The organism is Cupriavidus sp. 10L45 (assembly GCF_056395225.1).
Genome location: NZ_JBFTJC010000008.1, coordinates 56,509 through 113,471 on the forward strand (window position 1 = coordinate 56,509; position 56,963 = coordinate 113,471).

Here is a 56,963-nt window from a genome sequence, read left to right on the forward strand (position 1 = left end):
GGTGTGGCAGCACGTGGTGGAGAACATGTCGGTGGTGCCGGTGGTGTCGCTGGCGCTGGGCTCGGTGGCCGGCATGGGCGCGGCGCGCGTGGCGGCCAGCCACTACTCGGTGATGGTCAAGGGCACGACGCAACTGTTCAACGCCGGCCCGCCCGTGGTGGCGCGCATCGGCCAGATCCTGGAAAAGAACGAGCTGGGCGGCAGTCAGATCCACACCCGCAACGGCGTGGTCGATGACGAGGTGGCGAGCGAGGAAGAGGCCTTCGACCGGGCCCGCCGCTTCCTGTCCTACCTGCCGCCGTCCGTGTATGAGCTGCCGCCGCGCGCCGCGCCCGCCGACGACACGCGCCGCCGCGACGAATGGCTGCTCTCCGCCATCCCGCGCGAAAGCCGCCAGGTCTACAAGATCCGGCCGATCGTGCAGGCGCTGGTCGATCAGGACTCGTTCTTCGAGATCGGCAAGCACTGGGGCCGCGCCATCGTCACCGGGCTGGCGCGGCTGGATGGCTGGCCCGTGGCCGTGGTCGCCAGCGACCCGTACTACTACGGCGGCGGCTGGGACGGCCCCACGGCCGAGAAATTCACCCGCTTCCTGGACATGGCCGAGGCCTTCCACCTGCCGGTGGTCAACCTCGTCGATATCGCCGGGTTCCAGATCGGGCTGGAGGCCGAGAAGGCCGGGATCATGCGTTACGGCGTGCGCGCGCTGGCGGCGGTTTATCAGGCCACCGTGCCGTGGTGCTCGGTGATCGTGCGCCGCGCCTACGGTGTGGCGGCGGCGGGGCACCAGCACATGGGTCGCTTCAACTTCCGCTATGCGTGGCCGTCCGCCAACTGGGGTTCGCTGCCGATCGAGGGCGGGCTGGAGGTGGCCTACAAGGCCGAGATCGAGGGCGCCGACGACCCGGTGCAGAAGCGGGCCGAGATCGAGCAGCGGGTGCGCAGCCTGACCTCGCCGTTCCGCAGCGCGGAAGCCTTCGTGATCGAGGACATCATCGACCCGCGCGACACGCGGGCGCTGCTGTGCGAGTTCGCCAACCTCGCCGCGCCGCTGCGCGAGGCGGGGGTGCGCACGTTCGGCATCCGGCCTTGAAAGCGTTCGGCAACCCCTAGCCAAAATCCTAAAAAAAGAATCAGGAGACAAACCGCATGCAACGCAGATCCCTACCTTCGCTGTGTCTCGGCCTGATGGCCACCACGTTGGCCACCACGCTGGCCGCGCCGGCCTTCGCGCAGGAGAACTGGCCCGCCAAGCCCGTCACCATCGTCGTGCCGTTCCCGGCGGGCGGCATGACCGACCTGCTGGCGCGCCGCATCGCCCGTGACATGCAGGCCGAGCTGAAGCAGCCCTTCGTGGTGGACAACCGCGCCGGCGCCAGCGGGCAGATCGGCACCGAGATCGTGGCGCGCGCCAACCCGGACGGCTACACGCTGCTGGTCTCGGCCACGCACCACGTGATCAACCCGGCCATCCGGCCCAAGCTGCCGTACAACGCGTCGAAGGATTTCACGAACATCGCGCTGCTGGCCACCACGCCCAACGTGCTGGTGGTCAACAACAAGGTGCCGGCCAACAATCTCCCCGAGTTCCTGGCCTATGCGAAGAAGCAGACCGAGGGGCTGTCCTACGGCTCGTCGAGCATTGGCGGCGCCACGCATATGTCCGGGGAGCTGCTGCGGCTGATGACGAAGGTGCCGATGACGCACATTCCGTACAAGGGCGCGTCCCCGGCGCTGGCCGACCTGCTGGGCGGCCAGATCCCCGCGCTGTTCCATGACGTGATGACCATGGCGCCGTACGTGAAGGACGGCAAGGTCAAGGCCATCGGCGTGACCTCGGCCAGGCGCAGCGAGGCGCTGCCCAACGTGCCGACCATTGCCGAGCAGGGCGTGCCCGGCTACGAAGCCACCACGTGGATCGGCTTCTACGGCCCGGCCAACCTGCCGCGCGCGCTGGTGGAGAAGCTGAACCACGCAGCGGTCAAGAGCATGAACAGCGCCGAGGCCAAGACCTACCTGACCCAGAACGGCACCAGCCCCGGCGCGCTCAACGCCGAGCAGTTCGGCAGCTTCGTGCAGGCCGAACTCGACAAATGGAAGCGCGTGGCCATCGAGGCCAAGGTCAAGGTGGACTGAGCGATGGCGGATACCAAGGAGCAAGCTTCGTTGTTGTCATTGCTGGCGCCGCGCTCGGTGGCGGTGCTGGGCGCGTCCGACAACCCGATCAAGGCCGGCGGCCGGCCCATCGACTATATGCGGCGCCACGGCTATGCCGGGCGCATCTACCCGGTCAACCCCAAGCGGGCCGAGATCCAGGGCCTGGCGGCTTACCCCGACCTGGCCGCGCTGCCGGACTCGCCCGATGTGGTCGTCATCAGCGTGGCCGGCACCGAGGCCGAGCAGGCCATCGAGCAATGCATCGCCGTGGGGGCCAAGGGCGCGGTGATCTATTCGTCGGGCTTTGCCGAACTGGGCGAGGCCGGCGCGGCGCAGCAGCAGCGGCTCGTGGCGCGGGCCCGCGCCGGCGGCCTGCGGCTGTTCGGGCCGAACACGCAGGGCGTGGCCAACTTCGCCACCGGCGCCGTGCTGCATTTCTCGACCATGATCAACGAGGAAGCGCCGCAGGACGGCCCGGTGGCCATCGTCAGCCAGAGCGGCGCGGGCTCGTCCATCGTCTATGGCGGGCTGCGCCGCAAGGGCATCGGCGTGCGCTACATGGTGGCCACGGGCAACGAGGCCGACGTGACCGCCGCCGAAACGCTGCGCGCGATTGCCGAGGATGACGCCGTGCGCGTGATGCTGCTGTACGTGGAATCCCTGCGCGACCCCGACGTGCTGGCGCAGGCCGCACGGATCGCCCATGCGCGCGATGTGCCGATCCTCGCCGTCAAGGCCGGCCGGACCCGCGCCGGGCAACTGACCGCCAGCTCCCACACCGGGGCGATGGCCGGCGAGGACGCGCTGGCCGATGCCTTCCTGCGTCAGCACGGCATCCTGCGCGTGAACGATTTCCGGGAGTTGTCCGAGTACGCGCAGATCTTCGCGGGCGGCCAGCGGCCGCGTGGCCGCAAGGTGGTGGCGATCAGCAACTCGGGCGCCACCTGCGTGCTGGCGGCGGACGCGGCGGAGTCCCACGGGCTGGACCTGTGCCAGTTCGACGAACCCGGCACCGCCGCGCTGCGCACCGTGCTGCCCGGCTATGTCTCGGCGCGCAATCCCATCGACATGACCACCGCGTTGCTCGGCCAGCCGCAGATCTATGGCCAGACGCTCGACGCCGTGGCGGCCCAGCGGCAGGCCGACCTGATCTTCGTCGGCTTTCCGATTGGCGGCGAAGGCTACGACTTCGACGATTTCTCCGCACAGACCGGGCGCTTTGCTTCGGCCAGCGGCGTGCCGGTGGCGGTCAGCGCCAATCAGGAGTGGGTGGCGCAGGCGTTCCGCGCGCAGGGCGTGCCGGTGTTCGACAGCGAGCGCTCCGCCATGCAGGCGCTGGCGCTGCTGGCCGAATATGGCGAACGCCGCGAGGCGGCGCTGGCCGCGCCCTTGCCGGCTGGCGTGCCGGCAGGAGTACTGACGCACGCGTCCCCCGCCCATGCCCTCGATGAAGTCCGCAGCCTGGCCGAACTCGCGGCGGCGGGCCTGCCCGTCGTGGCGCACCGGCTCTGCCACAGCGCCGACGACGTGCGCCGTGCCGTGTCCGAACTGGGCGCACCGGTGGTGGCCAAGGGTGTGTCCCCGGACATCACGCACAAATCCGAGCACGGGCTGGTGAAGCTGAACCTGTCCGGCGAGGCCGCCGCCGTGGCTGCCTTCGACGAGATCGACCAGATCCTGCACAGGATGGAAGTCCGCCACGGCGGCGTGCTGCTGGCGCGCCAGCAACGCGGCGCGTTCGAACTGGCCGTGGGCGCCCATATCGATCCGGCCTACGGCCCGGTGGTGATGGTCGGGCAGGGTGGCGTGCTGGTGGAAGCGCTGCAGGACGTGCAATTCCTCGTCGCGCCGTTCACGGCCAGTCAGGCGCGGGCCGCCATCGGCCGGCTGCGCATCGCCCCGGCGTTCGCCGCGCTGCGCGGCATGGAAGCGGTGGACCTCGACCAACTGGCCGACATGCTGGTCCGTCTGGGCGACTGGATGGTCGCGGCGCGCGGCACGGTGCATTCGGTCGATGCCAACCCGGTGATCGTCGCCCGTGGGGCGGTGGCGCCGGTGCTGGTCGATGCGGTGGTGATCCGCACAGGAGAGACGGCATGAACGACACCATCAAGATCCGCACGCTGCGCCGCGTGCTGGTGGCCAACCGGGGCGCCGTGGCGGCGCGCGTGATCCGCGCGCTGCGCCAGCTCGGCATCGCCTCGGTGGCGGTCTACTCGGACGCCGACGCGGGCCTGCCCTACCTGCGCGAGGCCGATATGGCCGTGCGCATCGGCGAGGCGGCGCCGCTGGACAGCTATCTGCATCAGCAAAAGCTGCTCGATGTCGCCCGGGAGACCGGCGCGGACGGCGTGCACCCCGGCTATGGCTTCCTGTCGGAAAACGCCGACTTCGCCGAACGGGTGGAGGCGGCGGGGCTCTGCTTTATCGGCCCGTCGCCCGCCTGGATCCGCCGTCTGGGCCACAAGACGCAGGCGCGCGACTTCATGGCCGGCCACGGCATGCCGATGGCGCCGAGTTCCGGCGTGCTGCCGGACGACATGGCCGTCGTGGCTGCCGCCGCCGAGCAGATCGGCTACCCGGTGCTGATCAAGCCGGCTGGCGGTGGCGGGGGCATCGGCATGCTGCCGGTGCGCGATGCGCAAGGGCTGGCCGCCGCGTGGCAGCAGGCCCGCTCGGTGGCGCAGCGCAGCTTCGGGCAGGCGGAGCTGTATCTGGAAAAGCTGATGGAGCAGCCGCGCCACATCGAATTCCAGGTCTTGGCGGACCGCTACGGCGGCGTGCGCATTGTGGGCGAGCGTGACTGCTCGGTGCAGCGCCGTCATCAGAAAGTGTTGGAAGAAGCCCCCGCGCCGGGCTTGTCGGGCGAGGCGGTGGCCGCCATGCGCGAGCGGCTGGCCACGCTGCTGGGCCACGTCGGCTACGACGTGATCGGCACCGTGGAGATGCTGCACACACCCGAGACCGGCTTTGTCTTCCTGGAGATGAACACCCGGCTGCAGGTGGAGCATGCGGTGACCGAGCAGGTGACCGGCATCGACATCGTGGCCGCGCAGGTGCGGCTGGCCTGCGGCGAGCGGATCGACGCCGTGCTGCCGGCCCCCACGCGCCAGCAGGGCCACGCCATCGAGGCCCGCGTCTACGCCGAAGACCCGGTGCGCTTCTTCCCGTCGCCGGGGCCGCTGGACACCTTCGTGCCGCCGCAGGCGCCCGGCATCCGCGTGGAGACCGGCTACGCGCAGGGCCAGCGCGTGACGCCGTACTACGACCCGATGATCGCCAAGGTCATCGCCACCGGCAGCGACCGCGCCGACGCCATCCGGCGCCTGCGTGCCGCGCTGGAGGCGTTCCAGATTGCCGGGGTCAAGACCAACCTGCCGTTCCTGCTGCGCGTGCTGGCCCACCCCGATTTCGCCGATGCCCGCATCGACACGGCCCTGACCCAGCGCGTGCTGGCCACGCCGCTCCAGACGCCTACGCCGAAGCAACCCGAAACCCTTACCGAAAGAGCAGCCTGATGCCCCAGATCGACGCCGCAGTCAGCGGCCATGTGTCCTCCATCGCCATCGAAGCCGGCGCCACCATCTCCGCCGGGGATGTCCTGATGATCATCGAGTCGATGAAGATGGAAATCCCGCTCGAAGCCGAGGCGGATGGCGTGGTCAAGGCCATCCTGGTCCAGCCCGGCGACGCCGTGACCGAGGGCCAGCCGGTGGTGGAGGTCGAGTAACGCGCCAAGGCTCCGGGGGCCTTACTCGATCGTCACCTTGCCATCCTTGACCAGCTTGGCGAACTTGGCGGTCTCGTCATCGATGCGCTTGGCGAACGCTGCCGAATCGCTGGGCATCGGCTCGGCGCCGGCGGCCAGCATGCGCTGCTGGAAGTCCGGCGAATTGACGATTTCCACGATCTTCGCGCTGAGCTGGGCGACGATGGGCTTGGGCGTGGCCGCCGGCGCCAGGATGCCGAACCACGTGCCGATATCGAAGCCCTTCAGGCCGGCTTCTTCCATGGTCGGCACGTCCGGCAGCACGCTGGAACGCTTGGCCGTGGTCACGGCCAGCGCGCGCAGCTTGCCGGCCTTGATGTGCGGCAGCACCGGGGTCAGCGTGTCGAAGGACATCGTCACCTGTCCGCCCAGCAGGTCGGTGGTCAGCGGGCCGCTGCCTTTATAGGGCACGTGCAGCAGCGGGGCGCCCGTGGCGGTCTGGAACTGCGTGCCGATCAGGTGTTGGGCGGTGCCGTTGCCGTTGGAGCCGTAGGCGAACTCGGTGGGCGACTTCTTGGCCAGCGCCACCAGCTCGGCCACGGTCTTGGCCGGGGTCTTGGCGGGATTGATCACCAGCACATTGGGCACCATCGCCACGGTGGCGATCGGCGCCAGGTCTTTCTGGAAGTTGTACGGCAGCTTCTTGTAGACGCTGGTGGCGATGGTGTGGTGGACGGCGCCCATCAACAGTGTGTAGCCGTCCGGGCGGGCCTTGGCCACGTAGTCCGCGCCCACCGTGGCGCCGGCGCCGGGCCGGTTCTCCACGATCACGGGCTGGCCCAGCTTCTTGGAAAGCTGGTCGCCGATGGCGCGCGCGAGTACGTCGGTGGTGCCACCGGAGGGGAACGGCACGATCAGGCTGATCGGCTTGGTCGGCCATTCCTGCGCCACGCACAGGGCGGAGGCCCCGGCGCCCAGCATCAGCAGCGCGGCACGGAGGAAGCGGGGAAGCGTTTGGGAAGTCGGCATGGTCTGTCTCCTGTATTTATGATTTGTGATTTATTGCTCACTAATAGCGAGATCACTCGCTGACTGCAACACCTGCAAACCCGGTACGCGCAGCGCGGCGCGTCCCGCGAAGGTGGCCGCGCAGCCCAGTTCCGCCTCGATATAGAGCAGGCGGTTGTACTTGGCGACGCGGTCGGAGCGGCACAGCGAGCCGGTCTTGATCTGCGTGGCTGCCGTGCAGACGCTAAGGTCGGCAATGGTCGTGTCCTCGGTCTCGCCGGAGCGATGCGAGATGACCGAGGCGTAGCCGGCCGCCTCCGCCATGTCGATGGCGTTCAGCGTCTCGGTCAGCGTGCCGATCTGGTTGGGCTTGATCAGGATCGCGTTGGCGGCCCCGCAGTCGATGCCCTGCCGCAGGATCGCCGTGTTGGTGACGAAGAGGTCGTCGCCCACCAGCTGCACGCGCTGGCCCAGCCGCTCGGTCAGCAACTGCCAGCCGGCCCAGTCGCCCTCGGCCATGCCGTCCTCGATGGTGACGATGGGGTACTGATCGACCCACTTGGCCAGCAGGTCGACAAAACCGTCCGCCGAATAGGACCGGCCTTCGGACTGCAACTCGTACCGCCCGTCGCGATGGAACTCCGAACTGGCGACGTCCAGCCCCAGCGCGATGTCCCGCCCGGCCTGGAACCCGGCCTGTTCGATGGCGCGCAGGATGATCTCCAGCGCGTGCTCGTTCGAGGCGAGGTCCGGCGCGAAGCCACCTTCGTCGCCCACGGCGGTGGAAAGCCCCTGCGCCTTGAGCACCGCCTTGAGCGTGTGGAAGATCTCCGCGCCCCAACGCAGGGACTCGGAGAACGACGGGGCGCCCACCGGCAGGATCATGAACTCCTGCATGTCCACGCTGTTGTCGGCATGGGCCCCGCCATTGATGATGTTCATCATCGGCAGCGGCAGGCGGGCGTCGCGGCGCTGGCCTCCGATGGTCCGATAAAGCGGCACGCCGGCCGAAGCCGCCGCCGCCTTCGCGGTGGCCAGCGACACCGCCAGCAGCGCGTTGGCGCCGAGCCGGGACTTCTCCGGCGTGCCGTCGAGCCGGATCAGGCAGTCGTCCACCGCCGCCTGGTCTGCCGCCGGCATGCCGGCCAGCGTGCGGGCGATATCGACGTCGATATGGGCCACGGCCTTGCGCACGCCCTTGCCGAAGTAGCGCCGGGGTTTGCCGTCGCTGTCGCCGTCGCGCAGCTCCAGCGCCTCGCGGGCGCCGGTGGAGGCGCCCGACGGCGCCGCTGCAAAGCCTTGCGAGCCGTCCGACAGCCGCACCTGCGCCGCCACGGTGGGGTTGCCGCGCGAGTCGAGGATCTCGTAGCCGCGAATGTCCTGGATGATGGGCATGGGGGGGTCCTAACGAAATAGCAACTTACTGGACCTGCGCGATTCGCAGCAGATTGGTGGTGCCGGCGACCGCGAAGGGCAGCCCGGCGGAAATCACGATCGAGTCGCCGGCCGCGCCGAAGCCCTCCTTGCGCACGGTCTGGCTGGCTAATTCGGTCATCTCGACCACATCGACCACCTCGTGGCACAGCACCGCGTGTACGCCCCAGGCCAGCGCCAGCCGGCGCGCGGTGGCCATGCGGGGGGTCATGCCGAGGATGGGCACCTCGGGGCGCTCGCGCGCCATGCGCAGCGCCGAGTAGCCGGAACTGGTGTAGGCCACCGTCGCCGGGGACTTCAGCAGCCCGGCCACATGGCGCACCGCCAGCCCGATGGCGTCGGCGGCCTCCGCGCGCGGCGGGGTGTGGGAGGCCTGGATGGCATCGTGATAGAGCGGGTCCGACTCGGTGCGCGAGATGATGCTGTTCATCATCCGCACGGCCTCCACCGGATACCTGCCCGAGGCCGATTCGGCGGACAGCATCACCGCATCGGCGCCGTCGTACACGGCCGTGGCGACGTCCGAGGCTTCCGCGCGGGTCGGCACCGGCGAGGCGATCATCGATTCCAGCATCTGCGTGGCCACGATCACCGGCTTGCCGGCCTTGCGGCAGGCCCGCAGGATCTGCTTCTGCAGCGAGGGCACCAGCTCGGCCGGCATCTCCACGCCAAGGTCGCCGCGCGCCACCATCACGGCATCCGATTCGGCGACGATGGCCTCCAGGCTCTGGATGGCCGCCGGCTTCTCCAGCTTGGCGACGATGCCGGCGCGGTCCTTGACGATGTCCTTGATCTCCAGGATGTCCTCGGGCCGCTGCACGAAGGACAGGGCGATCCAGTCCACGCCGAGCGTCAGGCCGAACTCCAGGTCGCGCCGGTCCTTCTCGGTCATGGCCGACAGGGGCAGCACCACGCCGGGCACGTTGACGCCCTTGCGGTCGGACAGCGTCCCGCCATTGACCACGGTGGTCTCGGCGAAGTCCTTGCCGCAGCGCTCCACGCGCAGGCGGATCTTGCCGTCATCGAGCAGCAACTCGGTCCCTTCCTGCAGCGCTGCGAAGATTTCCGGGTGGGGCAGGCTGACCCGGCTGGCGGTGCCGGCCACGGTGGCGTCGAGGTCGAGCCGGAAGCTGGCGTCGGCGGCCAGCTGGATCGGGCCATCGGCAAACGTGCCGATGCGCAGCTTGGGGCCTTGCAGGTCCAGCAGCACGCCGATGGGGCGGCCACGGTCCCGTTCCACGGCGCGGATGGTGTCCAGCCGCTGCTTGTGGTCGGCGTGGCTGCCGTGGCTGAAGTTGAGCCGGAATACGTCGGCGCCGGCTTCGAACAGCGCGTCGATGACTTCCGGCGACGTGCTCGCGGGGCCCAGTGTGGCCACGATCTTGGCATTGCGGGTGCGTCTCATCTTGTTACTCCCTTCACCGCGCGATCAGGATGGCGCGGAAGTCATTGACATTGGTCAAGGTCGGCCCGGTGACAACCGCATCGCCGAGCGCCTCGAAGAAACCGTGGCCATCGTTGGCCGCCAGCGCGTCCTGCGGGCGGATGCCGAGTTGCCAGGCGCGCGCCAGCGTGTCCGGGCCGGCCAGCGCGCCGGCGATTTCCTCCTGGCCGTCCACGCCATCGGTATCGCCCGCAATGGCATGCACGCCCGGTTCGCCACGCAGCGTCAGCGCCAGCGAGAGCAGGTATTCCACATTCCGCCCGCCGCGCCCGTTGCCGCGCACGGTGACGGTCGTCTCGCCGCCCGAGAGCAGCACGCAGGGCGCCGTGAACGGCTGGCCGTGCCGCGCCACTTCCAGTGCCAGACCGCCCATGACCTTGCCGACATCGCGCGCCTCGCCCTCGATGGCATCGCCCAGGAGGTAGGCGCGCAGGCCGGCGCGGCGTGCCACGGCGGCGGCAGCTTCCAGCGCCAGCCGGGGCGTGGCGATCAGCGTGGTGTCGATGGGCGGCAGGCGGGCATCGCCGGGTTTGATGGACTCGGACGCGTCCGAATCGAGCACGGCCAGCACATGCGGCGGCACGTCGATGCCGTAGCGCCGGACGATGGCCAGCGCGTCGGCCCGGGTGGTCGGGTCCGGCACGGTGGGGCCGGAGGCGATGTCGATGGGGTCATCGCCGGGCACATCGGACAACAGCAGGTTGCAGACCCGCGCCGGATGGCAGGCCGCGGCGAGGCGCCCGCCCTTGATCGCCGACAGGTGCCGGCGCACGGTGTTCATCTCGGTGATGGTCGCGCCGGACTTCAGCAGCGACTGGTTGACCGCCTGCTTGTCCGCGAGCGACATGCCGGCCAGCGGCAGCGGCAGCAGCGCGGAGCCGCCGCCCGAGATCAGGCAGATGACGAGGTCGTCCTCGGTCAGCCCGGACACCCGTTCCAGCATGCGCTGCGCGGCGTGGAAGCCGGCGGCGTCCGGCACCGGATGGGCGGCCTCGACGATCTCGATGCGCGCGCACTCCACCGCGTAGCCGTAGCGCGTGACCACCAGCCCTTCCAGCGGATGGGGCCAGGCATCTTCCAGCGCGCGGGCCATGGCCGCCGAGGCTTTGCCAGCCCCGATCACGATGGTCCGGCCAGGAGACGGTGGCGGCGGGGGCAGGTGGGCGGCCAGCGTGCGCGCGGGCTGGGCGGCGTGGATGGCCGCCTGGAACATCTCGCGGAGCAGTTGGCGGGCCTGGGGGGTGTCCATGGCGGGGCTCGGGGTCATCGGATCAATGGAGGAGCGAGGCATGGGCATCGCCGATGCGGGCCAGCCGGGCGCCGACCGTGGAGGTAGCCGGCTCGGGCTGGTCAGGGATCAGCGCGTCGGGGTCATCGGACAGCTTGCCGTCCAGCGCGTCCTGCAACTGCTGCTGATCCACCGCGCCCACCCAGCGGGCGATGGCGACCGTGCCCACGGCATTGCCGATGGTGTTGGTAATGGCGCGCGCCTCGGACATGAAGCGGTCCACGCCGAGCAGCAGCACCATGCCGGCCACCGGGATCGTGCCCAGCGAGGCCAGCGTCGCCGCCAGCGTGATAAAGCCGGAGCCGGTGACGCCGGCGGAGCCCTTCGAGGTCAGCAGCAGCACCCCCAGCACCACGAACTGGTCGGTCAGCGAGAGCGGCGTGTTGGTGGCCTGGGCGATGAAGATGGCGGCCATGGTGTAGTAGATGCACTGGCCGTCCGGGTTGAAGGTCAGCCCGGCGGGCACCACCAGCCCGACTACCGGCTTGGACACCCCGGCCTTCTCCAGCTTGCCCATCAGCTGCGGCACCACGGATTCGGACGAACTGGTGCCCAGCACCGTGAACAGCTCGTCGCGGATATAGCGCAGGAACTTCCACAGGCTGAAGCCGGAGAGCCGTGCCACGCCGTTCAGCACGATGGCCACGAACAGGAAGCACGTGATGTACATCGTCCCCATCAGCTTGCCGAGCGAGACCACCGAGCCCAGCCCGTACTTGCCGACCGTGAAGGCCATGGCGCCGAAGGCGGCCAGCGGGGCCAGCCGCATGACCATGCCGACCACGCTGAAGATGCCGTGCACGAAGGAATCGAGGAAATCGACCACCGGCTTGGCGCGGGGGCCGATATGGGACAGGGCGATGCCGAACAGCGTGGCGAAGACCAGAATCTGCAGGATGTCGTTGCGGGCCAGCGCGTCGATGATGCTGGTCGGCACCAGGTTCATCAGGAAATCGATAAACGAATGTGACTTTTCAGCCGCATGGGTGTAGGTGGCGATGGCCTTGGTGTCGAGGTGCGCCGGGTCGATATTCATGCCGCGCCCCGGCTGCACCAGATTCACCACGATCAGCCCGAGCACCAGCGCGAAAGTCGACAGCAGTTCGAAGTACAGCAGCGCGCGCACGCCCACCCGCCCCAGCTCCTTCATGTTCTCCATGCGGGCGATGCCCAGCACCACGGTGGCGAAGATGATCGGCGCGAAGACCATCTTGATGAGCTTGATAAATACGTCGCCGAGCGGCTTGAGGTCGCTGCCGAGTTGGGGTGCCCAGACACCCAGTGCCACACCGGCGGCAACGCCGATCAACACCTGGACGTAGAGCTTTCCCAGTAGCTTTCGAATCATGGCTGTCTCCTGCACATTCGAATCTGGCGCGCCTGCGGACCGGCTCTGATGGCCGTTTTTTAGCGTCCGCAGGGCAGCGCGAGCCGCGATCCGGCTCGCAAGGGCCGCCCGGCCAATGGCGGGGCGGCGGGAGGGTTAAGCCGCCTTGGCCTGCTTGTTGGCGGCCAGGTAGTCGCAGACCGCCTTGGTCACCTGGACCGTGGTGGCCTTGCCGCCGAGGTCGCCGGTGTGGAGGGCCGGGTTGGCGGTCACGGCCTCGATGGCGGCCATCACGCGCTTGGCGGCGGCGTCTTCGCCCAGGTGTTCGAGCAGCATCACCACGGACCAGAAGGTGCCCACCGGATTGGCGAGGCCCTTGCCCATGATGTCGAAGGCGGAACCGTGGATCGGCTCGAACATCGACGGGTAGCGGCGTTCCGGGTCGATATTGCCGGTGGGCGCGATGCCGAGGCTGCCGGCCAGCGCGGCGGCGAGGTCGCTCAGGATGTCCGCGTGGAGGTTGGTGGCGACGATGGTGTCCAGCGTCTTCGGGCGGTTGACCATGCGCGCGGTGGCGGCATCGACCAGTTCCTTATCCCAGGTCACGTCCGGGAAGTCCTTGGCCACTTCCACGGCCACCTCGTCCCACATCACCATGGCGTGGCGCTGGGCGTTGGACTTGGTGATCACGGTCAGCAGCTTGCGCGGACGCGATTGCGCCAGCTTGAAGGCGTAGCGCAGGATGCGCTCCACGCCCACGCGGGTCATCATCGACACATCGGTGGCCGCCTCGATCGGGTGGCCCTGGTGCACGCGGCCGCCTACGCCCGAGTACTCGCCTTCCGAGTTTTCACGCACGATCACCCAGTTCAGGTCCTCCGGGGCGCAGCGCTTGAGCGGGCCGTCGATGCCGGGCAGGATGCGCGTCGGGCGCACGTTGGCGTACTGGTCGAAGCCCTGGCAGATCTTCAGGCGCAGGCCCCACAGCGTGATGTGGTCGGGAATCTGGTTGTCGCCGGCCGAGCCGAACAGGATGGCGTCCTTGCCGCGCAGCGCGTCCAGGCCATCGGCGGGCATCATCACGCCGTGCTGGCGGTAGTAGTCGCCGCCCCAGTCGAAGTTTTCGAATTCGAACTGGAAGCCGGCGCCACCGGCGGCCAGCGCTTCCATCACTTCACGGCCGGCGGGAACCACTTCCTTGCCAATGCCGTCACCGGGGATCGTGGCGATCTTGTACGTCTTCATCTTGTGTCTCCTGGTCAGAATCATCGCTGTAGTGCGTGGGACGGATTCTTGACCGTGGACGCGGTGTTGGATCGACGCTAAAGTTAAACCATCTTTAACCTGACATTAACAATGCCATGAGCGCGACGAGCGGCATTCAACCGTCCGAACTGGGCTTTTTCGCGGCGGTGGCCACGGCGGGCAGCCTGAGCGCGGCGGCGCGGGATCTTGGGATCTCGACGGCGGCGGTCAGCAAGCGGCTGGCCCAGATGGAGGCGCGCATCGGCATGCCGCTGCTGACGCGGACCACGCGCCGGATGGGGCTGACGCCCGAGGGGGAGGTGTTCCTGGAGCACGCGCGGCGCATCCTGGGCGAGATCGACGACCTGAGCCAGTTGCTGACCAGCGCCAAGGGGCGGCCGAGCGGCCTGCTGCGCGTGAACGCCACGCTGGGCTTTGGCCGCATGCATGTGGCGCCGGTCATCGCCGAGTACAGCCGGACCTACCCCGATGTCGATGTGCAGCTCCAGCTGTCGGCGGATCCGCCGCCGCTGACGGAGGATGCCTTCGATGTCTGCGTGCGGTTCGGGGAGCCGCCCGACGCGCGGATCATCGCCAAATTCCTGGCCCCGAACCGGCGCCTGCTGTGCGCCTCGCCCAAATACCTGCGCGAGCACGGCGTCCCGGCCACGCCGGGGGATCTGGCGCGGCACAACTGCATCGGCATCCGGCAGGGCAGCGATGCCTACGGGGTGTGGCGGCTGACCTCGGGCAAGGGCGCCAAGCAGCGCACCGAGGCGATCCATGTGCGTGGCAATTTGACGACCAATGACGGCGAAATCGCCGTGCAGTGGGCGCTGGAGGGCCATGGCATCGTGATGCGCGCCGAATGGGATATCGAGCGCTACCTGCGCAGCGGGCGGCTGGTGCAGGTGTTGCCGCACTACGCCACCCCCGAGGCGAACATCTATGCCGTCTACCAGCAACGGCACCAGTTGTCGTCGCGCATCCGCCTGTTCGTGGAGTTCCTCGGCTCGAAGTTCAGCGAGTTTGGAACCTGATCAGGCTTGCTTGACTACTCGATCGATGCCCGCAGGCTGCTCAACCGGTCCAGCGCCTGGCGCAATTCGGCGGTCAGTTCGGCGACCAGCGCGCCGGCGGGCAGGGCGCGGGCGAGCGGTACGGCCTGGCCGGCCCATTGTGCGGCGAACTCGCTGACACCCTTGGCCTTGGCGGCGGCGTGCAGGGCCTTGCCGGCGTCGTAGGTGACGGGATAGTCGGGAATCGCGGGGGCGCCCGGCGCCACGCCGAGGGCGGTGAAGCGGCTGGTGAAGCCACGCGCGGCGCGGCCGGAAATCGCCCGCGTCAGCGTGGTGGCGCGCGGCTCGGCGGCGGTCAGGGCGGCGCGGTAGGCGGCGTCTGCCGATGATTCATCGCACGCCACGAAGGCGGTGCCCAGTTGCGCGGCCTGCGCGCCCAGTGCCAGCGCGGCGGCAATGCCGGCGCCGTCCATGATGCCGCCGGCGGCGATCACCGGCAGGCTGGTACGCGTCACCAGCACCCGCACCAGCGCCAGCGTGCCCAGTCCTTCGTCATCGCCCTCCGGATCGAACACGCCACGGTGCCCGCCGGCCTCGATGCCTTGCGCGATGATGCCGTCGATGCCCGCCGCTTCGATCTGGCGCGCCTCCCGCAGCGAGGTGGCGCTGGCCAGCAGGAGGATGCCGGCGGCCCGCAGCGCATCGATCTTCTCCTGCGCCGGCAGCCCGAAATGGAAGCTGACGACCGCCGGCTTTTCTTCCAGCAGCATCTGATACATCGCCTCGTCGGCCACGAAGCTCTTGTAGATCTCGCGCAGGCCGGCAGGCGGCGTGGCGCCGAATTCGGCGAACTGCGGCGTCAGGTATTGCAGCCAGGCGGCCTCCCGCGCCGCATCGGCCTGGGCCGGGGCGTGGCAGAACAGGTTGATATGGAAGGGCTTGGCGGTCAGCGCGCGGGTCTCGCGGATGACCTTGCGGGCGCCTTCGGCGTCCATCGCCCCAACGCCGAGCGAGCCCAGGCCGCCGGCTTCGGACACGGCGGCGGCCATGGCCGGCGTGCTGACGCCAGCCATCGGCGCCTGGATGATCGGCGTGGCGAGGTTGAGGAGGGAAACCAGATTGCGGGCGGCGGAGTTCATGGCTGGGCTTCAGGTTAGGTGGGCGATGAAGAGGATGGGCCTTGCTGCAATTCCCGCAGGAACGCCGTGTAGGCCGAGGTGGCGAAGCCGGCGCGCTTCACCAGGAAAGTGTGGACGGTGCGGACCGGCACGGTCTGGAGGTGGGCCATTTCGCGATGCACCGCCAGCAGCGAGCGCGGCACGATGCCCACCGCCGACCCGGCGGCCACATAGGCCAGGATGGCGTGGTAGGACGGCAGGTCGATCACCGAGAGCCGGCGGCGCATGTCGTCGCCCGCCTGCTCCAGCCAGTCTTCGGCACATTGGCGGTAGGTGCAGCCGCGCGCGAAGGCAGCCAGTTGGTGCAGCGTGACGTCCTGCGGCTGGCGCACCGGCGGGTGCGTGGCGGGCAGCACCAGCACCAGTTCCTCGGTTTGCAGGTAGGTGCCGTCGAGGCCGTCGCCCATTTCGGTCAGGTCGATGTCGGCTGGCGCGCCCGTGCCCGGATGTGCCACCACGGCGCAGTCGAGCCGATGGCCGAGCACGGCATCGACCAGCGCCTGCGAGGTGCCCGTGGTCAGCTTCAACGCCACGTCCGGCCAGCGCGCGTGGAAGGCGCCGAGCGGGCGGGGCAGCAGCGTGGCCGCCGAGCTTTCCATCGAACCAAGCCGCAGCGGGCCGCTCGGCGCATCGCTGCGCATCGACTGCCGCGCCTCGTCGGCCAGCGCCAGCAGGCGGTCGGCATAGTCGAGCAGGCGGAGGCCTTCCGGGGTGAGCAACATCTTCTTGCTATCGCGCTGGAACAGGCTGACGCCGAGGCTCTCCTCGAGCTGCTTCACGCGGGTGGTCACGTTCGACTGCACCCGGTCGAGCCGCTTGGCGGCGCGTGTGATGCTTTGCTCACGCGCCACCGCCCGGAAGATCTCTAATTCTGCCAGTTCCACGGTTTACGTTCTTCAAACAAGAATGAAAGTAGATGAAGTATCGTGAATGAAGAACGTCAAGTCAAGGGAATGACTTGGGGTAACCAGGCGCTTAGTGGCCGGCGCTCTGGCCGCCATCGACGTGCAGGATCTCGCCCGTCACGAACGAGGCGCTTTCCAGGAACAGCACGGCTTCGGCGATATCGCCCATTTCGCCCATATGGCCCACCGGGTGCAGTGCGCCGAGTGCCTCATGGGTTTCCGGCGCATGCATCGGGGACTTGATGATGCCGGGCGACACGGCGTTCACGCGGATGCCGGTCTTGGCGTACTCGATGGCCAGGGACTTGGTGGCGGCGTTGATGCCACCCTTGGTCAGCGAGGCCAGCACCGACGGCACGCCGGCGATGGCGTGATCGACCAGGCTGGTGGTGATGCTGACCACGTGGCCGCTGCGCTGCTTTTCCATCTCGGCGATGGCCAGCTGGGTGATGTGGAAGAAGCCGGACAGGTTCACGTTGGTCACGGCGGCGTAGTCCTGCGCGGTGTACTGCGTGAACGGCTTGGCGACGAAGATGCCGGCGTTGTTGACCAGCGAGTCGATGCGGCCGAAGGCTTCCAGCGCCGTGGCCACCACGCGGCGGGCGGTGTCGGGGTCGCCGATGTCGCCGGGGACGATGGCGATATCGGGATCGTCGGTCGGCTTGATATTGCGCGCCGTGGCCACCACGCGGTAGCCGCGTGCACGGTAGGCCTTGACCAATTCGGCGCCGATGCCTTGGGATGCGCCAGTCACGATGACAACTTTTTGCGAGGACATTTCAGATTCTCCTGGTAGGGGTTCGGCGTGTTTGCCTTGGGCTCAAATCTAGTGGAGCCGGCCCCAACGAAGAAGGCATCGCCCACATCAACAGTTTTGCGTGGCGGGAACAAGTCGGGAGGACGGGCGGTGGACGGCAAAAAAAACGCGCGCCGGCGGGGAGCCGGACGCGCGCGCTTAGGGGAGCTTAGGGGGAGCTTAGGAGATCGAACTACTTGATGTCTGGCGCTGGGCGTTTAGCGCTTAGCGCTTGTCCACGTCCAGCACGGCCTGGGCGAACGCCACCGGCGCTTCCTGCGGCAGGTTGTGGCCGATGCCGCCGGTCAGGTCGCGGTGCTCATAGCGGCCCGTGAACTTGCTGGCATAGGCGCTGGGCTTGGGGTGGGGCGCGCCGTTGGCGTCGCCTTCCATGGTGATGGTCGGGATGCTGATGGTCGGCGCGGTGGCCAGGCGCTTCTCGAGATCGTCGAACTTCGGCTCGCCCTTGACCAGGTCCTGCCGCCAGCGGTAGTTGTGGATGGTGATGGCCACGTGGTCCGGGTTGTCGAAGGCGGTGGCGCTGCGGTTGAAGGTGGCATCGTCGAAATCCCACTTCGGCGACGCCAGCTTCCAGATCAGCTTGGCGAAGTCGTGCGTGTACTTCTGGTAGCCGGCCGCGCCACGGTCCGTGGCGAAGTAGAACTGGTACCACCATTGCAGCTCGGCTTCGGGCGGCAGCGGCACCTTGCCCGCCGCCTGGCTACCGATCAGGTAGCCGCTGACCGAGACCAGGCCCCGGCAACGGTCCGGCCACAGTGCGGCCATGATGTCGGCGGTACGCGCGCCCCAGTCGAAGCCGGCGACGACGGCGGTCTGGATCTTGAGGGCGTCCATCAGCGCGATCATGTCGGCGGCAATCGCCGACGGCTGGCCGTTGCGCATGGTGTCCGGCGAGAGGAAAGTGGTCGTCCCGTTGCCGCGCAGGTAGGGCATGATCACCCGGTAGCCACGCGAGGCCAGCAGCGGCGCCACATCGACAAAGGCGTAGATGTCGTACGGCCAGCCGTGCAGCAGCAGGGCCACGGGGCCATTGGCCGGGCCGGCTTCGGCGTAGCCCACGTTGAGCACGCCGGCCTGGATCTGCTTGAGCGGAGCGAAGCTGGTGTGGCTGCCCGGCTTGGAGGCCGGCAGCGCGGCGGCCTTGGTGATGGCGGACTGCGCCTGTGCGGCCTGCGACAGCGTCAGTTGCGCGGCGGCCAGCGTTGCGGCGGCGGCGCCCAGGAAACCACGACGGGGCAAATCGATTTTTTCCGACATATTGTTCCTCTCTCCTCGGGTCAGTGATGAACTGACACGAAGTCTATGAGGCCATGGCAAGTGCCATGTGTCGGAATGCACGGTTTTTGTATCGCTGTGTATATGGCGATGCCTGACTGACACGCGGATGCAGAAACCGGGGCTCCCCTAGAGCCGTCGATGGGCGAAATGCCCGCGCCGGGCCCCGGCCATCAGGGTGGCGAACTGCTCGGTGCTCATGTGCACTACCTCGTCGCGATCCCCGGCTTCGAAGTAGACATCGGGATGGGTCATCAGGCTGTCATCGAGCCAGGTCTGCGTGCCGTAGGCCATGCCGACCGGGGGCAGCGCGCCAGGGTCGCAGTCCCGGAACACCTCGTGCACGCCTTCCGTACGCGCCCGGGCCAACTGGCGGCCGGTCTGTTCGCAGATTTCCGAGAGTTTCAGGTGATGGGTGGCGGGGATCACGGCGGCGAGGTAGCCCCGGTTGTCCTCCAGCAGCACCGTGCGGGCCAGCCGGTCGCCGGGAATCGATATCGGCCGGGCTGGCGCCGCGCCATCGGGGCTGCCGTGCCGGTGCACGGTCTCGAACTCGCTCTGCGTCTTGCTCAGGCACCTTGCGAGGGCGGTGGACATGGTCATGAGGGCAACCTCCGAGCGTGGGGCGCTACAGTTGTCTGGAGTACGGGAACTATAGGACAAGCGCCTGACGGCATTTGGTTGGGGCTAACCCGAGCATGGCGGGGGGCGGGGAGGTGACCCGGGTGGCCCATAGCAAGCCGCTATCGCGACGATTGCAATCGTCACATTTGGTTGACGGCGGCTCTCAACTATATTTTGTGTGCGGCAGGCTTGCCGAGGCAGGCCCACGTGGAAGCGTCGACGCGGAAAGACTAGAACTAGCGTTGGGTACCCCCCAAAGGAGATCGCATGTCTTACGAAAAGTGTCCCTTCAACCATGCCGCCGGAGGCGGCACCACCAACAAGGACTGGTGGCCACAGCAGTTGCGGCTGGATCTGCTCAGCCAGCACTCGGACAAGTCCAATCCCCTGGACAAGAGCTTCAACTATGCCGAGGCGTTCAAGACCCTCGACCTCGCCGCGGTCAAGAAAGACCTGACGGCACTGATGACCGACTCGCAGGACTGGTGGCCGGCGGACTTCGGTCACTACGGCGGGTTGTTCATCCGCATGGCCTGGCACAGCGCCGGCACCTACCGCATCGGCGATGGCCGGGGGGGTGGCGGGCGCGGCCAGCAACGGTTCGCCCCGCTCAACAGCTGGCCGGACAACGTGAGCCTGGACAAGGCGCGCCGGCTGCTCTGGCCGATCAAGCAGAAGTACGGGCAGAAGCTTTCCTGGGCGGACCTGATGATCCTGTCCGGCAACGTCGCCCTGGAAAGCATGGGATTCAAGACCTTCGGCTTCGCCGGGGGCCGCGAAGATACCTGGGAACCGGACCAGGACGTGTATTGGGGGAATGAAAAGACCTGGCTGGGCGGCGAAGTCCGCTATGGCAAGGGCGCGGCGGGCAAGGATGACGATGGTGGCGTACTGGTGGCTGACGTCGAGAAGCACGGCCAGGAATCCAGCCGGACCGATCCCGGCCGCTACCTCGAGAATCCGCTCGGCGCGGTGCAGATGGGCCTGATCTATGTCAATCCGGAAGGGCCCGACGGCAATCCGGACCCCATCGCCGCCGCGTATGACATCCGCGATACCTTCGGCCGGATGGCCATGGATGACGAGGAAACCGTGGCGCTGATCGCCGGTGGCCACAGCTTCGGCAAGACCCACGGCGCCGCGCACCCCGAGAACGTGGGCGACGAACCGGAGTCCGCCGAACTGGAACTGCAGGGTTTGGGCTGGCGCAACAAGTTCGGCACTGGCTGCGGCCCGGACACCATCACCAGCGGCCTGGAAGTCACCTGGTCGAATACGCCGACGCAGTGGGGGAACAGCTTCTTCGAGAACCTCTTCAACTTCGAATACGAGCTGACCAAGAGCCCGGCCGGCGCCAATCAGTGGATCGCCAAGGACGCACCGGAGTCGGTGCCGCACGCCTATGACCCGGCCAAGAAGCTCAAGCCGACGATGCTGACCACGGACCTGTCGCTGCGCTTCGACCCCATCTACGAGAAGATCTCGCGGCGCTTCAAGGACGACCCGCAGGCGTTTGCCGATGCCTTCGCCCGTGCGTGGTTCAAGCTGACCCACCGCGACATGGGCCCGCGCGCGCGCTATCTCGGCCCGGAAGTTCCGGCCGAGGAACTGCTCTGGCAGGACCCGATCCCGCCGGTGGACCATCCGCTGGTCAATGACCAGGATGTGGCGGGGCTCAAGCAGAAGATCCTGGCTTCGGGGCTGTCGGTCTCGGAACTGGTGTCCACGGCCTGGGCGTCGGCGTCGACCTTCCGCGGTTCGGACAAGCGCGGCGGGGCCAACGGGGCGCGCATCCGCCTGGCGCCGCAGAAGGACTGGACGGCCAACAATCCGGATCAACTCGGCAAGGTGCTGAAGACGCTGGAAGGCATCCAGAGCGCGTTCAACGGTGCGCAGTCGGGCGGCAAGAAGATCTCGATGGCGGACCTGATCGTGCTGGCGGGCGGCGCCGGCATCGAGAAGGCGGCGGAGGCGGGCGGACAGAAACTGACCGTGCCGTTCACGCCGGGCCGCATGGATGCGTCGCAGGACAAGACCGACGTCCAGTCGGTGGGCGCCCTGGAGCCGAAGGCCGATGGCTTCCGCAACTACCTCGACGCGAAGGTGCAAGCACCGGCCGAAGCCATGCTGATCGACAAGGCGCAACTGCTGACCCTCACCGCCCCGGAAATGACGGCGCTGGTCGGCGGCCTGCGCGTGTTGAAGGTGCAGAGCGGCAAGGATGCCCACGGCGTGTTCACCGATCGCCCGGAAACGCTGACCAACGACTTCTTCCGCAACCTGCTCGATATGGGCGTGCAGTGGAAGCCGGTGTCACGGAATGTGTTCGAGGGTAGCGACAAGTCCGGCAAGGTCCGCTGGACCGGCACGCGCGTGGATCTGGTGTTCGGCTCGCACTCGCAGCTGCGGGCGCTGGCCGAGGTCTACGCCAGTGAAGACGGCAAGGAGAAGTTCGCCAAGGACTTCGTGGCGGCGTGGGTCAAGGTGATGAACCTGGACCGGTTTGACCTGAAGAAGTAAGGGGGGAAGGGCGCCGGACGAAGGGTCCGGCGCCCCCGCCTCAGGCTGCCACGCCCACGGCAAGCCCCATCGATTCCGCCACCGCCGCCGTATTCGCCGCCTCGGCACCATCGACATCAAGCCACTGGCTGACCGCCCCCCGTACCGTCTGTGCCAGCGCCTGCTTGCGGCGCCAGGCGGAACGCTTCTTCGAGGCGATTTCGGCGATGTCGCGCTCGGGCTGCCGCACGGGGATCTCGATATTGCCGGCGGCGTCTGGCGTGCCGTGGTACTCCATCCAGAATCCCTCGTAGTCGCACTGGATCTCGCGCGGCGTATGGCGCTGGCGGCCGACGTGATTCGCCCGGGACACCGCCGTCACGCGGCGCGCGCCGATATGGCCGGCGAAGGCCAGCAGCGCTTCCATGACCACGTCCTTGGGGCGCAGGCCCTCGCAGGCGCGCGTGGCGATGCGGATGCGCTCCCGGGCGGTCTCGCCCATCGTGCCCTGCAGGCCGCCGATGAACACCTCGGGGCCGGCCGGGCCCTGGCGCAGGTAGAAACTCAGTTGGGCGAGGCAGATGCCGGCTTCCTGGTCGATCCAGTAGAACGCCAGTTCGCCTTCCTTGGGATTGGGACCGGGATCGGCCAGGCGCAGCTGGTAGCCGCCGTCCGCCGAGGTCCAGGTCAGGCCGCCTGACATATAGATACGGTCGCAGACGCAGGCCGGCACCATCGCGGCCATGACGGCGTAGTGCTCGATCATCAGCCGGGCGCGCTCGTAGAAACACAGGCCCAGCGCGCCGAGCGGGCGGAACGGCTTCTCCAGCACCAACGGCCGGGCCGTGGCCACCCGTTGCAGCAGCACGCAGGACGCCGCTGCGCCCAACCACAGGCGGGCGGCATTGCCACGCGTGGCCGCCACGGCCAGCAGCCGCAGACGTCGAGACAGCCACTTTCGGCTGCCCGACGGGTAACAGATCGACGACACCGAGGCCACGGCAGTCAAATATTTCAGATACCGGGCCGGAAAATGCTCAAAACGTCCCGCTGCGTCGGCTTGGGAAAGCCCCCGCAAGGTCAAAAATGTTGCTTGCACGACTTAACGCTCCCCTGATTCACGCGCCGTTCCTTCGATGGGAACTGGCTGCGCATATGGCTTCCCTGTCCGCAACGCCCAAAATGAGCGCCAGGTATGGCTAGCCCGTCACTTTTTTCTTGTCGTGCGGGGTGTGCAGGCCGGCTCGTAATATTTCGTAACGCTTTGAAATATTGCCGGTTGACAGGGGGATACCCGGGGGATGCCTTCTTTTGGGGAATACCTCCGGCAATCCTCCTTCGGGGGGATGTGTCGCTTAAGACATAAATCGGACACACAGCGTTAAAATCCTCGCCGCCGCACCAGCGTCGGCGCGGGGGGAAGCACCACGCTGAACGTGCAGTCGAGCGACTTTATTCGTCTGCAAACCAGCCAGCCGGTGCGCTGGCAGGCAGTGATCACGAGCGACAAGACGACGGTCACCAATCAGGTGCTGACCGAGACCCAGTGGTCCGGCAATCTGGTCAGCCCCACGGGCGACGCCATCACTCTGACGGCGACGCAGGTCAGCGATCCATCCAAGGTGTTCACGCTGAAGATCGCCGTGGCGCCGCAGCGCTACAACGGCGTGGCGTACAAGGTGGGCGAGGTGGCGACGTTTGCGGAGACGCAAGTCCGCTTCAACGGCACCACGACGACCGAGAACCTGGCCTATACCATCGCCTCCGTGAGCAACGGGCGGCCAATGATCACCAGCGCCGACGCCATCACGAACGCGCCGGACACCAGCTACGTGCAGGACTTGGATCGCAACCGCCTGTCGCGCACGTACACCAACGGCAATGTGTGCACGTATTCGCCCAAACGCACGCTCTATGAGCTGCCGCTCTACGTCGGCAAGACCTGGACCGGCGCGTGGGACTACGCTTGCCAGATGGGTTACACCGAAAAGGGCGCGGTGGTCGGCAAGGTGGAAACGTATGAAAGCATCACGACGCCGGCTGGCACGTTCAACGCGCTGCGTCTCGCTTTCACGATCACGTACACCAACTCGAACGACACCCAGCTGCCCAATGGCGCCGCGGGCAACGCCACCTACAAGGAGACGATCCTGGGCTGGTGGGCGCCGGACCTGGGCCGCGTCGTCAAGTGGCAGTCGAACTATTCCTATGCAACGGGTTTCGCAAATCCGACGTATATGACGACGTACACGCAGACGCTGACCAGCCTCCGTTGATCGCTCGCTGACGAAGCACAAAGTAGTAGGGCTCCCCGCAACGGGGAGCCTGATCACCGCCCGGGGATTCTCAGGTAGCCTATGCCGGGCACACCTGCCCGCCTGACCGCCCACGCCATGCCCACCGCCATCCGCAACGCGCTTGTCTGGATCTTCGATGCATTCGAGCGGGATCCCACCTACGTCTGCAAACGGATGTTTGGCAGCGATGCCGCCTACATCGACGGGAACCTGTGCCTGATCGCGGCGGATCGCGACGACCCGTGGAACGGGCTGCTGGTTTGCACCTCCCACGAGCACCACGCCGCGCTGATCGCGGACATGCCGGCCTTGCGGCCGCACCCGGTGCTAGGCAAATGGCTGTATGTGCCCCAGACCGATCCGGCGTTCGAGGAAGCTGCCGAATGGCTGGTGGCACGCGTGTTCGAACGGGATGCACGCGTGGGCGTAGAGCCGAAGCCCTCCCGGCGGCGGAAGGGATCGATGCTGCCGAAGAACGGTTAGGGGAGGTCTCACGATACCGAACGGATCGTGCCGCCGTCGACGCGGATCGTGGCGCCGTTGACATAGTCGGCGTATCGGCTGCACAGGTAGGCGACGGCGGCGGCGATCTCCTCGGGGCGGCCCAGGCGCCCGACATCGTTGGGCACCATGTCGCGGACGCAGCCCCGCTCGATCTCTTCCCAGCTGTCTCCCCAGCCGTGGTGCGGCGCGATCGATTCGAGCAGGCTTTTGACCGCCGGCACAAGGATGGCCCCGGGGGCGACGATGTTCGACGTCACACCGGTACGCTTCAGTTCGCGAGCCAGCGATACCGCGAGGTTATGGCGCGCGGCGAGCGACGCGTTGTAGTCCGGCAGGCCGGCCCCCGGTTGGCCCGCCAGGCCGCCGCCGATCTGGATCACGCGCCCCCAGCCGCGCTCGCGCATCGCGGGGACGAACCGCTGGATCATCCGCACGGCGGACAGGACATTAGCCTCGAAGGTCTCGGTCCATTGGTCGGGCACGGCAGTCGTCCAGTTCAAATGCTGGTAGCGGCCCGCGTTGTTGACCAGGATGTCGACAGGGCCGCCTTTGCGGACCTGCGTGGCGACGGCATCGGCGCCGGCATCGGTGGAAAGGTCGCCCAGGGCCAACCCGGCCATCCCGCCGCTGGCCTCGATCTCCGCGATCACCGCATCCGCCCGCTCCCGGTTCCTGCCGTGCACGATCACGGTCGCCCCTTCAGCGGCCAGCATCTTTGCTATCGCTTCACCGATCCCTGCGGTTGCGCCCGTTACCAGGGCGCGTTTTCCCTTGATTTGCAAATCCATCATCCACTCCAGTGGGCTAAAGTTCTACAAGTGTATAATTTTGTTTCGTGAAAGTCTACGAGTGTAGAAATTATGAAGGCACTGGGCAAGAAGGGCGCTGCAACGCGACAGGTCATCCTGGATGCCGCGCGACAGTCGTTTACGGCATCGGGCTATGACGTGGGGGTTCGGGAGATCGCCGAGGCTGCCGGCGTGACGGCCATGCTGGTCAATCGTTACTTCGGATCGAAAGACCAACTGTTCGAGGAGGTGGTGGATACGGTGCTGGCCGCGCCCGGCATCGTGACGGCGGAGGTCATGGACGATCGGCCCGCCATGCAGGCGTTTTGCAGGGCGCTGGCGCGCGGCTTGGTGACGCGGACCATGCCCGAGGCCACGCCGATGGACGGTTTCCTGATCATGCTGCGTTCGGCAAATAGTCCGAAGGCTTCGGCGATTCTGCGCGGCAAGTTCGAGCAGGTTTTCGCACAGCCGCTGGCCGCGCGGCTACCCGGGCCCCAGGCTGGCCAACGCGCCGCGATGCTGCTGGCCGTGATTGCGGGCGTTCAACTCATGCGCCAGGTGGTTGAGATGGCGGGGCTGACTGAAGCGGATCCGGAGGACCTTGCCGTCCAACTGGAGGGGATTTTCTGCTTGCTGGCCGGGATTACGCCTGAAACTGTTCGACCAGGAAATCGATAAAGGCCCTGGCTCGGGCGGTTTGATTCCGGCGCTGGGAGTAATACACGAACAGGTCAGCGGAGGGGATCTTGTCATCGGGCAGGACGACGCGGAGGCGTCCGCTCTCGAGATACTTGGCCAGATCCCATTCCGAGCGAATCAGGATGCCGTGACCGTCCAGCGCCCACCCCAGGACAATATCTCCGTCATTACTCGATAGCGCGCCATCCACCTTGACGGTCTCCTGACGACCGTCATGTTCCAGACGCCATACGCCGTAGGCGTCGTCATTTTGTCGATGGACAATGCAGCGGTGGTGGGCAAGGTCCGCCGGCGATTTTGGGGTGCCATGCCGCTCCAGGTAGCCCGGCGACGCGCAAAGGAATCGTCGGTTCGACATAATGCGCCGCGCGGCCAGGCGGGTGTCCGGCAGGGTCCCAAAACGGATCGCCAGGTCGAAACCGCTTTCGACGAGATCCACCGGGCGGTCAGTCACTTCCAGCTGGACTTCGACGTGCGCATAGCGCCGTGCGAATTCCGAGACCAGCGGTGCGATGGTGGTTCGACCGAAGCCCAGTGAGGCATTCACTTTCAATAGCCCGCGTGGCTCGGCGCCGCTGCTCGATACGACGTTCTCCATTTCCCTGAGGTCCGCCAGGATGCGTGTGGCATAGGCGAGATAGGTCTCGCCTTCGTTCGTCAAGCTGATGCTGCGGGTCGTGCGGTTCACCAGCCGTACGCCCAGGCGACTCTCCATTATGGCAAGCCGCTTGGTCGCCGCGGGAGGCGTGAGATCCAGCTCCCGCGCCGCGCCCGAGAGGCTGCCCAGCTTGGCCACCAGGACAAAGAACTCAAGCTCCGAGGCAACGTCAGTTTTCACTTGGATTTAATAATGTTTTGAATTGGATTCAATTCTAGAGCATGGTTCTCCGCCTACGCTACGGATTCCCCACGCGTATGCGTGTGCTATCTGTGCATCAGGAGACACATCGTGAGAATCGTTGAAATCCGGGAGAAGACGCTCCCCATCAGCTCGCCCATCCGCAACGCCTATATCGATTTCAGCAAAATGACCCTCAGCCTGGTGGCGGTCATTACGGACGTGATCCGTGACGGCAAACCGGTGGTGGGCTACGGCTTCAACTCGAACGGCCGCTACGGCCAGGGCACGCTGATGCGCGAGCGGTTTATCCCGCGCCTGATGGAAGCCGATCCCGATTCGCTGGTGGACGCCACCGGCAACAACCTGGATCCGCACAAGGTCTGGGACACGATGTTCAAGAACGAAAAGCCCGGCGGGCATGGCGAGCGCTCCGTGGCCATCGGCACCATCGACATGGCCATTTGGGATGCCGTGGCGAAAATCGAAGGAAAACCGCTGTTCCAGTTATTGGCGGACCGCTATGGCAACGGCCAGCCTGACCGCAAGGTGTTCGTCTATGCCGCCGGCGGTTATTACTATCCCGGCCAGGATCACGGCAAGCTCAAGGACGAGATGCGCAGCTATATCGACCGTGGCTATACCGTGGTGAAGAAGAAAATCGGCGGTGCGTCATTGGACGAAGATCTGCGCCGCATCGATTCGATCCTGAGCGTGCTGCAGGACGGCCAGAAACTCGCGGTGGACGCGAATGGCCGCTTCGACCTCGACACCGCTATTCAATATGCGAAGGCGCTGTCGCAATACGACCTGTTCTGGTACGAGGAGCCGGGCGATCCGCTGGACTTCGAACTCCAGGCCACGCTGCGCAATTACTACGACAAGCCCATGGCCACCGGTGAGGACCTGTTCTCGATGCAGGACGCCCGCAATCTGATCCGCTATGGCGGCATGCGTCCAGATCGTGATTGGTTGCAATTCGACTGTGCACTGAGCTATGGCCTGGTCGAGTATCTGCGCACGCTCGACATGCTCAAGCAACACGGCTGGTCGGCCAGCCGCTGCATTCCGCACGGGGGACACCAGATGTCGCTGAATATCGCCGCTGGCCTGGGCCTCGGCGGCAATGAAAGCTATCCGGACCTCTTCCAACCGTTTGGCGGCTTTCCGGACGGCGTCAAGGTAGAGAAAGGCTACCTCACGATGCCTGACTTGCCGGGTATCGGCTTCGAGGGTAAGTCGGACCTGTACAGCGTGATGCGGCAACTGTCGGCGTAAGCCGCACGGTTAAATAAACGAAACGGAGGCAACCGAGCGGATCAGTAATCGGCCCGTGACCGGGTGAGATTGGGGGGTATCATCGCTCCACAAGCGTTGGTGCGCCCCAGCCCCTTCAGGGGTTCAATTGGCTCGGGAGAGGATTCTGAAAGATTTCATTAATGAGACGGAAGGCCTGGCTGGCGCGAGGCTGACATTGCTTCGCGATGGTCCGATCGAACTCTACCGCGCACAGTTTGTGAATTCGTCGGTAATCGCTGCGATACCCGTGGCCCCGGTGTCCGAAACCTCCCTCGAGCAGCTGCGCTACGAATACAGCATCAGAGACAAGTTCGATGGCGGCTTTGCACTGCGCCCTTTAAGGTTCACCGTACATAATCAAAACCCGGCTCTGCTGCTGCACGATTCTGGTGGCGAGATGCTGAAAGACCTGATCTCAGGCGCCACGCCGCCGGAGATTTTCATTCGCCACGCACTGCTCGTGGCGTCGTCGCTGGCATCCGTCCATGACGCAGGCCTGGTCCACGGGGGATTGACGCCTTCGAACATCATGGTGCATCCAGGCGAGCTACGTGCAAGGTTGACGGGTTTTCGTGCGCTAGCCTTGATGCCGACGCTGTCCGCATTCGCTGGCGGAACGGAACGGGAAATGGACCGCGAGGCGCTGCACTATATGGCCCCGGAAGCGACTGGGCGGGTCAATCGAGTCTTCGACGAACGCTCAGATCTATATTCACTGGGCTGCATTTTCTTCCACATGCTGACCGGCCGCGTGCTTTTCCCTGGCGTTTCGCCATCGGAGCTCATCCATGCGCATATCGCTCGTCGTCCTGACGAAGATGTGCTCCTTGATCTGAAACGAAGTTTCAACGCGCGCCTCGTTGAGCTTGTATGTCGACTGCTGGCCAAGGAGCCAAGCGAGCGGTATCAACGGGCTTCCGATGTTGTTGACGATCTGGTTGCCCTGACCACAGTGAATCATCCGCGAACAGCAACCTTGGGACAAAGGCGTCGATCGGGTGCAAGTCTGTTCCGATCCGGAAGGCTGGTGGGTCGCCTGGCGGAGCTTGAGCGTCTTCGCGATGCCATTCAAAGCACGCCGGATGACCAGAAGCGGAGATTATGGTTAGTGGAAGGCCCGGCGGGCATTGGCAAGACCGCTTTAGTCAATCGTCTCAGGTTGGAGGTCGGCGGCAAAACCTGTGAGTTTGCGCAAGGCAAATGCGAGCTTGGGGATGGTGTCACACCCTATGCCAGCTTGTCCCGGGCCCTTCACGCACTCTTGAGAGCGGCGCTTGGATATCCTCCGCTGCAGTATGCGCAACTGCAGCGAAGGCTCCGCGAGGCCTTTGCCGACGAATCATCGATCATCACGACCATTTTCCCGGATTTCAGCCGACTCCTGGGAGAACACACGCACCATCCCGCTGTGTCGGCGCACGCAGAAAGGCATCGTTTCCTCGATGCCATCGCAAAGCTATTGCGTGCGTTCGCCTCGAAAGAGCGCCCGCTCTTATTGTTTCTGGATGACTTGCAGTGGGTCGACGAAGCAACGCTCGAGGTTGTTGAATATGTGCTGCAGAACCCGCTCTGTGGTCATGTCTTGTTGGTCGGCGCAATGCGCGACGGGAAAGTTGAGAGCGAGGGGGCTCACGTGCGCCCCTTTGTTCTGACCGATATGGTTGAGCGGATGACACTCGGACCTCTCTCTGGACGGGAAGTGGGCGGGCTCCTGCGTGCAGTCCTGGACGAAGATGATGTCGGGAATCTCACCGTACTCGAGGGCGCCATTTACCGCGGCGGCGGCGGTAATCCGCTTCACACGATACAGCTGGTCAGATCACTCATCGACGATGAGGTCATGGTCTACGACGAGGGCAACGGCGAATGGGTGGCATCCCTGCCGGCACTTGAAGCAAGATCAGACCTCTCAAGCGTGGTCGAGTTGTTGTCAACAAGGGTTGGGAGTCTGGCCCAGGACGCGCTGATGGCAACGCAATACCTAGCGATTCTCGCAGAGCCGTCATCGCTTGAAATCCTGTCTACGGCGATGTGCCGCCCACAAAATCTGGTCGAGCTTTCGCTGCGAGAAGCCCTTGAAAAGCAGTTCATTGTGTTGAGCGACGGTCTCTACTCCTTCACGCACGATCGGGTTCGCGACGCTGTATACGAAACATTCGGCGATCTCGAACGGCAGGAGAAACATCTGGAGGTTGGCAGCAACCTTTGGGAAAACGTTGTCAAGAATGGATTGAAGGTCAGTGTTTTTGTTGTCGCGAACCATTTGACCAGGGCGAGGCTGCCGGTTTCCGATCATCGACGGCGTCAGTTCGCGTTGATCATTCTTGACGCTGCCAATAAGGCCAGGGAAGCGACGGCCTATGAGGCGGCGATTGCGTACCTCGCCAATGCCCGGGATTTGTTGAAAGATCGGGCCGACCTCGACGGTGACTTGCTCGCGGTTATCGAATTGAGGCTTGGAGAGTGCGAGTTCGTGTGTATGCGAACTATTGAAGCATCAGAGCGAATCGCGGCGATATCGAAAGATCTACTGGATTCCAGGCACCGGGCAGAGCTTATTCGACTACGCCTCGCAATGTATGTGACGTTGGACCAGCCCGATAAAGGTCTGGAAGTTGGATTCCGGTATCTCGAAGAGGAGGCCGGCATCGTCTTCTCGAAGGACAATCGATTGGAAGGCGTCGAGGCCGACTATCGGCGACTTCTAGAGCATTACGGAAGCCGTAGTGTTCAAGATCTCGTCAACCTGAAGCTTATGGTCGACGAACGCGTTCGAAATGCGATGGACGTGATGACGGATCTCATACCGGCGGTGATGTTTTCCAGTCAGGACCTCGCCGAATTGATCATTCTTCGAATGATCAACCTCAGTCTTGAATATGGACACTGCGATGCGTCATGTTATGCCTACGTCTGTCTAAGCTTCATTGCTGGAGCCAGATTTGAGGACTATGCGACGACCGCTGTTTTCGGCGAACTCGCGATGCGGCTCCCGGCGGAGCGAGGGCTGAATCTATACGCCGGTCGTGTTCAGATGTGCTTCGGTGCGCTCAGCCTTCCTTGGACGGGCTCCGCCACGGAGGCGAGGCGGCATCTGGAGGAGGCGACGGCACTCACCGACCGCCAGGGTGACATGACGTTCGCCGTCTATTCCCGACGGCACATTGTCACGAATTTACTGTTCAGTGGTGGTGCGTTGTCGGAGGCTCAACAAATCGCCGAGGACGGTTTGAAACTCGCGCGGGATGCTGCGTTTGCGCTAGTCGTTGACGCGTTCATGGCACAGGCGTGGTTGATCCGCGAGCTCAGGGGGGTTCCCGTCGATATCGGGATGCACGATCCAAATGTCGAGTATCTCGATTTGCTGAGCGACTGTATCAGTGGAAAGTTCCATCGGGACATTGCCGCTTTTGCATTTTGGACGTACCGCCTGCAGGTCGCGGTCCTGTGGGGAGACCTGCCCAAGGCAATGGAGGCTGAAGCGCGCGCCAGCGCATCCGCATGGGCGTCTCCCGCCTTTCTGGAGAATGCTGATTTTGTTTTCTATAGCGGACTATTGCGCATCGCCATGGCGAGGACAGCCGCACCTGCCGATCGCGAAGCTCACACGCGTCTTGTGCGAGATCGGGTTCGGCAGATGCAGTGTTGGGCGGAGGCCTGTCCCGAGAATTTTCTCTCGCGCGAGAAATTGCTCGCCGCGGAGCTTTCTGAGCTGATGGAGGACAAGGCGAATAGTCTCGCGCTCTATGAAGAGGCGATAGCCTTGGCGGATCAGTCGCGCGATATGCACATTCAGAGCGTCGCCAGAGAGCTGGCATCTCGTTTCGCAGCGCGTTGTGGGCTCCGCTCCGCGCAACAGGGATACCTGGAGCAGGCGAGGAGTGCATACGCTTGCTGGGGGGCGGATGCAAAGGTTCGGCACCTCGATGTGGAGTTTCCCGCGCTTAGAGCAGGAAGGAGCACGGAGTTTCGCGAACTCGGGAACTCACTGTTATGGAGCGAGGATCGTTTCGAAACGGAAGTTGTACTGAGGTCGGTCCGGGCCTTGTCGGGGGAGTTCTCGTTACAACAGGTCATGAAGATCATCCTCCAGAATGCCCTGCAATATGCCGGCGCGGAGCGTGCGGTGCTGTGCTTGCTCGAAGACGGCGTGTTGTATGTGGCGGCACGTGCAAAATTGGCACAGGGACAGTTGGAAATGAATCTCGTACGGACGGTCCTCTCGCCGGAGTTGATTGCGACGCCCATCGCCTACCTGACGCTGCGCAGCAAGGAGTCTGTCGTGCTTGAGGATGCGCGCGATGACCCGCAATACGGACTCGACAGCTATGTTCGGGCACACAGATCGCGGTCGATTATGTGTGTCCCACTCCTCAAGCAGGGTTCACTCACAGGATTGCTGTATCTGGAGAATGCGTTGATCGCAGGCGTCTTCAATGCGACGCGTGTGAGGACCCTTGAGGTTCTCGCATCTCAGGTGGCATTTTCCCTGGAAAACGCGAAGTTGTATGAGAACGTTGAAGCCGAGCATATTCGGCGCGCGGAAGCCGACCGTTACGCCCGAGAGACACAGGAAAAATTGGCACGGGCTGCGCGGTTGACAGAATTGGGTGAACTCGCGGCATTCATCGTGCACGAAGTCAGTCAGCCCATCTCCACGGTGAGCACGTGTGCCCGCGCCGCAATTCGATGGCTGAATCGAGAGATTCCGGACCTTTCGGAGGCCGTGGCGGCGCTCGAGATGATCTCCGCAAGCAGCGAGCGTGCGACGAATATCATCGGAAGCATTCGAGCGATGGTCAAGGAGTCTCGTCCGAATAAATCGAGCATGGATATCCACGAGGCAATACTCGAGGTCTTCAATGTCTTGCGGGAGCGCATTGATGCTGAGAAGGTAATGCTATCGAGCACCTTCGCAACGGATGCCTTGATTGTCTCTGGTGATCGCATATTGCTGCAGCAAGTAGTGATGAATCTCTTGACCAACGCACTCGAGGCAATGAGTGACATGGAAGAGCGAGAGAAGTGCATTGCAGTCCAGACCCATATTGATGAACACCATATGGTCTGGGTGTCAGTCAGCGATACCGGCCGGGGCATCTCGGATGAGATCGCAGCGCACATCTTCGACTCTCTGGCCACCACAAAAGGATATGGGATGGGCATGGGCCTCTCCATTTGCAAGTCGATTGTGGAGGCTCACGACGGGAAGATTGAAGTTTGTAGTGCCGGCGCAGCAGGCGCCAGCTTCCGCTTCTCCGTCCCAATCTGGTGCAATTTCAAATAATCCGGTCTATCCCGACAAGGTGATGCGTCGATAACCGTCAAGCTGTGTGCGTTGATTCAGCAACGACTGTGAGGACGCATGCAGGCCACGCTTAACGGCACCGAACTCTTCTTTGACGTGGATGGCGAAGGATTTCGCCCGGAGCAGGGCACACTGGTGGAAAAGCCGGTGCTGGTGGTCATCCATGGGGGACTTGGATTCGACCATGGCTACCTGAAGCCCGGGCTGTCCGCGCTGCGCGATCAGGTGCAACTGCTTTACGTCGACTTGCGAGGGCAGGGGCGCTCGGGACGCCCACCGCTGGATACCTGCACGCTTGAGCAGATGGCCGATGATGTCGCGGCGCTGTGCGCGTATCTCGGCGTGGGGCAGGTTCATGTGTTTGGCCATTCGGCCGGCGGCTTTGTCGCCATGCATTTGGCGTTGCGCCATCCTGCGCTGGTACGGGGGCTGGTGCTGTGCAGCAGCTCGCCAACCGTGCAGCCGATTATGGACGATAACGGAGAGCCGGCGCCGACGCTGGCCTCGCGCGCCGGGCCCGAAACGATGGCGGTAGCGGCGCGGGTGTTTTCCGGTGACATTACCGCCGAAAGCGTCGAGGCCTTCTTCCGCGAGGTCGGTCCCTATTATGCGGCGCCGTCCCACATGGACGTGCCGCCTGCGCTCACGGCGCTCAGCATCGCTTCGGTCGACATCATGCGGCATTTCATGACGGTGATTGCGCCGTCCTACGACTTGCGGCCTCTCCTGGGCAGCATCTCCGCCCGAACCTTCGTACTGGTCGGCAAGTTCGACTGGGTGTGCCCGCCGCGCGCCAGCCGTGCCCTCGCCCGGGGCATTCCAGGCGCGGTGCTGGTGGAGTTCGATGACGCGGGCCATTTTCCATTTTCCGAGACACCGACGGCGTTCATCGACGCAATGGCGAATTATTTCGCGAGCTAATACGGAGGGATCATGACTGAACTTTGGCGCCTATCGGCAACTGAACTGGCCTCGCGTATTCGGCATCGTGAGGTGTCTGCCCGCGAGGCAGCAACGTCCGCGCTCGAACGCCTGGATGCCGTCAATCCGTTGATCAACGCGGTGGTCGCACATCGCCCGGAGTCGGTCCTGGCGCAGGCGGATGCCGTTGACGCGGCGTTGGCGCGCGGGGAGGACCCGGGGCCGTTGGCGGGTGTACCCGTCACCACGAAGATCAATACCGACCACGCGGGATTTGCGACGACGAACGGCACACGCCTGCAAGAGGGGCTGGTTGCGCAGCACAACAGTCCGGCCGTCGAGAACCTCGCGCGGGCGGGCGCCGTCCTGCTTGGCCGCAGCAACTCGCCCACGTTCGCGCTGCGCTGGTTCACCGACAATCGGGTCCACGGTCATACAAGCAATCCGCGCAATCCTGCGCTTACGCCTGGAGGATCGAGCGGGGGAGGGGCGGCGGCGGTAACCGCGGGGATCGGCTGTATCGCGCTCGGTACCGACATCGGCGGCTCTATCCGCTACCCGGCGTACGCATGCGGCATCCACGGATTGCGGCCGTCGTTCGGCAGGGTGCCGGCGTTCAACGCCTCGTCGCCCGAGCGTCCGATCGGCGCCCAAATGATGTCCGCGACGGGGCCCATGGCGCGTACGGTGGCGGATCTTGAAGTTGCGCTGATGGCCATGTCCGCGCCCGATGTGCGTGATCCGTGGTGGGTGCCCGTGCCGCTACAGGGTCCCGAGACGGCGTTGCGGGCGGCGCTCTGTTTGCGCCCGGGTGGCATGGAGATCGCCCCGGAAGTGGAAGCTGCGCTGCGCGATGCGGCGCGGCGGCTGGTGGACGCGGGGTGGACGGTCGAAGAGATCGACGACACGCCGCTGATCCGTGATGCGGCCGAAGTTCAGGAGCGACTGTGGCTCGGCGATGGATTCCCGGCGCTCGTCGACGCTGTTACCCGGGATGGCGATCCCGGGGCGCGGGCCGTGGTCGAGGGCGTGCGTGCCAAGGTCAGTGCGATGCCCGGTGACGTCGTCAACAGCTCGCTGGTGCGCCGGACCACGCTGGTGCGTCATTGGCGCGCCTTCCTTGCCCAATACCCGGTGCTGCTGCTTCCTGTATCGGGAGAGCTGCCGTTCCCGGACGGGCTCGACATGCAGGGCGCGGCGGGCTTTCAGCGCGTCTGGGAAGCGCAGCTGACCATGCGGGCACTCCCGGCGATGGGGCTGCCGGGGCTCGTCGTCTCCACGAATCTGGTCGACTCGGTCCCCGTCGGCGTACAGATCGTGGCCAGCCATTTTCGGGAGGACCTGTGCCTGCTGGCAGGCAAGGCGATCGAGGCGCGCGGCACGCCGCCTTCGCCGATCGATCCCTTTACCAAGTGATGGAGGAGAGCCCCGCGTGGTAGCCACATTCGCGGAAAATGCGAATGACGCCGTCAACCTGCTGTGGCTCAATCCACAATGAAGAGCTTGGCGCCTGTCTTGGTATAAGACTGATGTGGCTCCGCGTTGTCGCCCACCTGATAGCTCATGCCCGCCGTCAAAACAAATTTCCGTCCATCTTCGAGCGTTGTTTCCAACTCACCTTCCATGCAGAAGAGGACATGCCCCTTTTGGCACCAATGGTCCGCGAGGTAGCCAGGGGTGTATTCCACCATCCGCACCCGAATCTGATTCGGCTTTTCACCGAAGCATCGCGTGCGCCAATAGGCCATGCCGGTTTCCCCCTGGTGCTCTGTCTTTTCGACTTCCGCCCAGTTGGTCGTCCCAAATGCAAATGCATCCATCTTCATGCTGTTGTTCCTTGTACTAGGAGTGTCGGTTCACAATTGCCGCCTCTACCAGAGTTTCACGTACGCCTTGCCGATCAGCGGGCGAAGCGAGGCCGATGCAAACCGATAGTTCCTCGCCCTCGACCAATGACCTGTAGACGACGCCAGCGCGTCGTAATGCGGTGAACGATTTCGGCAGCAGGGCTATGCCCTTTCCATTCGCCACATCAGCAAGTAGAACGTGATGGTCCGATGGCTCCCTCAATTTGGATGGGGCGAAACCATGGCGGGAGAAAACTGTCTGGCAGTGATCGAAGAACGCGGGCTGTCGCGCACGCTCGAACCAGAAGACTTTCTCACGTGCCAGGTCCGCGAGACCAATTCTTCTGCGCTTGGCTAAAAGATGGCGTGACGGTATCGCGACGACCATCGGAAGTTGGTCGAGTTCCCGGACCTCCAGTTCGTGCGTTTCCGTAGGCAGCGCGATGAACGCTGCGTCCAGTTTGCCAGCGCGAAGCTGGCGTACGAGCCGGGGCGATGTATCGGAGAAGGTCGAGACAACGGTTCCGGGATGACGGGCTTGCACCCGTTGTGCCAGCCCGTGGAACCAGGCTGGTTCCACGGCGCTAGTCATTCCAAGCCGGAGGTTGGCCGGCAGACCCTTAATCGTGAGCGCTGCCTCAGCCTCGCGAAGCAATTTGGCAATGCTGCGCGCATAAGGGAGCAGCTTCTCCCCAGCGACGGTAAGCGTCACGCCCCGCGTATTGCGGTCAAACAACCGCGTTCCCAACCGTTCTTCGAGTTCTCGAATTGCCCGGCTCAGTGGCGGCTGGGAAAGATGCAGCGTCTCGGCCGCCTGCCGGAAGCTCAGTGCGTCCGCCACGGCAAGGAAAAGCAAAAGGGATCGGGAATCGAGGCGATCAGACATATCAAAAAGGTATCACAAACTTGGTCATTCCGCATCCCGGGTGCGTGCCCTACATTTGCCGCACCAACTCTTCTGGAGAAGATCAATGAACCTGACTCACCATGCTGCCCTGGCCGCTGTTTCCCGGCGCAATTGTCAACGGGGTGACCTATGAACCCAGAACGTTACGAGCGTGGCTTGCAGATGCTGGCTGCAGTGGATGGGGTTGCCGGTCAGAACGTGGTCGAAACGCTGGCGCAATCGTTTCCGGACTTCGCGCGCTACGTGGTTGAGTTTCCGTTCGGCGACATCTACGCCCGAAACGGCCTCGGCTTGCGCGAGCGGGAACTGGCAACTGTCGCAGCGCTTTGCGCACTCGGCAGTGCATTACCGCAGCTTCGCGTGCATGTACAGGCTGCATTGCACGTCGGCTGCAAACCGCGAGAGGTGGTGGAGGTTGTGATGCAGATGGCGGTATATGCGGGATTTCCGGCGGCACTGAACGGTTTGTCCGTCGTACGTGAGGTCTTCGCGGAGACTGGGATTCCGCTACCACTGGATTGAGGTCGCGGCGCCGACTCGGAGTTCCGCACACCGACCGTGCCTAGGCACGCTTGACGGTCGCATTCTGGTCATCGACATACGCATCGAGGAAAGCATCGGAAGCGACATGGTCGGCGAGTGCGCGCAGGGTGGCAGCTGAATCACTACCCAATACCTCGGGCATCGGCCTCGCCTTTAGCAGTCATTTGTGGGGGGATCGGCCTTGTCCGTCTTGAGGGGAAACTTGCAAACCGGGACCCGTGAAACGCGCGCGGCATGACATCAGAATCTGACGTTAGACGAAAATTCCACGCAGATCAGGCTGAAATCGCGCGAATTTGCGCTTTCGCCGCCACCTTCTAAGCTGCTCTCATTGCCTGCGGCCCTCAGGCGTTTGCCGCGCGCGTCCCCGCGTGCCGAACGATGAGGCGCCAATGATAAAAAGAAGATGCTCAAGGCTTGTACGGCTGACGCTCGGCTTGTTGTGGGCCGTGGCACCCGGCCTGACGCAGGCGGCACCCGACACGGTGCAGTATCAGGTGCCGATGGCCGAGGCACCGGTCTTTGTCACGCAGGCCATCGACACGTTGCCGGTGCGCGGCACCCGGGTGATCTCGGTGATGGCGTGCGGGATGGAACTCGACTTCGTCAATCGCTTCCGCGCGCACGACAGCAGCGAGGACATGGCCGCCGAAGTCCTCGGCAAGGTCGTGTGGAGCCAGCTCGGCAGGCGTCGTTTGCCATTGGCGGAGTTCGAACCGGGCTGGTGTACGGCAACGGTGACGTTCGACCGTACCGCGATCTGCCGGCTGTTCGAGGACGAGTGCAGGTCCACTGACGAAGCGACCCGCATCGCTGCCGCAGACAAGTTCCTCGACGATCCCATCTGGAAAGCGCTGGTGAGCCCGCCAGAAGGCAGCCTGCCCGATGTGGCGCCACTGCAGCAGAAGCTGGTGGGATTCGCGCCGCCCGTATGCGCAACGCCCGGTTTCTACAACGTATCGGCTGTCCTGCAGGATCCACCGGACCCGAGCATTCCGACAGACTTCGGACGCGTACACCTGACCTTCCGCATTGCCACGGCCTGTCTGATTGCGCAGGCCAACACGGCGCTGCTCAATATGTCGCGGGGCACCCAGCAGGTGGGGACGGACGGGATGCTGTGCGCGGGCCGCGTGGGCAAGACGCACGGCGACTGGGACGCCACGTTGAAGGACCTGATCCGCGTAGCCGAGCTGGACCGCGCGCGGCCCATCCTGTCACAGGAAGCGAGGACCAGGCTCAACGATCAATTGATCGATATCGATGGCGGCCCCGCGCAGGAGCGCTATCACCTGTGGGAATGCGGCAACGAGGAGCGCAGTGTCGGCAGCCCGCAGGAGCGATCGGACGACCGCGACGGCTTCGACGGGTTCATGGAAGACCTGGCGAACACGCTGGAAGACCTCGCCTGGATTCTGCTGATCATCTTCCTGATCGCTGCGGCGGTGGCGGTGACCATCTTCACTGCCGGTCTTGGCGGCGTGCTCCTGCTGGTGCTGGTAAGCGTGGTGGCCGCGGGGGTCGCCACGGCAGCTGCCCTCGCGCTGGTGCTCACGATTCCGGAAACCGAGAATCACCTCTTCCTGATCAACACTACGAAGTACCTCAACAACCAGTACATCATGTCGAATGGGGGCACCGGCTATGCGAGCGACCAGAAGAATCTGCGCGAATGGCTGCTGGAACATTCCCAACGCGTGGTGAAGGCCGACTTCCTCGAATACAACAGCCGGCCCTATCAGCGATACAGCCTGGCCGCGATCATGAACCTTGCCGATTTTGCCAAGGACCCCGATGTCAGAACTGGCGCGCGGCTTGCGCTTGAGTATGCGGTGGCGAAGTATGCGATATCGAGCAACGAAGGGCGGCGCATCGTGCCATATCGCCGCAAGCGCGAGTACCTGTTTCACGTCGATGGCCTGCCTCACGATCCCAAAAAATGGCCGTTCAACGGATTGTTCGACCTCAGCGAGGGCGCCGACTACCTGCACGCCCTGGGACTGCTGTACTTCGGCCCATCGCTGAACCTGCCGGCAGGCGGCGGCAATTCCTATGCGGCCACCAGCGCGTACGCGTCGCAGGCGATCTATGCGGCCACGTCATACTGGCGGCCCGACGAAGCCATCTTCTCGTTGGCGATGGAACGCGGCCATGCGCCGCTCGTGCATCAGCGCATTCACCACGATGGCTGGGAGATCGTTTCCAGCGGGGCCAGTTTCACGATCACGGCCGGCGGCGTGACCACGGGCATGCCGATGAACACGACCACCGATGGACTTGACGGCACCATCCTCAAGGACACGCAAGACGGCCTGGGCGCGGCGGTGCCGACGACGCTGATGCTGGCCGGCCCCCCGCACGTCGCACCGCTGTTCGACCGCAAGGAACGCGTTCGGGAATCGGATACACGCCGTTCTTCGTTGGAGCGTTTCCTGCGTTTCGATGGCAGGCGGGCGGAGGTGGGGGGCCATGCCCCCAGCTACGACCAGAACCTGTGCGTCTGGGACGGCTTCGCTTGCGGCGTCAATCTCATGATTCCAGACGACCTGAGAGCGTGCATGAAGCCGGATGACCAGCGCCCGAACTGGTTCCTGGTCCGGTCCGACGATCCCGCGTGCCCGGGTTACAACGCCGGTCCCACGTTCTGGATGGCCATCTACAACGAGCCGCGCGCAGGGAACGACTCGCGCTTCGGCCCGTTCGATAACGTCGGCCTGATCGAGATCGTCGACGGCGCGGAGATGGACTTCGAGACGTTCAGCACGCGCGCGCGGCAACGGAATCCGGGGCCCGGTCCGCTGATGGGCACGGGCTCCGCCTGCAATGGTGAATACGTGTCGGTGCGAGGCACGACCGGCCAGCGTATCGGTTTCGATTGCGTACAGGTGACGTCCGTCAACGGCACCGCACAGCCGGACCGCGATGACTGGCCTCACGCGGGCGCCACCCCGGGCGCGTTGGGCGTGGCGCCCATGACATCGGGCGGCGACGGCCGCGTCGAGATCACCAGTCCGGTGACGCGGCGCAGGATCGTGCTCGATTTCACGCGGCTGGATAACCCGATGTTCATCCTGCTGGGTCCGCCATGAACCTGATTACGAAGTGGTTGCACGGTATCGTGCCAATGCTCGTCGCGGGCCTGGCCCATGCCGATGCCACCGTCACGGCCTGCGGCCAGGACGTCTGGCCCGGTGATGCACGCACGGACCTGAGCGAGGCGCTTCAGGCCGGCGGGCGTATCACGTTTGCTTGCGCCGGGACCATCGCCTTCACCACCACGCATGCGCTCGGCCGGGACATGGTGATCGACGGCGAGGGCAAGGTCACGCTCGATGGCAACGGACACCGCATGTTCGGGATCCGCGCCGGTGTACACGCCTCGTTCACGCGTATCACGATCCGTGGGGGTGGCACATCGGGCGGCAACCCAGGCAGCGTGATTTCGGGGGAAGGAGCGGTATCGTTGCTGGCAGGGACCACCATCCGCAACTCGGATCGTCCGATCTGGCTGCTGGCGGGCAATCTCGTCTTGCGCGATGCCTGGATTGCCGAGAATACCGGTCCCGTGCTGGTGGTGTCCGAAGGAGAACTCGATATCTCGCAAAACAGTCGTCTGACCGACAACAAGGGTGGCGAGGTGCTGGCCACGGGGCCGGGCACCACGGTGCGCATTGCGGATACCCAATTCCTGCGCAATGGCCACGCCAGCTTTGGCGGCAGCGCGGCGGGAAACTGCGAAGTCACCATCCGGAATGCCTGGTTTGCCGATAACGCCGATACACAGGACGGCGGCGCCATCCTGTCGCGCTGCGCGCTGACCGTGGAAGACAGCCAGTTCGAGCGCAATCGCGCCGGCGGCGATGGCGGCGCTATCCGCCAGACACACGGTGCCACGGCGGTCATGCGCAAGGTGACGTTCCGCGCCAACCAGGCGGCCGGCAGCGGGGGCGCCATCGCGGCCGTCTGGGATTTGCAACGGCAGGGCAGCCTGCGCGTGCGAAACAGCCGATTCGAGCGCAACGTCGCCACCCGTGCCGGCGGCGCAATCTATGCGGGAGAGTCTGCGCTGGTGGAGATCAGCGTCGATGGCTTTGTCGGTAACACGGCCGGTACGGCGGGCGGCGCCATCTACGCGCGGCAGGCGCGGCTCGACAGCAGAGGCAGCCTGTTTCGCCAGAACACCGCCAATACCGGCGCCGCTATTCAGACGCTGTGCATGCCGGCCATGGGGCAGATTGCGAACACGATCCTTGTCGACAACTCGGCAAAGCAGGGCGCTGGCGCGTTCCATGGCGGCAACGTGCGATTCCTGAACGTCACCATCGCCGGTAATGGCAGCCGTCCCGTACAGCACGCCCAGCTTTGTGGTGATACATCGGCCATCGAGTTCGCCAACACCATCGTGCTGGGTAACTGGAATGGCGCCTGCGGGGGCGCGGATGCGCAGCGCACATTCCGCGACCTTGGCCATAACCTCCAGTTTCCCGGCAATGCCTGCGGCAGCACGATTCCCAGTGTTTTCCCGATACTGGGGCCGTTTTATGCACCGCTGCGTCCACTGAGTCCGGCCGGCAACGGTGGCGACAATGCGCTATGCATGGCGGCTCCGATCAATGGGCGGGACATCTTCGGCACACATCGGCCGCAGGGTGAGGCGTGTTCGATCGGCGCGGTGGAAGGGGACCTCTCGACCCTGTTCGACCGTTACTGGCGCAAACGGCGCGACGCGTTGACGAAGTAGAGAGGCGGCGCCGATCGCAGCAGAGTGTGCGTGCTCCGAACGGGGTAAGCCGTGAGTAGCATGGCAACCAGTGAAAGACATCCTATGCTCGGCGCATGCTGCGCTGCATCGATTTCCGCTCGGGATGCCCACTGACGTAGCGGGCACAGCAAACAGCGTAAAAGCCACTGAATTCAGGTGGCTGACCTCGTACCAGAAACGGTCGTTACTACATGCGGAACGCGTGTCAAGGCTCGCGCGTCCTCGATCCAGGTGCCGTGGGATAGATCGCCATCCACGAAATGCGCATCGGACCAGAATTGCTGCTGGGCTCTGTCTCCATCAAGTTAGTTTTTTTGAGGCGTGCCCCTTGAGACACTCCTACACAGCATACGGGCGTGAAAATTCAGTCGTGCGAGAACGTGGCTCCGCCGGTTGGCCGGATATACCGTGGGGTTGGCAGCCCCATGGCCTTGGCGGCATTAAGAATGCCGTCCTCGATCGCACCGGCGTCACGCACGGACTGGTATTCGCCGTCCTTGAAGATTACGTTGGCGCCATAGACGACCATAAAGCCCTCAGCGGGCTCTTTGGCATCGGCCGGTACCGAGAACGTGTGAATGGAGCCGCCCGGTTCATACAGGTAACTACCGGCTGTTTGCGGGTCCTCTGGGTACTCGACATAGTTCCATTCGCCCTTCGTCGTGAAGAAGTGGACGGTCCCGGTGTGGAAGTGGGGCGGCAGTGTCGTGCCTGGCTCGAATTTTCCGTACAGGACCCAGACACCGCTCTCACGATCGAGGAAGAGCGGGACGATGGTGGAGCCGGATTCCGAGCCTGGGAACGCCACTGCATCGTGAATGTTGAGGGACAGCAGTCGATCCTGATGGGTAAAGACCTTGGGCAATGCCATGATGCAAATCTCCTGAGGCGACGAGTCGAATCGCGCGGATATAGATGTGTCTCGTCGCCGGTATGTTGAAAGTGTCCGGAAGTCCGCGTGGCTCAGAGATAAAGTCCGCCATCGACTGCAATCTCGGTGCCGGTGATGTAGCGAGATTCATCGCTTGCCAAGAACAGCGACGCATAGGCGATGTCCCATGGAGTGCCTTGGTGGCCCATCGGGCAACGCAGATTTCGCGCGTCGCGTGCGGCTTGTCCCGCCGCAGCGTCACCCTTGGTCAGGTGCGCGGCGTGTGGTGTGTCGATCAATCCGGGGACCACGACGTTAGCCCGAACACGATCAGAAGCGTAGCGGCGCGCGAGCACACGCGTCATATGGTTGAGCGCCGCCTTTGACGTGTTGTAAGCCAGAAACGGCATCGGGCTCCATTTTCGGCTGGCGATCGACGAAATGTTTACGATCGAACCACCGCCCTGTTGCACCATGCGAGGGACTACCTGCTGGCATGCCAGCATGACGCCTTTGAGATTGATGTCGAAGACGCGATCCCAGTCTTCTTCGCGGATATCCTCGAGCTCCGCCACGATCTCGATACCGACATTGTTATGTAGTACATCGATGCGTCCGAACTCGGATGCGCAATAGCTGGCCATGGCTGCAAGCTGGGCCTTACTGCATACGTCGGCCTCGAACGGCAGTGCATCGCCGCCGGCTTCGCGGATTTGCTCAACAACGCGTTGCGCGGCTTTGGTGTCGCGGTCTACGCAGAGGACGCGCGCGCCTTCCCGCGCATAGACAATGGCCGCGGCAGAGCCATTGCTGACGTCCGCGCCACTGGAGCCAGCGCCCACGACGATGGCGACCTTACCGGCCAGCCGGCCATGCCCACTGGCGATTGCAAGTGCTGAATCTCCCATGCCGGCGTCCCTTAGCGTAGGCCGAGCGCGCGCAGCTTGGCGTCGGGCGCCGAGTATGGGCGCTCGCAGATGATCTTGTCCGAGCCCGGCGCAAACTCGAACGTGGCGGCCATTCGAACCCGGAAGGTGCGGCCCGTCGGTGCGAAGGTCTTGCCGTTGGCCTGGAGCGGACCGAGATGCGTGCCCTGCAACCAGAACTCTACGAGCACCGTTTGGTCGACGGCAGCAATGGCGATAATTTCGTTCTTGAGGTCGGGGAAGGGAATCCGCGACGAATCAAAGTAGCCGCGCACCTCGGTTTCGCCGTCAAAGACAACGCCGCTGCCATGCATTTCGTAGCGGGGGTGGGCAAACGTATCGATGACGGCATCCCAGTCATGGACACATTCCAGAGCCATGTGGTCCCGCACGGTCTTGATGCGTGCGGCGTCGAGCGTAGCTGACATTAAAAATCTCCTGTGGTAGATGATGAGAATTCGAATGGTGATCGGGTGCTGTGTGTGAGGCCGGTCGCTCAATCCAGCTTGATGTTCGCTTGCGTCGCGATTGCCTTCCACATGGGAATATCGCGGGCATTGACAGCCTGTTGCTCCGGTCCGGGCACATACTTTGCAGTGATACCCAGCGAGAGCAGCTTGTTGACGACGTCAGGCTCCTTGAGCGTGGTTTCCAGGACGCGAGACAATTTCTCCACGATGGGTTTTGGCGTCTTTGCTGGCACGTACATGACCCAGGTCAGTTCGCGGTCGAAGTCCACCCCCTGTTCCTGGTAGCTGGCGACGTTTGGCAAGCTAGGCGAACGTCGCGTGCATACAGCGAGCGCCTTGACCTTGCCTTCCTTGACGAAAGGGGTGGCAGTCACCATATCGACGAAGCCCACAAAGATGTGGTTGCCGAGGATGTCGGTCACAATCTGCGACGTGCCCTTGTATGGCACGTGCTGCATCGGTATGCCGGTCTTCTGGCTCAGGAGCTCGCCACAGAAGTGGCCCGTGGATCCCGCCCCCCAGCTTGCATACTGAATCGGCGTCTTGTCCTTGCGCGACAGCGCAATCAGTTCCTTGAGGTTGTTCGCTGGATACTGATTGGCAGCAATCATCACGATTGACGAATTCCCTATCGCCCCCAGACTCTGGAAGTCGCGCACCGGGTCGTAGGGCAGCTTCGTGTACGTGGCCGGCGCAAGCTGGTGGGTCGACATGCCGCCGATCATGATCGTGTAGCCGTCCGGTGCTGCGGTGGCGACGGCGTGGGTACCGATCGTGCCAGCCGCACCCGGCTTGTTCTCCACCACTACCGGCTGCTTGAGTTGCGCCGCGAAGCGTTCGGCGAGCAGGCGGCCGAGAATGTCGCCGCCGCCGCCGGCGGAGAAGGGCAACAGCATGCGGATAGGGCGATCGGGATAAGTGGCGACATCGCCGGCCTGGGCGGCGGCGGTGGCAAGGGCGAGCAGGGCGCTGGCGAGAAATCTGTTCATGGCTGTCTCCGTGGGTATCCGTCCGTTCTGCGATGCAGACGTCTTCAGTGCGTTCCAATCGATGTGGAAACGTTTCCATGAAAGTTTGGTAGACCATGTGGGGCACGGCAATCATGGTAAACTCTATGTCGCATCTGAATGCAACGCAGACTAGAGTTGGAACTGGAAACGTTTCCAATTTTGGGGAGGGAGGCAATGAGTTTGCTGTTTGGTGGCGTTTGCCAGATTGGCTATGTCGTGCGCGACATTGAGAAGGCCATGCGGCACTGGAGCGACGTGTTGGGCGTCGGCCCCTGGTTCTACAAGGAAGCCGTTGGTACCACCGAGTTCCGTTACTACGGGAAGACATCGGCACTGCCAGACCTGTCTATCGCCCTTGCCAATTCAGGGGGCGTCCAGATCGAGCTGATCCAGCAACGCAACGAAGCGCCGTCGCTGTATCTGGATTCCCTGAAGCGGGCAGGAGAGGGCATGCAGCATATCGCCTACTGGACAGACGACCGGTTCGACGAGTACGCGGAAGCCTTACGTGGGCGCGGCTACGTAGAGGGGCACGGCGGCCGCATGGGCATGCGCGGCCGATTTGCCTATTACGTCCACGCGGACTTGCCGGGCAACATCGTGGAGATTTCGGAAATGGCGGGCGGCAAGGGCGAGTATTTCGCGTCGATTGCCGCCGCTGCCAAAGGCTGGGACGGCGCTGATCCCATCCGCCGGATCGGAGCGCCGCAATGACCGCCAACGAAAGCAGGGAAGCAGGGCGACGCGTCGGGGTGGTGACGGGCGCTGCGCGTGGCATTGGATTGGCGATTGGTGCCCGTCTGGCCGCAGAGGGTTTTTCCGTAGCATTGTGGGATCGCGATGCCGGGCAACTCAACGAGGCTGTGCAATCGCTGCGTGCAAGTGGCGCAAACGCGATGTCTGTCGCGGTTGACATTACGGATCGCGCTCAGGTCGACCGCGCGCTGGCACAGTCCACGGAAGCGCTGGGAGCGCCCACGGTGCTGGTCAACAATGCCGCGATTCTGGGGCGCAGCGGCCCGACGATCGAGGCCTCTCTCGATGAATGGAAGCGCGTCTTCGACGTGAACGTCTTTGGCGGGTTGCTGTGCGCGCAGGCTGTGATTCCCCTCATGGTGAGTCACGGTTATGGCCGCGTGGTTAATGTGGCGTCGATTGCCGGGAAGGAGGGCAACCCCTTCGCCGGCGCCTACGCTGCATCGAAGGCAGCGCTGATATCGATGACCAAAAGCCTGGGCAAGGAATTGGCCGAAACCGGTGTGCTGGTCAACTGCATCACGCCCAGCGCGGCTGACACCGATATCTTCGGCGTCTACGACGATAGCCAGCGTGCGCAACTGCAGGCGCGACTGCTGGAGCGCGTGCCGATGAAACGCTTCGTCCGCGTCGAGGAGGTCGCCGAGATGGCGGCCTGGCTGTGCTCCGCGCGTTGCAGCTTCAGCACCGGGGCGGTTTTCGACATCAGTGGCGGCCGTGCGATGTACTAGATGTGGCAAGGGGCGGGGCGGATTTGGGCGATAATCGCGAGCGAAGCCGGCCGCACTGCCGCCATCCGCTAGCAAGCCCCGGGATCAAAAATGAGCAGCCGAACGCGCACCCCTAGTTCCGATACGCCCGCCCGCGTCACGATTCGTGACGTGGCGCGGGCGGCCGGCGTGTCGCTGGGCACGGCCTCGCGGGCGTTAAATCGTAGCGGTCCCGTAAGCGAAGCGGCTCTCCAGGCCGTCGAACGCGCAGCGAAGGCGCTGGCGTATGCACCAGATCCGATTGCGCAGAGCATGCGCACAGGTACTTCTGGCGTGGTGGGACTGCTGGTTTCCGATCTGGCCAACCCCCTGTATGCCCGCATCATTACCGCGGTGGAGATGCGCCTGCAGCGCGAAGGCTACGCCATGGTGGTTGGAAACACTCACAATAGCAAGGCGCAGGAAGAGCTGATGGTGGACCTGTTCCGCCGACGACGCGTCGATGGACTGATTCTCGGGCCCTGTGAAGTAGAGCGTGCCGACTATCTTGAACAGATCTCGCGTGATCTGGCCGTGGTTGCCATGGACCGCGACTTCGGCGAGCAGGGATCGGGCGTTCACGTCGACCACTTCCGCGGCGCATACGAAGCCTGCCGGTATCTGCTTGACCTGGGTCATACGCGCATCGCGCTGATGACCTCCGACGGTGCCTTGCGACCCGGACGCGAGCGTATCGATGGATATCGCGCGGCGATGGCCGAGCGTGGCCTGACGGTGGATGAAACGCTCGTCCGAGCCAGCCGCTCGGCCATGGATTTGTCGTTCAGCGACGCGCTGGCCCTGCTTTCCGCAAAGTCCCGGCCGACGGCATTCATTTGCCTGGGCACGCGCATCCTGTCGGGTGTACTGCAGGCAACGCGACAAACCGGCCATCGGGTGCCGCACGATGTCAGCCTGATCTGCGTCGGCGACGGCGATCTGCCCCAACTGTATTCGCCCGCGATCACCGCGATCAGTTGGGACCTCGAGGCCGTGGGCACGGCCGCCGCTGAAATTCTGCTGCGAGCGATTGGCGGCGCCGCGGAGCGCGCACAGGCGAAGGAGCAGGGGGGGCAGGAAGTACGGCTGACCACGCAAGTCGTTATGCGCGAGTCCTGCGCACCGCCTCCCGCAGCCAAGGCCTGAGCGCACTATCGCGGGGGGCACTCAGCGTGCCTCGACGGAGCCCACGACCATCGGGCCCGTATCGCGTGGCCGGAACCACGCGACCAGAATGACCGCCGCCAGTACCAGCGGCAGACTCAACAGGTAGGGGCTGAGCGTAAAGCTGCCGGTTGCTGCTGGATCGCGCCGACTGCAGCGGGCGCCACCAGGGCTGAGGCCGCGCAACAACGCCTCTCAACGAATCTGGAACAAATCGAGCCATCCCGCGACACTCCAAAAAGAATAAGGCCTCCAGGAGGCCGCTTGGATTTGCCGCCGCAGCAGCTCCTTCTAAATCAATCCTACATATCCAGATGCGCTTCTCAAAATGGTTTGTCGCCACTATGGTCGCAGTCACCTCGTTTTCACACGCGAGTCAGGGCTTGGGAGGTCACCGCTACCAAGGACTCGGGTGGAGGCGTTCGCCGAATTATTCGCTTCAGAAGCGAGCTGCCTGACTGGGTTCACAGATCCTCGCACGGAGCACTTGTTGTGATTTCCTGGCCGATTGTCAGCCAGTCCGGCTTGCCAACCAAGCGCGAATCTCAGCTTCACTACGCTTTCGAGGACGGACTGCAAGCGGCTGAAGAAGGCGAGCGAGTTGGTGTACTTGCCGTCGTGGCTACCGGAGAAGGGAAAGTCGAGTGGTACTACCTTGCTCGTTCGCACGACCTGTTCATTCGCTCGACGCGGCCCTTGGCCTGGCTTGTGTTGGCACACAGGATGTCGATGTTCAACTCGAACAGGGCGCGCCCGAACTGCGTATAGCCGCGGCCTTCGGCAGTCTCCTGTCGGTTGACCCGGAAGATCTCGGCCTGTCGGAATAGAAGGCCATCGGCTTGCCGTGCCGTTCGATGTAGGCCCGGGTGACGGCGAAGTAAGCCGGCGTCGATTCGGTCGGCACGAACAGCAGCTGCATTAGCCGGACGGTGGCGTCGTCGACAAACACCAGCCCACGACGGCCTCGATGACTCTGCTGCGATCCAGTTCCCGCATGCTCATGGTGACGTATCCGGTCGTCCCATGGTGTTGCTCCCGTGCGTGAAACGCAAGGCGAACAGCATGGCCAATCCGGACATTTCTATTTGGCTCAGAGGGGGTGCGGACGAAAATTTGGACTACTTGGAGGTAGTTCATGTTTTCGTACGAGGATCGCATCAGGGCGGTCAAGCTGTATTTTAAGTACGGCGGGAAGACGGCAACGGTCGTTCGTGAACTGGGATATCCGTCAGGCAAGAACCTGAAGCGGTGGGTGCACATCTACCAGGCATTGGGAGACTTGCCCAAGCACCGCCGTCCGAGGCAGCGATACACGCCGGAGCAGAAACGCACGGCGGTGGATCATTATTTCGACCATGGCTGCTCTCTGGCTGGCACCCGCAGAGCCCTCGGATATCCCAGTAGCCAAATGCTTGGCAGCTGGATTGACGAGCTGCGTCCTGGCTCGCGCCGCCTGGTCACGAACACAAACGCCAGTGCACCGTTTGCAACCAATCAGAAACAGCAGGCGGTCGCCGACCTTTGCGCCCGCCAAGGCTCCGCGAAAGATATAGCAGAAAAGGTTGGAGTGAGCCGACCGATGCTGTACAAGTGGAAAGATCAACTGCTCGGAGACGAGGCATATCGATCTATGCGCAAACGTAAATTGGTCTCTCCTGAAGACGATCATGCGACGCATTTGGAAAGAATCGCGCAGCTCGAACAGCAGGTACGCCAGCTGCAACTTGAGCGCGACATCCTGGCGCGGGCGGGCGATCTAATAAAAAAAGACCAAGGCATCAACTCCCTGCCCCTGACAAACAGGGAGAAGACACAGGTGGTTGATGCCTTGAAAACTACGTATTCGTTGTCTGAACTTCTCCGCGTCATCGGGCTTGCACGTAGTAGCTATTTCTATCACAAGACGGGATTGGGCCTGCGCGACAAATACGCCGATGTACGTAACGCCATGGTCGAGATCTTTGACAGCAATCATCGCTGCTATGGGTATCGTCGTATCCACGCGCTGCTGAGTCAGCGCGATATACGGATCTCCGAGAAGATCGTGCGCAGATTGATGGCTGAGGAACAGCTCGCCGTCCACCGGCCACGTCGCCGGTACAGCTCCTACAGCGGGGAGATTGGTACTGCCCCCGAGAACCTGATTGCCAGGGATTTCCATTCGCAGGCGCCGAATCGGAAATGGCTGACGGACATCACCGAGTTCCAGCTTCCGGCAGGCAAGGTGTATCTATCGCCCATGATCGATTGCTTTGACGGCAAGGTTGTGAGCTGGTCTATCGGCACGAGGCCTGACGCGCAATTGGTCAATAGCATGCTCGATGGTGCCATCACCACGCTCACCGATGGCGACAGGCCTGTGGTACATAGTGACAGAGGCGCGCACTATCGTTGGCCGGGATGGCTACAACGTATCGACGCGGCGGGTCTCGTCCGATCCATGTCGCGAAAGGGCTGCTCACCTGACAACGCTGCCTGCGAGGGATTCTTTGGACGCCTGAAAAACGAGATGTACTACTGTCGCAACTGGGCCGGCACCACGGTAGAAGGATTTATGCACGAGCTAAACTCGTACATCCAGTGGTACAACGAACGGCGCATCAAGCTGTCCCTGCAGGCAATGAGCCCGGTCGACTACCGGCGCCACCTGGGAATCGCAACCTAAAACAGTCCAAGAAATCGTCCGCACCCCCAGATACGACATTACTATTTAGCGCCAACATCGTTCAGAGGCATAATGCGTATTATGTTAAATCAATGATCCGAGGCCGAAAGCCCTGCAGGCAGCCTTGCCCCGGACATGCTGCGGCTGGCTACCTGCCCGTGTACCGGTCCAGCAGCTCCCGTTGCCCGGCTGGCACCTCGTAGGACATGCCGTACATCCCCAATTGCAGGCTCTTGGCAATGCGCAATGCCGGCCGCACGAACTCGGCTGCTATTGGTTTGTTGAAAGTGGCTTGTGCCGTGTCGATGAAGAGTTCGAGCCAGCGGTCGAAATGATGGCCCTCGATCCCCGCGAGCATCATGTGGCGGGACAGGACATGCCCCCGGTAGCGCTTGCTCCCAAGGACAATGCTTGACCAGAACGTGTCCATCGTTGTGAGATGCTGGTCCCATCGGCCCGAGATGACTCGGTCGAAAAGCGGGCCGATACTCTCGTCGGCGCGAACCCGCGCGTAGAAGGCACGGACAAATGCCGATATTTCGGCTTCGTCGGGCAGATGCGCGCCTTGGGCCACGGCGTCGCTGGCGGTCTGAAGGTTATTCCCGGGCATCGTCATCCCTAAAAGATGCATCAAGAATGCATCTTATCATCTATATAGTCGGGGCTGACGAATGCGCAGATAAACCCCTGCCCTTCGTCAGGTCTTCGCAGCTTGCCTCGAGACCTTGACGGGGATCCGCGCCAGCACAGACGCGGCAGCGTGCTCGTCCAGCACGCGCTGCATCATCTTCGGCTTGAGAATGAGATCTTCGAGCGTGTGTTCGTCCAACACCCGGAAGTATGCGTCCAGCGCCGCGTGCAGCACGCCGCGCAAGCCACATATCGGGGTGATGACACATTGATTGCCTTCCGCGTGGAAGCATTCGACCATCGCAAAATCACTCTCCATCGTGCGAATCACTTCGCCGACGTTGATCTTGGACGCGGGACGGTTGAGCTGGACGCCGCCGGAGCGGCCCCTGAGGGTATGCAGGAAACCCTCCTGCCCCAGCCGGTGCACGATCTTGATCAGGTGGTTCCTGGGAATGCTAAAGCTGTCCGCAATCCGCTGGATCGTCACCAGTTCGTCCGGGTGCGCAGCAATGTAGATTAACGTACGTAGTGCATAGTCGGTGTAGTCGGTCAGTCTCATCTTCGATCCCCACTCGCCTCCAGGACGGGACGCGTCAGTATATCTTACGCGCCAAATGCATCTTTTAGGGAATCGACCCCCGAGTCAGGTGGAATGCGGCCGCCAGGACCGCCGCATCCCACCACGATCAGAACTTGTACTTCACCCCCGCATACAACGCGCGTCCGACCCCTGGGTAGAAAACCGCCGTGTTGGCAGTGCGCGCATTCGCCACGGTGCCGAAGTCACTGACGTAGCGTTTGTCGGCCAGGTTGCGGGCGTCGAGGAACAGCGTGACGCCGCGCTGGAATTCGTAGCTGGCCTGGATGCCGAACAGCACGTAGGCCGGCACCTTCATCGTGTTGGCGTAGTCCACGTAGGCGCCGGTCGGCACCCAGTCGATCGTGCCCGCCACGCGCGCGGAGCCCCTGTTGTAGGCCACGGTCGTGCGGAGCACATGCTGCGGCACGCCCGCGATGCGGTTGTTGCCGTAAACCGGATCGTTGTCGAAGCGGAAATCGCTGTAGTTCCACATTTGCGACAGCGTGAGCCGGTCGCCTGCGCCAATGATATTGCGCAGTATCTCGGCGCTGGCGCCCAGCTCCACGCCCTGCAGGATGGTCCGGTTGGCGTTGAACGTGGAGGCTGGCACGTCGGGGCTGACCGTGTACTGCAGCATCTGGTCGCGCACCAGCGAACGATAGAGTGTCAGGTCCCAGCCGAAGCGGTCCAGTTGCCCGCGCGTGCCCGCCTCCACCGTCCAGCCGCGCTGCTGCGCCAGTGGCACGAACTGGTTGGTCGCGCCGATGGTCTGGTTCAGGTCCGAGAAGTCCGGCACGTCGGCGCTGCGCGTGATGTCGACGAAGGCCTGCACGTCCTTGCGCGGCTCCCACAGCACGCCGAACTTCGGGTTCACGCCGCTGTAGGTGGCGCTGTCCGACTTGGCCGTTGGGCTGGCGGACAAGCCGCCGTAGTCCTGGTACTCCCGCCGGTTGCGGTACGCCTTCGCTCCCGCCATCAGCGCGACCGTAGGCCGCACGTACAGCCGGTCTTCGAGATAGGCCTCGTAGTTGAAGGCATCCTGCCGGGCGTTCAGCGTCTGTGCGCCGCGGTCGCCATTAACGTTGACGTATTGGCGGGCATTGTTGTTGCCACCAAAGAAGCGTGCCCCGGCGATCAACTGGTTGCGCATGCCGCCCAGCGTGAAGTTGCCGGTGTAGCGCGGCGCAAAGCCGTAGGTCCAGTAGTCCTGATCGATGACCTGAAAGATCGGGTGGTACAGGCTCTTGTGGATGAGCCAGGTGCTGAAGTCCAGCTGGCCGTTGTCCAGCTTCACGCTGGTCACGTTGGCCAGCCGCTCGGTGCGCGTGTTACGTGCCTGGTCCCCTGCCAGCGCACTGGCGGACGCCTTGCGCGGATCGTTGAGCGCCTCATTGAGCGTGAGCGTGCCTGGCAGCAGTTGGTCGACCACGTAGGCCCCGAAGTAGAAACGCGTTTCCACGGCCGGGCTGAAGCGGTAGCCGAAGTTGGCGTTGAGCTGTTCGTACTGCCCGCGTTCGTGATTGCGGTAGCCCTCCGAGTGATTGACGCTGAGATTGGCGAGGAAGTCGAATGCGCCGATCTGTCGCGATACCTGGCCGCTGGCGCGCGCGGTGCCGAAGCTGCCACCGTCCACGCGCAGCATGTTTGGCGCATCCGCCGTCAGCGCGGTTGGCGTGGTGAAGTTGACGGCGCCGCCCAGCGTCGAGCTGCCGAATGCCAGGCCGTTGCCGCCCTTGTAGACCTCGGCCGCGGAAAGTCCGATGGGATCGATCTGGTAGTAGTCACCGCTGCCGTCCGCGAAGTTGGTCGGCACGCTGTCCTGCAGGATTTCCAGGCCACGCGTGTGGAAGCCGCGCGAGATGCCGGAGCCGCGGATCGACAGGCGCAGCTCCTGGCCGTAGCGCTCCTGTACGTAGACCCCGGGCGAGTCCTTGAGGACATCGCGCAGATTGCTGGCGTAGGTATCGGTGTAAGACTGCGCATCGACAAATCCGACCGACCCGGCCGATTGGAACAGCGTGTCACGCTGGCGGGCCACGCCGGGCACCGTGAGTGAACCCTCGGCTGGCGCCGCTGCGCTGACGGTGATGGTGGGCAGCGTGGGGAGTGGCGCGTCATTGGATGCCTGCGTGGCGTTGGTTTGCGCGATGGCCGCGCCGCTCAGCGCGAGCGTCTGTACGACTACAGCAATGGCGGTCTTGCGCCAGGCTTTTTCAGATCTCATTTTGTTCTCGTCTACGTTTCAGGTGCCGTGGTATGGACCCCGGGCAAGCAACGAAAGCATACGAAGCACGTATCGGCCTGCGCCATGCGACATGGCAGCGCACGGCATTGAAAAGGTCTATTGCGATGTCGGGCATCGATCAGGGCAGCAGATCCGCTATCGAGTAGCCATCGAGCACGGTGAGGTAGGCCACCAGCGCCCCACTCAGCGCCGCGTGACAATCGGCAACGCTCGAGACCACGCAAAATCCCCCGGCGCGAAAGCACGCCATCAAGTCCAACCTGTATTCCAAGACCCGGACCACGTCGCCCACAGTGATGGCCGATGCAGGACACGCCAGGCGTGTTCCACCGATACGCCCGCGCGCGGTGTCGAGGTAGCCAGCACGGCGCAGCGCGTGGACGATCTTGACGACGTGATTGAGCGGCAGCCCAATGGCGTCGGCGATGTTCCTCGCCGTCTGCGGCCTGCCATCGTTGCGCGCGAGATGGACCAGCGCATGCAGTCCGTACTCGGTATAGACGGTCAGGCGCATCACGCATTCCGGCAAGGCGGCACCGTCGGATGGCGTAAAAAGACAGCGACATAGGTATCCATTTGCTCGCAAGACTTCCCGATCCATGTTTCGATGAAGTCTATTAAAGATGCATACCCAGTACAACATAAATGCTATGCATCGGATAAAGAGGCAAATTTCCGTTGCATGGAGGACGCGATAGTCCTCACGGGTGGTGTGGCTTAACCCGCCCTGCCGCATATAAAGATGTATAGTGAATGCATCTTTAAAGGCGAAGGCCGGCCACTCAAACAATCGGGGGTACCAAGTTGAAGTCCTTACTTTCCGCAATCCTTGCCACATCGGCGCTTCTGACGGCGCACGGTGCTTGCGCGGCAACCCGGAACTTCGAGATGAACATCGAAGACACCCGGGTCACGTTGGTAGACAAGCAGCAATTCCATACGTTTGCATTCAACGGGCAGGTGCCAGGCCCGCTGTATGTGGTGGATGAAGGCGACGATGTCAACGTCACCGTCAACAACCTGACCGCCCTGCCCCACACCGTGCACTGGCACGGCATGTACCAGAAGAACTCCTGGAAGAACGACGGCGTGCCGGGTGTTACCCAGGAGGCCATCAAGCCCGGCGACTCTTTCAAGTATCAGTTCAAGGCGGCGCCGTCCGGCACCATGTGGTACCACTGCCACGTCAACGTCAATGAACACGTCGCCCTGCGCGGCATGTGGGGTCCGTTGATCGTCCGGCCGAAGAATCCGACCGCTCTGGAGAAGAAGGTCACCAAGGAATTCATCCTGATGTTCTCCGAGTGGGACTCCAAGTGGGCGGACAAGCCCGGCTTCGGCGGCCTGCCATCAGACAAGCCCGACTACTTCACGATCAACGGCAAGGCTTATCCGGACACCCAGCCCATCCGTATCGAGAAAGGCGACGTGGTCCGCCTGCGCCTGATTGGCGCTGGCGACGGCACGCACAGTTTCCACCTGCACGGGCACAGCTTCAAGATCGCCTTCAAGGATGGCTTCCCGCTGGCCAACCCCATCATGGCCGACACCGTGCTGTTCGGGCCCGGTGAGCGCTACGACCTGATCTTCGAAGCCGACAACCCTGGCCGCTGGATGGTTCACGACCACGTCGACTCCCATACCGTCAACGGCGATCGTCCGATGGGCGGAATCATGAGCGTCGTGGAGTATGCGGGCGTGCCTTCGGACCCCTGGTACGACTGGGCCGGCAAGAAGTACCAGCCCAACTTCTACTACGAGGAATCGCTGAAGAAGGGTCCCGGTCAGTACAGCAACGACTTGCTCAAGGGCAAGGCCGTCCAGTAATCGACCCAGGAACGATCTCGATGAACATCCCTCACCTCACGCGCCTTGCCGTGGCCGCCCTCGCCTTCACGGCGGCGGGCACCGCCGCCCAGGCGAAAACCGGGCAGGAAGTCCTGCAGGCGCAATGCGTGGCCTGCCACGCCGTCACGAAACCCCAGAAGCTCGATGTGGATCGTCTGTGGCAACGGAAGGGCCCGGACCTGTACTACGCGGGCGTCAAGTTCAACCAGCCATGGCTGGAGAAGTGGCTGCAGAGCCCGACCACCATCCGCCCCGCGGGGGTGATGGTGGCCCGGGCGGTCAAGGCCTCTGCCGACAAGGGGCCCGACACCATCGACCCCGCCGCGTTGAGCCCGCACCCGAAGCTGGACAAGGACGAGGCCGCCGCCGTAGCCGCCGAGTTGATGAAGCTCGGCGGCGAT

General features: G+C 64.1%; 48 protein-coding genes and 1 pseudogene (2 of these 49 only partly in view). 23 read left to right on the forward strand and 26 right to left on the reverse strand.

Annotated features, from left to right (window positions below):
• The 5 genes in view from AC1DFU_RS15700 to AC1DFU_RS15720 are tightly spaced (at most 56 nt apart) and all read left to right on the forward strand, a layout consistent with a single transcriptional unit that may run on beyond the window.
• On the forward strand, nt 1-1,093 hold the 3' portion of the coding sequence (locus tag AC1DFU_RS15700; protein WP_441590968.1) for an acyl-CoA carboxylase subunit beta. It extends 455 nt beyond the left edge of the window; only the last 1,093 of its 1,548 coding nucleotides appear in the window; its start codon lies off the left edge, out of view; the stop codon is at nt 1,091-1,093.
• A gap of 56 nt (nt 1,094-1,149) precedes the next feature.
• A complete protein-coding gene (locus AC1DFU_RS15705; RefSeq protein WP_092301197.1) occupies nt 1,150-2,136 on the forward strand; it encodes a tripartite tricarboxylate transporter substrate binding protein in 987 nt (328 codons plus the stop codon).
• Between the two features lie 3 nt (nt 2,137-2,139).
• Nucleotides 2,140-4,257 carry an acetate--CoA ligase family protein gene (locus AC1DFU_RS15710; protein ID WP_441590966.1) on the forward strand — a complete coding sequence of 706 codons (2,118 nt, stop codon included), beginning with the start codon at nt 2,140-2,142 and terminating at the stop codon, nt 4,255-4,257.
• Complete coding sequence (locus tag AC1DFU_RS15715) at nt 4,254-5,675, forward strand: acetyl-CoA carboxylase biotin carboxylase subunit (RefSeq protein WP_441590964.1); 1,422 nt, start codon at nt 4,254-4,256, stop codon at nt 5,673-5,675. The genes AC1DFU_RS15710 and AC1DFU_RS15715 overlap by 4 nt, the downstream gene beginning before the upstream one ends.
• Entirely contained in the window at nt 5,675-5,887 is a 213-nt protein-coding gene (locus AC1DFU_RS15720; protein ID WP_092301205.1) for an acyl-CoA carboxylase biotin carboxyl carrier protein subunit, read from the forward strand. The genes AC1DFU_RS15715 and AC1DFU_RS15720 overlap by 1 nt, the downstream gene beginning before the upstream one ends.
• A 21-nt stretch (nt 5,888-5,908) precedes the next feature.
• Here AC1DFU_RS15720 and AC1DFU_RS15725 read toward each other — a convergent pair whose 3' ends face one another.
• From AC1DFU_RS15725 to AC1DFU_RS15750, 6 genes are all read right to left on the reverse strand, one after another.
• Nucleotides 5,909-6,847 (reverse strand): tripartite tricarboxylate transporter substrate binding protein, encoded by a 939-nt coding sequence (locus AC1DFU_RS15725; protein ID WP_441591170.1) that lies wholly within the window; start codon nt 6,845-6,847, stop codon nt 5,909-5,911.
• A gap of 78 nt (nt 6,848-6,925) precedes the next feature.
• Entirely contained in the window at nt 6,926-8,269 is a 1,344-nt protein-coding gene (gene eno / locus AC1DFU_RS15730) for a phosphopyruvate hydratase (RefSeq protein WP_441590962.1), read from the reverse strand.
• Between the two features lie 25 nt (nt 8,270-8,294).
• The gene (gene pyk, locus AC1DFU_RS15735; RefSeq protein WP_092301214.1) at nt 8,295-9,713 is read right to left on the reverse strand and encodes a pyruvate kinase; all 1,419 of its coding nucleotides are present in this window, start codon (nt 9,711-9,713) and stop codon (nt 8,295-8,297) included.
• Between the two features lie 13 nt (nt 9,714-9,726).
• Entirely contained in the window at nt 9,727-11,001 is a 1,275-nt protein-coding gene (locus tag AC1DFU_RS15740) for a glycerate kinase type-2 family protein (RefSeq protein ID WP_177220014.1), read from the reverse strand.
• 22 nt (nt 11,002-11,023) lie between these two features.
• Entirely contained in the window at nt 11,024-12,388 is a 1,365-nt protein-coding gene (locus AC1DFU_RS15745) for a dicarboxylate/amino acid:cation symporter (RefSeq protein WP_092301217.1), read from the reverse strand.
• Between the two features lie 135 nt (nt 12,389-12,523).
• On the reverse strand, nt 12,524-13,612 hold the full coding sequence (locus AC1DFU_RS15750; RefSeq protein WP_092301220.1) for a tartrate dehydrogenase: 1,089 nt from the start codon (nt 13,610-13,612) through the stop codon (nt 12,524-12,526).
• Nucleotides 13,613-13,728: 116 nt separating this feature from the next.
• Between AC1DFU_RS15750 and AC1DFU_RS15755 the strand changes: the two genes are divergently transcribed.
• The gene (locus AC1DFU_RS15755) at nt 13,729-14,652 is read left to right on the forward strand and encodes a LysR family transcriptional regulator (RefSeq protein WP_144195318.1); all 924 of its coding nucleotides are present in this window, start codon (nt 13,729-13,731) and stop codon (nt 14,650-14,652) included.
• 14 nt (nt 14,653-14,666) lie between these two features.
• On the opposite strand, the gene AC1DFU_RS15760 is transcribed toward AC1DFU_RS15755, so the two are convergent.
• The 5 genes from AC1DFU_RS15760 to AC1DFU_RS15780 form a co-directional block, all read right to left on the reverse strand.
• Nucleotides 14,667-15,770: an NAD(P)H-dependent flavin oxidoreductase gene (locus tag AC1DFU_RS15760; protein ID WP_441590959.1), complete on the reverse strand. Its 1,104-nt coding sequence runs from the start codon at nt 15,768-15,770 to the stop codon at nt 14,667-14,669.
• A 14-nt stretch (nt 15,771-15,784) separates the two neighbouring features.
• Nucleotides 15,785-16,693 carry a LysR substrate-binding domain-containing protein gene (locus tag AC1DFU_RS15765; protein ID WP_441590958.1) on the reverse strand — a complete coding sequence of 303 codons (909 nt, stop codon included), beginning with the start codon at nt 16,691-16,693 and terminating at the stop codon, nt 15,785-15,787.
• A 91-nt stretch (nt 16,694-16,784) separates the two neighbouring features.
• Entirely contained in the window at nt 16,785-17,492 is a 708-nt protein-coding gene (locus tag AC1DFU_RS15770; RefSeq protein WP_441590956.1) for an SDR family NAD(P)-dependent oxidoreductase, read from the reverse strand.
• Between the two features lie 243 nt (nt 17,493-17,735).
• Entirely contained in the window at nt 17,736-18,788 is a 1,053-nt protein-coding gene (locus AC1DFU_RS15775) for an alpha/beta fold hydrolase (protein WP_441590954.1), read from the reverse strand.
• A 147-nt stretch (nt 18,789-18,935) separates the two neighbouring features.
• Nucleotides 18,936-19,409, reverse strand: a complete 474-nt coding sequence (locus AC1DFU_RS15780; RefSeq protein WP_092301238.1) for an aminoacyl-tRNA deacylase — start codon at nt 19,407-19,409, stop codon at nt 18,936-18,938.
• Between the two features lie 288 nt (nt 19,410-19,697).
• Here AC1DFU_RS15780 and katG point away from each other — a divergent pair, with 288 nt between their 5' ends.
• Nucleotides 19,698-21,950, forward strand: a complete 2,253-nt coding sequence (gene katG / locus AC1DFU_RS15785; protein WP_092301241.1) for a catalase/peroxidase HPI — start codon at nt 19,698-19,700, stop codon at nt 21,948-21,950.
• 40 nt (nt 21,951-21,990) lie between these two features.
• Here katG and AC1DFU_RS15790 read toward each other — a convergent pair whose 3' ends face one another.
• Nucleotides 21,991-22,929, reverse strand: a complete 939-nt coding sequence (locus tag AC1DFU_RS15790) for a VirK/YbjX family protein (RefSeq protein WP_441591169.1) — start codon at nt 22,927-22,929, stop codon at nt 21,991-21,993.
• Between the two features lie 436 nt (nt 22,930-23,365).
• On the opposite strand from AC1DFU_RS15790, the gene AC1DFU_RS15795 reads away from it, so the two are divergent.
• Together AC1DFU_RS15795 and AC1DFU_RS15800 are read left to right on the forward strand one after the other, a co-directional pair.
• Complete coding sequence (locus tag AC1DFU_RS15795; protein ID WP_441590952.1) at nt 23,366-24,205, forward strand: hypothetical protein; 840 nt, start codon at nt 23,366-23,368, stop codon at nt 24,203-24,205.
• Between the two features lie 117 nt (nt 24,206-24,322).
• Nucleotides 24,323-24,709, forward strand: a complete 387-nt coding sequence (locus AC1DFU_RS15800) for a hypothetical protein (RefSeq protein WP_092301334.1) — start codon at nt 24,323-24,325, stop codon at nt 24,707-24,709.
• An 8-nt stretch (nt 24,710-24,717) separates the two neighbouring features.
• Here AC1DFU_RS15800 and AC1DFU_RS15805 read toward each other — a convergent pair whose 3' ends face one another.
• Nucleotides 24,718-25,518 carry an SDR family NAD(P)-dependent oxidoreductase gene (locus AC1DFU_RS15805; RefSeq protein WP_477159673.1) on the reverse strand — a complete coding sequence of 267 codons (801 nt, stop codon included), beginning with the start codon at nt 25,516-25,518 and terminating at the stop codon, nt 24,718-24,720.
• Nucleotides 25,519-25,590: 72 nt separating this feature from the next.
• On the opposite strand from AC1DFU_RS15805, the gene AC1DFU_RS15810 reads away from it, so the two are divergent.
• Complete coding sequence (locus AC1DFU_RS15810) at nt 25,591-26,199, forward strand: TetR/AcrR family transcriptional regulator (RefSeq protein ID WP_441590948.1); 609 nt, start codon at nt 25,591-25,593, stop codon at nt 26,197-26,199.
• On the opposite strand, the gene AC1DFU_RS15815 is transcribed toward AC1DFU_RS15810, so the two are convergent.
• Nucleotides 26,165-27,058, reverse strand: a complete 894-nt coding sequence (locus AC1DFU_RS15815) for a LysR family transcriptional regulator (protein ID WP_441590946.1) — start codon at nt 27,056-27,058, stop codon at nt 26,165-26,167. The genes AC1DFU_RS15810 and AC1DFU_RS15815 overlap by 35 nt on opposite strands.
• Before the next feature lie 111 nt (nt 27,059-27,169).
• Here AC1DFU_RS15815 and AC1DFU_RS15820 point away from each other — a divergent pair, with 111 nt between their 5' ends.
• The 4 genes from AC1DFU_RS15820 (at nt 27,170) to AC1DFU_RS15835 (ending at nt 36,002) form a co-directional block, all read left to right on the forward strand.
• Nucleotides 27,170-28,336: a mandelate racemase/muconate lactonizing enzyme family protein gene (locus tag AC1DFU_RS15820; RefSeq protein WP_441590944.1), complete on the forward strand. Its 1,167-nt coding sequence runs from the start codon at nt 27,170-27,172 to the stop codon at nt 28,334-28,336.
• A gap of 127 nt (nt 28,337-28,463) precedes the next feature.
• The gene (locus AC1DFU_RS15825) at nt 28,464-33,644 is read left to right on the forward strand and encodes a trifunctional serine/threonine-protein kinase/ATP-binding protein/sensor histidine kinase (protein WP_441590943.1); all 5,181 of its coding nucleotides are present in this window, start codon (nt 28,464-28,466) and stop codon (nt 33,642-33,644) included.
• 78 nt (nt 33,645-33,722) lie between these two features.
• On the forward strand, nt 33,723-34,586 hold the full coding sequence (locus AC1DFU_RS15830) for an alpha/beta fold hydrolase (protein ID WP_441590941.1): 864 nt from the start codon (nt 33,723-33,725) through the stop codon (nt 34,584-34,586).
• Nucleotides 34,587-34,598: 12 nt separating this feature from the next.
• Nucleotides 34,599-36,002, forward strand: coding sequence for an amidase family protein (locus AC1DFU_RS15835; protein WP_441590939.1), 1,404 nt, complete (start codon nt 34,599-34,601; stop codon nt 36,000-36,002).
• 68 nt (nt 36,003-36,070) lie between these two features.
• On the opposite strand, the gene AC1DFU_RS15840 is transcribed toward AC1DFU_RS15835, so the two are convergent.
• Together AC1DFU_RS15840 and AC1DFU_RS15845 are read right to left on the reverse strand one after the other, a co-directional pair.
• Nucleotides 36,071-36,412 (reverse strand): DHCW motif cupin fold protein, encoded by a 342-nt coding sequence (locus tag AC1DFU_RS15840; RefSeq protein ID WP_441590937.1) that lies wholly within the window; start codon nt 36,410-36,412, stop codon nt 36,071-36,073.
• A gap of 16 nt (nt 36,413-36,428) precedes the next feature.
• Entirely contained in the window at nt 36,429-37,319 is an 891-nt protein-coding gene (locus AC1DFU_RS15845; protein WP_441590935.1) for a LysR family transcriptional regulator, read from the reverse strand.
• 150 nt (nt 37,320-37,469) lie between these two features.
• Between AC1DFU_RS15845 and AC1DFU_RS15850 the strand changes: the two genes are divergently transcribed.
• Entirely contained in the window at nt 37,470-37,862 is a 393-nt protein-coding gene (locus tag AC1DFU_RS15850) for a carboxymuconolactone decarboxylase family protein (protein WP_092301275.1), read from the forward strand.
• Between the two features lie 40 nt (nt 37,863-37,902).
• Here the strand turns inward: AC1DFU_RS15850 and AC1DFU_RS15855 are convergent, their stop codons facing one another.
• Nucleotides 37,903-38,025, reverse strand: a complete 123-nt coding sequence (locus tag AC1DFU_RS15855; protein WP_441590934.1) for a hypothetical protein — start codon at nt 38,023-38,025, stop codon at nt 37,903-37,905.
• Between the two features lie 307 nt (nt 38,026-38,332).
• Here AC1DFU_RS15855 and AC1DFU_RS15860 point away from each other — a divergent pair, with 307 nt between their 5' ends.
• Together AC1DFU_RS15860 and AC1DFU_RS15865 are read left to right on the forward strand one after the other, a co-directional pair.
• Nucleotides 38,333-40,972, forward strand: a complete 2,640-nt coding sequence (locus AC1DFU_RS15860) for a hypothetical protein (RefSeq protein WP_441590932.1) — start codon at nt 38,333-38,335, stop codon at nt 40,970-40,972.
• Between the two features lie 209 nt (nt 40,973-41,181).
• Nucleotides 41,182-42,624: a hypothetical protein gene (locus AC1DFU_RS15865; protein WP_441590930.1), complete on the forward strand. Its 1,443-nt coding sequence runs from the start codon at nt 41,182-41,184 to the stop codon at nt 42,622-42,624.
• A gap of 385 nt (nt 42,625-43,009) precedes the next feature.
• On the opposite strand, the gene AC1DFU_RS15870 is transcribed toward AC1DFU_RS15865, so the two are convergent.
• The 4 genes from AC1DFU_RS15870 to AC1DFU_RS15885 form a co-directional block, all read right to left on the reverse strand.
• Entirely contained in the window at nt 43,010-43,516 is a 507-nt protein-coding gene (locus AC1DFU_RS15870) for a 2,4'-dihydroxyacetophenone dioxygenase family protein (protein WP_441590928.1), read from the reverse strand.
• Between the two features lie 92 nt (nt 43,517-43,608).
• Nucleotides 43,609-44,424, reverse strand: coding sequence for an SDR family NAD(P)-dependent oxidoreductase (locus tag AC1DFU_RS15875; RefSeq protein WP_441590926.1), 816 nt, complete (start codon nt 44,422-44,424; stop codon nt 43,609-43,611).
• Nucleotides 44,425-44,435: 11 nt separating this feature from the next.
• Nucleotides 44,436-44,870, reverse strand: a complete 435-nt coding sequence (locus AC1DFU_RS15880; RefSeq protein ID WP_092301295.1) for an ester cyclase — start codon at nt 44,868-44,870, stop codon at nt 44,436-44,438.
• Nucleotides 44,871-44,938: 68 nt separating this feature from the next.
• Nucleotides 44,939-45,901: a Bug family tripartite tricarboxylate transporter substrate binding protein gene (locus AC1DFU_RS15885; protein ID WP_441590924.1), complete on the reverse strand. Its 963-nt coding sequence runs from the start codon at nt 45,899-45,901 to the stop codon at nt 44,939-44,941.
• 195 nt (nt 45,902-46,096) lie between these two features.
• On the opposite strand from AC1DFU_RS15885, the gene AC1DFU_RS15890 reads away from it, so the two are divergent.
• The 3 genes from AC1DFU_RS15890 to AC1DFU_RS15900 all read left to right on the forward strand — a co-directional run bounded on the left by AC1DFU_RS15890 (nt 46,097) and on the right by AC1DFU_RS15900 (nt 48,573).
• Complete coding sequence (locus AC1DFU_RS15890; RefSeq protein WP_092301301.1) at nt 46,097-46,636, forward strand: VOC family protein; 540 nt, start codon at nt 46,097-46,099, stop codon at nt 46,634-46,636.
• Nucleotides 46,633-47,409: an SDR family NAD(P)-dependent oxidoreductase gene (locus tag AC1DFU_RS15895; protein WP_441590921.1), complete on the forward strand. Its 777-nt coding sequence runs from the start codon at nt 46,633-46,635 to the stop codon at nt 47,407-47,409. Before AC1DFU_RS15890 ends, AC1DFU_RS15895 begins: the two co-directional genes overlap by 4 nt.
• 90 nt (nt 47,410-47,499) lie before the next feature.
• Nucleotides 47,500-48,573 carry a LacI family DNA-binding transcriptional regulator gene (locus AC1DFU_RS15900; protein WP_092301307.1) on the forward strand — a complete coding sequence of 358 codons (1,074 nt, stop codon included), beginning with the start codon at nt 47,500-47,502 and terminating at the stop codon, nt 48,571-48,573.
• A gap of 692 nt (nt 48,574-49,265) precedes the next feature.
• Here AC1DFU_RS15900 and AC1DFU_RS15905 read toward each other — a convergent pair.
• A pseudogene (locus tag AC1DFU_RS15905) lies at nt 49,266-49,543 on the reverse strand (ISNCY family transposase); the annotation flags it as partial.
• 183 nt (nt 49,544-49,726) lie between these two features.
• Here AC1DFU_RS15905 and AC1DFU_RS15910 point away from each other — a divergent pair.
• Nucleotides 49,727-51,256: an IS3 family transposase gene (locus tag AC1DFU_RS15910; RefSeq protein WP_441590919.1), complete on the forward strand. Its 1,530-nt coding sequence runs from the start codon at nt 49,727-49,729 to the stop codon at nt 51,254-51,256.
• A gap of 148 nt (nt 51,257-51,404) precedes the next feature.
• On the opposite strand, the gene AC1DFU_RS15915 is transcribed toward AC1DFU_RS15910, so the two are convergent.
• The 4 genes from AC1DFU_RS15915 to AC1DFU_RS15930 form a co-directional block, all read right to left on the reverse strand.
• Nucleotides 51,405-51,872, reverse strand: coding sequence for a group III truncated hemoglobin (locus tag AC1DFU_RS15915; protein WP_477159672.1), 468 nt, complete (start codon nt 51,870-51,872; stop codon nt 51,405-51,407).
• Between the two features lie 81 nt (nt 51,873-51,953).
• A complete protein-coding gene (locus AC1DFU_RS15920; protein ID WP_092297930.1) occupies nt 51,954-52,448 on the reverse strand; it encodes an RrF2 family transcriptional regulator in 495 nt (164 codons plus the stop codon).
• Nucleotides 52,449-52,575: 127 nt separating this feature from the next.
• Nucleotides 52,576-54,693 carry a TonB-dependent receptor family protein gene (locus AC1DFU_RS15925; RefSeq protein ID WP_441590915.1) on the reverse strand — a complete coding sequence of 706 codons (2,118 nt, stop codon included), beginning with the start codon at nt 54,691-54,693 and terminating at the stop codon, nt 52,576-52,578.
• Between the two features lie 139 nt (nt 54,694-54,832).
• A complete protein-coding gene (locus AC1DFU_RS15930) occupies nt 54,833-55,228 on the reverse strand; it encodes an RrF2 family transcriptional regulator (protein ID WP_177219975.1) in 396 nt (131 codons plus the stop codon).
• 374 nt (nt 55,229-55,602) lie between these two features.
• On the opposite strand from AC1DFU_RS15930, the gene AC1DFU_RS15935 reads away from it, so the two are divergent.
• Together AC1DFU_RS15935 and AC1DFU_RS15940 are read left to right on the forward strand one after the other, a co-directional pair.
• The gene (locus AC1DFU_RS15935; protein WP_092297921.1) at nt 55,603-56,541 is read left to right on the forward strand and encodes a multicopper oxidase domain-containing protein; all 939 of its coding nucleotides are present in this window, start codon (nt 55,603-55,605) and stop codon (nt 56,539-56,541) included.
• Between the two features lie 20 nt (nt 56,542-56,561).
• On the forward strand, nt 56,562-56,963 hold the 5' portion of the coding sequence (locus AC1DFU_RS15940) for a c-type cytochrome (protein ID WP_092297918.1). Its footprint extends 303 nt past the window's final position; 402 of the gene's 705 nt are visible here — the first part of the coding sequence; its start codon is at nt 56,562-56,564; its stop codon lies off the right edge, out of view.

Coding starts and splice junctions, on each gene's coding strand:
- AC1DFU_RS15705 (WP_092301197.1), top strand. CDS start 1,150: ATGCAACGCAGATCCCTACCTTCGCTGTGTCTCGGCCTGATGGCCACC.
- AC1DFU_RS15710 (WP_441590966.1), top strand. CDS start 2,140: ATGGCGGATACCAAGGAGCAAGCTTCGTTGTTGTCATTGCTGGCGCCG.
- AC1DFU_RS15715 (WP_441590964.1), top strand. CDS start 4,254: ATGAACGACACCATCAAGATCCGCACGCTGCGCCGCGTGCTGGTGGCC.
- AC1DFU_RS15720 (WP_092301205.1), top strand. CDS start 5,675: ATGCCCCAGATCGACGCCGCAGTCAGCGGCCATGTGTCCTCCATCGCC.
- AC1DFU_RS15725 (WP_441591170.1), bottom strand. CDS start 6,847: ATGCTGGGCGCCGGGGCCTCCGCCCTGTGCGTGGCGCAGGAATGGCCG.
- eno (WP_441590962.1), bottom strand. CDS start 8,269: ATGCCCATCATCCAGGACATTCGCGGCTACGAGATCCTCGACTCGCGC.
- pyk (WP_092301214.1), bottom strand. CDS start 9,713: ATGAGACGCACCCGCAATGCCAAGATCGTGGCCACACTGGGCCCCGCG.
- AC1DFU_RS15740 (WP_177220014.1), bottom strand. CDS start 11,001: ATGGACACCCCCCAGGCCCGCCAACTGCTCCGCGAGATGTTCCAGGCG.
- AC1DFU_RS15745 (WP_092301217.1), bottom strand. CDS start 12,388: ATGATTCGAAAGCTACTGGGAAAGCTCTACGTCCAGGTGTTGATCGGC.
- AC1DFU_RS15750 (WP_092301220.1), bottom strand. CDS start 13,612: ATGAAGACGTACAAGATCGCCACGATCCCCGGTGACGGCATTGGCAAG.
- AC1DFU_RS15755 (WP_144195318.1), top strand. CDS start 13,729: ATGAGCGCGACGAGCGGCATTCAACCGTCCGAACTGGGCTTTTTCGCG.
- AC1DFU_RS15760 (WP_441590959.1), bottom strand. CDS start 15,770: ATGAACTCCGCCGCCCGCAATCTGGTTTCCCTCCTCAACCTCGCCACG.
- AC1DFU_RS15770 (WP_441590956.1), bottom strand. CDS start 17,492: ATGTCCTCGCAAAAAGTTGTCATCGTGACTGGCGCATCCCAAGGCATC.
- AC1DFU_RS15775 (WP_441590954.1), bottom strand. CDS start 18,788: ATGTCGGAAAAAATCGATTTGCCCCGTCGTGGTTTCCTGGGCGCCGCC.
- AC1DFU_RS15780 (WP_092301238.1), bottom strand. CDS start 19,409: ATGACCATGTCCACCGCCCTCGCAAGGTGCCTGAGCAAGACGCAGAGC.
- katG (WP_092301241.1), top strand. CDS start 19,698: ATGTCTTACGAAAAGTGTCCCTTCAACCATGCCGCCGGAGGCGGCACC.
- AC1DFU_RS15800 (WP_092301334.1), top strand. CDS start 24,323: ATGCCCACCGCCATCCGCAACGCGCTTGTCTGGATCTTCGATGCATTC.
- AC1DFU_RS15805 (WP_477159673.1), bottom strand. CDS start 25,518: ATGGATTTGCAAATCAAGGGAAAACGCGCCCTGGTAACGGGCGCAACC.
- AC1DFU_RS15810 (WP_441590948.1), top strand. CDS start 25,591: ATGAAGGCACTGGGCAAGAAGGGCGCTGCAACGCGACAGGTCATCCTG.
- AC1DFU_RS15830 (WP_441590941.1), top strand. CDS start 33,723: ATGCAGGCCACGCTTAACGGCACCGAACTCTTCTTTGACGTGGATGGC.
- AC1DFU_RS15835 (WP_441590939.1), top strand. CDS start 34,599: ATGACTGAACTTTGGCGCCTATCGGCAACTGAACTGGCCTCGCGTATT.
- AC1DFU_RS15840 (WP_441590937.1), bottom strand. CDS start 36,412: ATGAAGATGGATGCATTTGCATTTGGGACGACCAACTGGGCGGAAGTC.
- AC1DFU_RS15845 (WP_441590935.1), bottom strand. CDS start 37,319: ATGTCTGATCGCCTCGATTCCCGATCCCTTTTGCTTTTCCTTGCCGTG.
- AC1DFU_RS15850 (WP_092301275.1), top strand. CDS start 37,470: ATGAACCCAGAACGTTACGAGCGTGGCTTGCAGATGCTGGCTGCAGTG.
- AC1DFU_RS15855 (WP_441590934.1), bottom strand. CDS start 38,025: ATGCCCGAGGTATTGGGTAGTGATTCAGCTGCCACCCTGCGCGCACTC.
- AC1DFU_RS15865 (WP_441590930.1), top strand. CDS start 41,182: ATGGTGATCGACGGCGAGGGCAAGGTCACGCTCGATGGCAACGGACAC.
- AC1DFU_RS15870 (WP_441590928.1), bottom strand. CDS start 43,516: ATGGCATTGCCCAAGGTCTTTACCCATCAGGATCGACTGCTGTCCCTC.
- AC1DFU_RS15875 (WP_441590926.1), bottom strand. CDS start 44,424: ATGGGAGATTCAGCACTTGCAATCGCCAGTGGGCATGGCCGGCTGGCC.
- AC1DFU_RS15880 (WP_092301295.1), bottom strand. CDS start 44,870: ATGTCAGCTACGCTCGACGCCGCACGCATCAAGACCGTGCGGGACCAC.
- AC1DFU_RS15885 (WP_441590924.1), bottom strand. CDS start 45,901: ATGAACAGATTTCTCGCCAGCGCCCTGCTCGCCCTTGCCACCGCCGCC.
- AC1DFU_RS15890 (WP_092301301.1), top strand. CDS start 46,097: ATGAGTTTGCTGTTTGGTGGCGTTTGCCAGATTGGCTATGTCGTGCGC.
- AC1DFU_RS15895 (WP_441590921.1), top strand. CDS start 46,633: ATGACCGCCAACGAAAGCAGGGAAGCAGGGCGACGCGTCGGGGTGGTG.
- AC1DFU_RS15900 (WP_092301307.1), top strand. CDS start 47,500: ATGAGCAGCCGAACGCGCACCCCTAGTTCCGATACGCCCGCCCGCGTC.
- AC1DFU_RS15910 (WP_441590919.1), top strand. CDS start 49,727: ATGTTTTCGTACGAGGATCGCATCAGGGCGGTCAAGCTGTATTTTAAG.
- AC1DFU_RS15915 (WP_477159672.1), bottom strand. CDS start 51,872: ATGACGATGCCCGGGAATAACCTTCAGACCGCCAGCGACGCCGTGGCC.
- AC1DFU_RS15920 (WP_092297930.1), bottom strand. CDS start 52,448: ATGAGACTGACCGACTACACCGACTATGCACTACGTACGTTAATCTAC.
- AC1DFU_RS15925 (WP_441590915.1), bottom strand. CDS start 54,693: ATGAGATCTGAAAAAGCCTGGCGCAAGACCGCCATTGCTGTAGTCGTA.
- AC1DFU_RS15930 (WP_177219975.1), bottom strand. CDS start 55,228: ATGCGCCTGACCGTCTATACCGAGTACGGACTGCATGCGCTGGTCCAT.
- AC1DFU_RS15935 (WP_092297921.1), top strand. CDS start 55,603: ATGAACATCGAAGACACCCGGGTCACGTTGGTAGACAAGCAGCAATTC.